A 57671-nucleotide genomic window follows, 5' to 3' on the forward strand; every position below is an offset into this window, starting at 1 on the left:
GATTCTTTTAAAAGGTCTAAATCTAGGTTAAACTGTAAGTGAGTCATTTTAATCCTCTTTTCATTGTTTATCGTCGCTGAAAACAGTGTTGCCCAGAGTGAATAAAATGACTCTTTGTTTTTACACAATTATATGGACTTTATCCGGAATTCCGGTTGAAGATCGCGGAATCTGCATTTTAATCGAAAATATCGGTCGCTTTTTTGGATTTATCGTTCACATTTAAAATATATCGGTTAGTTTTCCGGACGTATCGGTCACTTTGCTGAATATATCGGTCAGTTTTTAAAAAGCCAGGCGGCGAGCCTGGCTAGGTAACTGTTTTGTAAAAGAGGTTGGCCGGTTTTGCGGAAATAATAGAGTAATCCGCGGAATTCTAGTTGGATTCGGCGGAATTCTGGTCCAGATTCGCGGAATTAAATCAAAATTTCGCGGAATTCCGGTCCAAGTTCGCGGAAATAGCTTCTTTTTCAAAAACTAAAAACATTTATCGACCACTTATAAAATTGATCGATCTCTTTCTAAAAAGCCAGGCGGGGAGCCTGGCCAAGGCAACTGTTTTGTAAAAGAGGTTGGCCGGTTTTGCGGAAATAATCGAATAATCCGCGGAAATCTAGTTCGATTCGGCGGAATTCTGCTCCAGATTCGCGGAATCAAATCAAAATACCGCGGAATGCCGGCTCAAGTTTGCGGAATTCTAGTTCGTATTTGGATAAGGAATCATGTCAAAAGAAAGAAGCCCTCGTGTGAAGGGCTTCTTTTATCAACTGGGCTTTCTGTCACATGAGTAGATTAGTGCTCAATCCACAGGCAAGCCCTGACAATACTCTCTAATCAATTTGGCCGCATACGTTTGGCTGATTTGCAAATCCTTGGCGACACGCCTAGAGCTTTTATTCAGCTTATAAGATTTACGAACCATCTCTTTTTTTGCTAATTCAATCGCTTCATGAAGGGAAGCGGGGGCACTGTTTTCAATTTGCTGCAGTCCATGGTTATAAATGCCTTCGGGCAGGTCATCGATACCGATGACCTCATCGCTTACAATAACAAGCTTTTCAATCAGGTTTTCTAATTGCCTGATGTTTCCGGGCCAAGGATAATGGGTAAGCCATTCGAGGCAATCCTTGGAAATTAATTTGTTCATACCATGGATTCGATTAAATTTGTATAGGAATTTATAAATGAGCGGGACGATATCTTCCTGCCTTTCGCGAAGCGGAGGCATCTTGATATCAACGACGTTCAGCCTATAATATAAATCTTCTCTAAACATTTTATTTTCTACCATTTTGTTTAAATCTTTATTGGTTGCAGCAATGATTCGGATATCCACTTTCTTTTCTTTATTCCCGCCAATAGGAATGAATTTTTTCTCCTGAATGACTTGCAGGATTTTAACCTGAAGAGGCAAAGGCATGTCCCCTATTTCATCAAGAAACAGAGTACCCCCATCCACACTTTCAAGTATCCCCTTTTTTCCGGAACGGCTTGCATTGGTGAAAGATCCAGGAGTATAGCCAAAGAGCTCGGATTCTATTAAATCAGGAGGGATGGCAGCACAATTGACGGTTAAAAAAGGTCCGTTCTTTCGACTGCCGTTTTCGTGAATATATTGGGCCAAAATACTTTTACCTGTTCCGGACTCACCAAGAATCAATAAAGTAGAGTGCGCAGCCGCCACCTTCTTGGCAAATTTCAGTACATCTTTCATCTTTTCATTATTGGTCATGATGCTGCCAAAGGGATCATCCATTTCTTTTCTGTGATTTGAATCCTTTTCTCTTACCTTCAGCATGTTGTAGCTCTGCAGTTCCCTTGCGGTTGTTACAATCAATTCTACTTCCTTATTATCATTTAAAATAGGGACGGCGGAAGTAAGAAGCTCTGCACCGAGGATTGTGGTTTGTTTCATTAAAATTGGCTCTTTTTTTTCCAAAATATCAGGGAAAATGGAGGGGTACCAATAGCCTTCGTTCACTAATTCCAAGCTTACTTTTCCTAAAACGTTTTCCTTATTTAAACCATAATGCTTCTTACAGGCATCATTTACATAAATAATTTTCGTATCCTTATTCAGTACAAAAATTTCATCAGAAGAATAATCCAAAATTTTAATAAGCGTTTCCAAATTTAACTCTAAATCGGTTGAAATATTGGATAATGTCATGATTGACCTCCCGAAAACATCATGTGAGTGTGATTGAACTCATCCTGAGCGCAATAGTGTTCAGAAAAATAAACTGCCAGGTGATTCTCTTGTAAGTGTGACTTATATCACTTTACACCTTATAATAGTCTAAATATTTTGAACTGTAAACGAGTGGGGCAAGACGCTTAGATTAGAAGCCTTGAACGCATATAAACTCAATTTCAATTTTGAAATCTTCTAAAACCCCAATAATGATGAACAAAGACAGTTGGCATGGAATTTGCACTATATATTTTATGAAAACAAAACTTTAAGGGATTTGAATGTTAGAATGGGGGAATGGCAAAATGAAAGAGTTACAAACCAATTATGCCTTGGAGCACACGATTCCGTACGATTATTATGTGAACCCGCAAATATTTGAAGAGGAAAAGAAGAAAATCTTCCAATCTAGCTGGATCTTTGCAGGACATATGAGTCAAGTGGAGAAAGCAGGGGATTTCTTCACTTTTGATATAGCCGATCAGCCGATCATCATTAGCAAGGATAGAAACAATGAATTGAATGCCTTTTACAATATCTGTCCACATAGAGGGACGATAGTTGAAAAAAGTGAGTGCGGAAATAAAAAGGTTTTTACATGTACGTATCACGGCTGGACCTTCCATTTAAACGGAAAATTGAATAAAGCGCCCAACTTTAATACGAATGAATTAGGAAACCATAGCTGTATGACGAAAGTGAAACTTGAAGTATTTCAGTCTATGATCTTTATCAATTTGAATCCAGATGCAGGACCAATGGCAGAAACCTATGGGGATTTCATGGCCAGTTTGGAAAAATACACATTCCTAGAATCATTGAAAAAGATTCGTGTTACACAAAGAGTCATAGACGCTAACTGGAAAGCGGTTGTTGATAACTATTTGGAGTGCGACCACTGCAAGATTGCACACCCTGAGTTTTCAAAAACCTTTGATATGAAAAATTACCATATCGATTTACATGACAATTTCTCGTGTCAATATTCAGAATTAACTAACAAATCAAAAGAAGATCAAGGAGATCACGCCAATTTTTATTGGGTTTGGCCAAATTTGATGGTGAGCATCTATCCTGGGAAAGAGGGAAATATGACGACAAGCCAAATTTTACCGCTGGCCGCTGATAAAACGCTGGCCATCTATAGCTACTACTTTAAATCAGACGAAATTAGTAAAGAGCAGGAAGAGCTGATTCGCTTTGTGGATCAGGTAAGAGAAGAGGATTTCGACCTTGTGGAGTTATTACAGAAAGGTTTCCACACGAATGCCTTCAAGTACGGGGTTTATTCTCCGACTGAGTATGCCATGAAATATTTCCACGATCTTTATGAAAGCGCCATCAATGGCCAGTGAAGATAAGCTTCTAAGAAATATGATTAGATATGGGAGGACACTACAATGAACTATCAAACAGAATTCACGGTTGCAGATGCAATTGTAAAAGAGCTTGTACAAGCAGAGGTGGAAGTAGTATACGGCATCGTCAGTATTCATAATTTGCCGATTTATGATGCGATGCTGCGTGAAGGAAGCATCCGTATGGTCACTGCCCGCGGTGAAAGTGGAGCAGTCAACATGGCCGATGCCTATGCACGTGCTACAGGGAAATTGGGCGTGGTTTTAACAAGTACAGGTGCTGGAGCAGGGAACGGCGCAGGGGCATTAACGGAAACATGGAACTCAGGAACGCCATTATTGCACATTACCGGTGAGGCTGATTCCAATTATATTGGAACAGATCAACGTTACATTCACGAAGCTAAGGATCAGCTGAAAATGATGGACGGTGCAAACAAATCAGCCTATTTGTTGAAGCGGCCGAAGCAAATCACACCGTTTATTAGGAAAGCGATTAATGAGGCACTGACTGTTCCTACAGGTCCGGTAACGATTTCCATTCCAACGAATTTTCAGGCGCAGATCATTCCGAATAATCAATTGATTGAAGTGGAAACCGTTCAAGATCCAAAAGTGAAAATAAACATTCCGGCTGATATTGGGGAAAAAATCGCCGCAGCAAAAAGACCGGTCATCTGGGCCGGACATGGAGTGATTGCTTCAGGGGCGTCAGAGGAACTCCAAACGTTAGTAGATAATATACAGCCTGCTGTCATTACAAGCGAGTCCGGTAAAGGGGCCATCCCTGAAAATCATCCGCTTTGCATCGGAAACTTTGCGGCTACATCACAAGTGAAGGAACTACTGGAAAAGTCGGATCTTCTCATTAGTATTGGGGTCCGGTTCCGGGGCGGGGAAACCTATAACTGGACACTTCCGGTGCCTGAAAATCATATCAATATCGATTTGAATCCAAATGCCTTTAACCGCAACTTTGATACATTGTATACACTGGTCGGAGACGCCAAGGCAGTTTTACAAGAGATGAACAGTATTTTGGCAAATAAGGACCTCCAACCTGATCCAGCTTATGTGGATGAAGTGAAGTCTGCCCGTCAAGGTGTTCGTGAAGACCTTCGCAGTCAAATTGGTCCATATGGTGAAGTGGCGGATATCATGCGTGAACTGCTGCCCGACAATACAGTCCTGGTAACGGACGTAACCATCCCTGGATACACTTGGGGGAATAAATTGTTCGACATTTACGAACCAAGGAATTACCTCTACATGACCGGTGGTGGAATCGGTCAAGGCTTGCCCATGGCCATTGGCGCCCAAATCGGTCAGCCTGATAAGAAGGTTGTTCTGATTGCGGGTGACGGTGGATTTATGGTGAACTCTAATGAGATGATCACCGCGATTCAGGAAGATGCGCCTATTATTATCCTATTATTCGATGATGGCGGTTACGGGATCTTAAGATACTACCAAGAAGCAGCATATGGCAGACGTACATCCGTTGACTTGAAAAACCCGGATTTCGTCATGATGGCAAAATCAATGGGCTTCGAATCTGAGAAAGTACGCTCGGTCAATGAATTTAAAGAAGGATTAGCAAATGCAGTCAAAAGCAATAAACCTTATATGGTTGTAGTAGATGTTGAGGCAGTAGGAGTATTGGAATACAAAGATTCGGATGAATATATTGCATCATTCCGTCCAAACCACAGATAATTTCCTAACTTCAGCCATTGATAGACTATAAGCCTACTGATAGGGGGAACAAAGCTTTGGTAATAGAATTGAAACATTATATGAACGGGAATTGGATTGAATCTAGTAATCCAGAAAATATGGATATTATTAATCCTGCCACACAGGAAGTCATTGCCAGGGCTCCGTTAGGAACAAAAGAAGAAACGAGCGAAGCTATTAAAATAGCAAAGAAAACATTTGAAAGCGCTGTATGGTCTGGTCAATCACCGCAGGAGCGGGCGGCCGTTTTACTTCAGATTGCTGATAAATTGCAGGAAAACATAGATGTGTTAACGGATCTAGAAGTTCAGAACAACGGAAAGACGAGAAGAGAAGCACAGTCGGATGCAGAGGAAGCCGCTTCTACCTTCCGTTATTATGCTGGTCTGCTTACGATGCCTAATGGCCAATCATATGAAGCTTCCGGGGATATGCAGACATTAATCGTGAAGGAACCAATGGGTGTTGCCGGATTGATTGTTCCATGGAATTTTCCCTTATTGATGAGTGTTTGGAAGATTGCACCGGCGTTGGCAGCAGGTAATAGCATTCTACTAAAGCCGGCGGAAATTACGCCGATGACAGCGGTAAAATTGTTTGAGCTTATAGATGAGACCGATTTGCCAAAAGGAGCAGCTAATCTCATTATGGGAATCGGATCAGTAGTGGGCCAGACGATTGCTGAAAGTAATGATGTAGATATTGTTTCCTTTACTGGAAGTACAGAGGTCGGCCGTCGGATTATGCAGTCGGCAGCAGGTAATTTGAAAAAAGTGTCCCTAGAGTTAGGAGGGAAATCTCCGAACATTATCTTTGAAGATGCGGATTTGGAAACAGCCGTTGATTATGCCCTATTTGGCATTTTTCTGGGCTCAGGGCAAGTTTGTTCTTCGGGGAGCCGTCTTCTTGTCCAAGAGGGAATCTATGATACCTTTGTCGAGAAATTTGTAGAAAAGGCAAAGGGGATTAGGGTTGGTCCCGGAAATGATGAACATTCCCAAATGGGTGCCATTGTCGGCGAAAAACATTTTAAAAGTATACTAGACTACATTCGGATTGGGAAAGAAGAAGGAGCGAACCTTGTTCTTGGGGGTAATCGAATAGAGAAAGAGGGTCTGGATAGGGGATTTTTCATCGAACCTACCGTCTTTACGCATGTAACAAGCGATATGCGGATTGTCAGAGAAGAAATCTTTGGTCCCGTTGTTGCCATTCAGAAGTTCAGAGATGAAGAAGAGGCTGTCAGGATTGCCAATGACACAGACTTTGGACTTGCAGGGGCGGTTTTCTCTACAGATCATAACAAGGCAATGCGAGTCATCAAAAAGGTCCGTGCCGGTATTACATGGGTGAACGCTTACCATCTCACGAATATTCAAGCGCCATGGGGGGGCTATAAACAAAGCGGCATCGGCAGAAGCCTTAGTACGTACGGATTGGACGAATATCAAGAAACGAAACAGATTAACATTCATTTGGAGCCAAAGCCAATAGGCTGGTTTGAATAGGGACATACCGTGAAGGGATAATTCTTTGGGAGGGATTGGATTGACTAAACCATATTTAGTTGTTGAGTGGAATGATACGGAAACGGATGCACAGGGGTGGCTTGTTATTCATAATTTCGTGAAGGGATATACAGGCGGCGGTACGAGAATGCATCCGACCGTAACAAAAGAAGAGGTGGAAAGATTAGCCCATGCAATGGCATATAAGTATGTAGCTAGTGACAGCGGAACGACCGGTGGATGTAAAGCGGGAATTAAGTATGATTACAAAGCTCCAGATGCTTATGCCGTCTTAAGAAGATTTTTAATTGCCGTGATGCCTTATATTGATAACGGCGTATCTTTAGGAAGTGATCTTGGTACAAAGTATGAAGATGTCCTCCAAATCTTTAACGAATTCGGCATTGATATCCCTCTAACAAAATCCATGAAACAAGATCCTGCGATTCTTCAAGGGATTAAGGATTTTGATGGACTGATGAAGACAAGAATGGATGGATTGCTTTTAAATGATGCTGTTACAGGATATGGAGTTGCCTTTTCAGCAGATGAAGCTTGGAAGTTTAAGAATGGCAAGGACGGAGCGAAGGTTGTCATCCAAGGCTTCGGCTGTGTAGGAGCAAGCTGCGCTTTAAAACTATCTCAATTAGGTTATAAAATCGTCGGCATTTCAGATGCGAACTTGTTAGTCACATGTGAAGAAGGATTGGATATTCAAACCCTTATTGACCATAAGAATGTCTATGGCGAAATGGATACCCATTATTTTGAACCGAACTATACAGTAAGGCCAAACTCAGACTGGCTGGATGTAGATTGCGATATTCTCATCCCGTGTGCGTTAGAGGACGTTATTAACCAGTCTAATGCAGATACGGTAAAAGCCAGCTTGATTGTGGAAGCAGCTAATATCCCAATCTCTTCCGAAGGAGATGAAATCATCAAACAAAGAGGAATTGACATCGTCAATGATTTTGTTGCGAACCTAGGGGCCATCAGATTTTATGACGCTGTGATTTTTGGACTGGTCAAACCAGACCCGCAGGCTGTGATGGATGATATTGAAAAGCTATGCCGAAAAAATACGATGCAGCTATTTTCAGAAGCGAAGAAACAAAACAGGTATCAGCGAGATGTTGCGTATGAAATTTTTAAACCAGAAGTCAGTGATTTATTAGAGTTTGCTGATCCGTCTGAAAAAGCCGCAGTCAGATAAACAGTTTCTTTTGGCAGAGAAAATAAAGGGGGAATTGGATGAATCCAGAACAGGGAAGTCAACCAAAAGAATTAAAACGTTCAATGAAAAGCAGACATTTATTTATGCTTTCTATAGGTGGGGTCATTGGTACTGGTCTTTTCCTAGGGTCCGGGTATGCGATTGGTCAGGCGGGACCTATGGGAGCGATCACGGCCTATTTATTCGGCGGTTTACTTATGTACATGGTCATGGTTTGTCTTGGAGAGCTATCGGTAGTGATGCCAGTATCCGGTTCTTTTCAGGCCCATGCGGAGCGCTTTATCGGTCCTGCTTCTGGGTTTATGATTGGCTGGACTTATTGGTTAAGCTGGGCCATCTATGTAGGTCTAGAATTTATCGCGGCCGGTTTGCTCATGGCCAGGTGGTTTCCTGATGTACCTGTATGGGTGTGGTGTGCTGTTTTCACCTTGATATTATTCGGTATAAACGCTTTGACAACAAGAAGCTTTGCCGAGATGGAATATTGGTTCTCTGCCATAAAAATATTGGCTGTACTCTTTTTTATCGTGGTTGGAGGGGCTGCGATATTCGGAGTGGTTTCGATCAAGGGGCAATCGGCTCCATTCCTTTCAAATTTTATTGGTGATGGATTATTTCCAAAAGGATTCATCGGTATATTTATATCAATCATGACAGTCGTCTATTCTTTTATGGGGTCGGAAATCATGGGGGTTGCAGCAGGAGAGACAGAGGAACCCGAAAAGAGTATCCCAAAAGCAATCCGGAGTATCATCGTCCGTATTTTACTTTTCTATGTGCTGGCAACTTTTGTTTTATCAGCCATTGTTCCATGGAAAAAAGCAGGTGTACTGGAAAGCCCGTTTGTAACAGTATTCGATATGATTGGTATTCCTTATGCGGCGGATATTATGAACTTCGTTATTTTAACGGCTATTCTTTCCGTTGGGAACACAGGTTTATTTGCTTGTACGAGAATTCTGTTTTCTCTTTCCCAAAGCGGGCAGGCCCCCCGTGTGTTCGGAAAGATAAACAAACGTGGTGTGCCTATGAATGCCTTGCTTGTTACACTCGTCTTTGCCTTACTATCTTTGCTTACTAGTGTCATAGCAGAGGAAACATTATTTGTGGTGCTGCTGGCTATCAGCGGTGTTGGAGGGGTCGTTACCTGGATGGCAATCGCTCTAGCACAGTATAAATTCCGCAAACAGTATATTGCGGATGGAGGAAGCTTGAAGGATTTAAAATTTAAAGTACCTTTCTTTCCTCTCCTTCCAATTTTGTGCCTCATCATGTGCGCAGGGATCGTTGTGTTTACCGCATTCGACGCAGCCCAGCGGACATCACTGTATATAGGATTTGGCTTTGTTGCCGCTTGTTATGTTTTTTACTATTTTAAATTTACTAGAAAGAAAATAGATGAAACGGTCTTATCAAATGAACAGCCTGATAAGGTAGTATAATAGACCTTAAATTATCAGAAGGTTCAAACAACGGATGTTAGTGTGAAAGGTGATGCTGATATTAGTAATCCAGCATGAAAGAAAAGGTGAAAAAGAGAATAATCGATGATTTTAGGAGGATTTATAGATGCGTCATTTAAATTACATTAACGGACAATGGAAAGAGCCGTCTACAAAAGAATATAAAGAAAATCTAAGTCCACATAACAGTGAAAGCTTAGGGGAATTCCCATCCAGTGCCGCAGCTGATGTACACGACGCAGCAGCTGCCGCAAAGAATGCCTTTCCAGCTTGGAAAAAGCTCTCCATTCAACAAAGGGCAGCCTATTTACAAAAGGCAGCGGCTTTTTTGAAAGAAAACATAGAGGAAATAGGACGGGATTTAATTAAGGAAGAGGGAAAAGCATTTTCGGAAGGGATGGGGGAGGCGAATCGCGCAGTAAGCATCCTCGAGTATTTTGCAGCTGAAGCACGTCAGCCGCTTGGAGATGTCATACCGTCTGCAAATGAGAATACATTTTTATATACGACTCGTACACCCTTAGGTCCTGTTGGATTAATTACACCATGGAATTTTCCTATTGCCATCCCAGTATGGAAGATGGCTCCAGCTCTTATCTATGGAAATACAGTGGTGATTAAGCCTGCTGATTTAACACCGAAATCTGTCTATTATGTCATGAAAGCTTTTGATGAAGCAGGTCTGCCAGCAGGTGTCCTAAATTGTGTGTTTGGAAGAGGGTCTGTTATTGGGAATGAATTGGTGAAACATCCAGATATAAAAGCCATTTCTTTCACCGGTTCGAACCAAGTAGGACGGCAGATTCAAAAACAGGCTGTAGAACACGGGAAAAAGGTACAGATGGAAATGGGCGGGAAGAATCCGCTTGTTGTTCTAAATGATGCAGATCTTGATAGAGCAGTTGAAATAGCTGTAGGCGGAGCCTTTAAATCTACCGGTCAAAAATGTACAGCAACGAGTCGTGTGATTGTCCAAGAAGGGATTTACGAGTCATTTCGCGACCTGCTGGTAAAGCGGACGAAGGAATTAACCATTGGTAATCCGCTTCGTGAAGGAACCTATATTGGGCCCGCCGTATCAAAAGCACAGCTTGATGGTGTGCTCGAATTGATCGAAGCAGGGAAATCAGAAGCAACACTGCTTTGCGGTGGAGGGATTCCGGAAGAGGAAGAATTAAAAAATGGTTTTTATGTAAAACCAACAATCTTTGAAAATGTGCCTCGTCACGCGCGAATTGCCCGTGAAGAAATTTTTGGTCCAGTTCTTTCATTATTTAAAGTCAAAGATTACGAAGAAGCAGTGGAAATGGCAAATGATACGGAATTTGGTCTTAGCGCAGCCATCTGCACCAACAACCTGACATTGGCCCGCCGTTTTGTTGAAGACGCGGAAGTAGGACTTGTACATGTTAACTCGGAAACTTCAGGAGCAGAACCACAAATGCCTTTTGGCGGAGTTAAAAATTCCAGTTCTGGAAGCCGCGAGCAGGGTAAAGCGGCTATTGAGTTTTATACAGAAGTGAAGACTGTTTATATGGATCCAATGTAATTCATACTATTAAATCGGAGAGGGGGGCCTATTGAAAATGTATGATTTTGCAATAGTGGGCGGAGGAATTGTGGGTTTATCAACAGGGATGGCCATTTATGAGCGTTTTCCCAATGCAAAGGTAGTTGTCATTGAGAAGGAATCCGGTGTTGCGGAACACCAAACCGGACATAATAGCGGCGTGATTCATTCAGGCATTTATTATAAACCCGGTAGTTTCAAAGCTCGGTTTGCCCGCCAAGGAAGTAAATCGATGACGGAATTCTGCCAAACACATGGAATAGACCATGATATTTGCGGAAAAGTAATCGTTGCAACGAAACAAGAGGAATTACCGCTCCTGGAGAATTTATATAAACGAGGGCTGGAAAATGAATTAGCCATTCATAGAATCGGTCCTGATGAATTAAAGGAAATTGAACCGCATGTTAATGGATTAGGCGCTATCCGTGTTCCGATGGCCGGCATCGTAAATTACAGACAAGTGAGTGAAAAGTTCGCCGAGCTAATCCGAGAGAGTGGCGGAGAAATTCATCTAAATACAAAAGTGGAGAAAATACATGAGGAATCGGATCAAGTAATCATTGAAACGAATCGCGGAACATTAAAAGCTGGAATGGTCATTAACTGTGCTGGGCTTCACAGCGATCGTGTAGCTTTAGCAACAGGATATAAAACAGATATGAAGATTTTGCCTTTTAGAGGCGAGTATTACAAATTAAAACCTGAAAAGCGCTATCTAGTAAAAAATTTAATTTATCCGGTGCCAAACCCAAAGTTCCCGTTTCTGGGGGTCCATTTTACCCGAATGATCAGCGGTGAAGTCGATGCAGGACCAAATGCTGTGCTTAGCTTTAAACGGGAAGGATACAGAAAGACAGATTTTAATGCAAAGGATTTAATAGAATCATTAAGCTTTCCTGGATTATGGAAAATGGCAGGGAAGTTTGCGAGAGAGGGGCTGGATGAATATATTCGCTCCTTCAGTAAGAAACAATTTACAAAGAGCCTTCAGGAACTGATTCCTGAAATCCAAGAAGATGATTTAATCCCTGCACCTGCTGGAGTCCGTGCTCAGGCATTAAGGAGCGATGGAAATATGGTGGATGACTTCCATATCATTCAAGGAAAACGAACGATCCATGTATGCAATGCGCCATCTCCGGCCGCAACGGCCTCCATCGAAATCGGAAAAGAAGTTGTGAATAGAATACCAGAACAAACCAACTTAAAAGTAGCTACATTCGTTTAAATCATTCTTTCGAGAGGAAGGCCCAATATGCTAAATGGAAAAACAATTTTTCTAGCAGGCCACGCCCGTCTGCCGCAAGGAATGGCAGCAAAAAGTGTCTTCGATACGTTAACAATTACGGCTGAGGTAGATATTAAATATGGTGTAATTCTAGAGGCATCTTGTACCCTAGCAACCGAACAGGGGCGCGACTTTATTGGCCGTATATTAAGGGGCATAAGTTTAAAAGATAGTGTGGAAGATGCGATCGAAGAAATTGAAACCTACTACCGAGGCAAGGCAACAAATGCTATTGTTGCAGCATTAAAGGATTTGGGCCTACATTTCCATCAAATAAGAACAGAAGAAATACAGAAGGTATAATCATTCTTATAAAATAACTAATTGACAATCTATAACATACAAATTATTCTAATAATAGAAAATATTTCTAATACTTCCGCCTTCTGATATAACACCCCTTTCAGAACCGTGGATAGATTATAAATACTTGGAAACAGGAAATATGAATAACAATTAACTGCTAATTCATTGTGACTCTATTTACCATAGAGCTGTGAAGTGAATAAAGCCAGTTGTACATGGAGTACCTGCTTTTTTAGGGAACTTTGTGCAGCTGGCTTTTTATATTCCCTGGTTTCCATATTTTTACCTAATCTTACACAAAACTGGAGGAATGAAAAATGGCAATCGTAGTAAAACAAAGAGGAAAATTTGAAACGAAAACAAAAATGTATGAAGTGAGCGTTCATCCACAAACAGACCGTCTATACCACATCCGACTTTCGAAAGAGGCAATTCAAGGGTTTTTAAATGCAGTCAAAGCGGAAAACTATTCGGTCCAGCATTTAGAATATACACCATATGCTCGTCTTATTGTCGCTTCCATGTTATTAGATCAGGTCGGTGAAGAATTCGGCGAGTTATTGCGAAACATCGTGCATGACCGTGAATCAGGCGGGTTTACAGTTGGTTTGGATGGTGTTACGAAGGATACAGATGAATACGTTATTTTCTCCACTGCGATTTCTTATTTGTTAGGTTCATCCAACTTTGATTCAATGTCCGGTAAATATTACGCACGCTTTTCGGTCAAACATACCGATAACAGTGACTCCTATCTTCGTCAGGCCTATCGCTTATTCACTCTTCATACAGATGGGACCTTTGTCGATGAGCCAACCGATTGGCTGTTAATGATGAAAATGATCGAGGAAAATGCCCGGGGCGGTGAATCCCGATTATTACACCTTGATGATTGGAAAGACCTTGATAAGTTTGTAAATCATCCATTAGCTAACCATAAGTTTACTTACAAAGCACCATCTAGTAAAAATGTAGATCAAGAAATCCAGCGCTTAACCTTCTTCAATTACAACAATAAGCCCGGTGCATGTTTCATCGACCAATTTGTTTGTCCTGAAACCATTGAAGAAGCTAAATACCTTCGTGACCTCTCACATTCATTGGAAACCGATGAGAGTGTTACTGAACTCGAACTTCCAGTCGGCGATTTAGTTGTTGTTAACAATATATTCTGGCTTCATGGCCGTGCAGCCTTTGAAGTAAATCCTAACCTGAACCGCGAATTACTTCGACAGCGCGGACGTTTTAATCAATAATCGAAGTCCTAAAGAGAACAAATTCATTTGGATTTGTTCTTTTTTTGTTGGGGGTGAACTAATGTGGGGGATACGCCTTGCGGAAATAATAGAGTAATTCGCGGAATTCTGGTTCAGATCGGCGGAATTCTTGTCTAGATTCGCGGAATCAAATCAAAATTCTGCGGAATTCCATTCAATGTTCGCGGAATCTGAAGCTTGATCAAAATATATCGGTCACTTTTCAAGATTTATCAGTCACTTTGCTGAACATATCAGTCACTTCCTAAAAAGCCAGGCGTCCAGCCTGGCCAGGAAACTTGCCTTCGCCAGCTTTAGACAATATCTCTCATAAAATATCAATATTCTCTAACATAATATTCTTCTAACCTGATATACTTAATATGTAATTATTAATATTTGTGGGAATTAATTCCAAGGGGGTTAATTGGAATGGAATGGTTTTTGAAAGTAGTCAAGAATTATGCTGGCTTCGAAGGAAGAGCACGCCGTAAGGAATATTGGATGTTTATTCTTTTCTATCTCATCTTTGACGTTATACTTGCGGTTATAGAAAATGTCCTTGGCCTTAATAATATTTTAACGGGACTCTATGGTTTGGCTTTATTGCTGCCATCGTTAGCTGTTACAGCCCGCAGGCTTCATGATACTGGAAGAAGCGGTTGGATGCAGTTGATTGGGCTCATTCCGTTAGTCGGCTGGATTATTATGCTTGTCTTCTTATGCCAAGACAGCCAAGGCGACAATCGATTTGGTGAAAATCCTAAATATTAAGTTTGTCGGAACAAACCGCCTATCCATGATCAGGCGGTTTTTCTTTTGCCATAATCCCTTTGTGCGATTCGCTGATAAATGCCCCAGATTCGCTGATAAATTGGAAAATCCGCTGATAAATCCTCAGATTCGCTGATAAACCTGCTAAATCCGCTGATAAATCCGATAACTCCGCAAATAGAAGTTAACTTGGACCTAGATGGCTTTTAGTTTGCATCTACACTGAATAATTAAACAAAAAAGTATACAATATTTATAAAAAGACCTAACCAAAAAGGATGTAGCAAATGGATTGGAAACCGGACCGAGAATCAAAGATACCCATTTATAAACAACTTGCGATGTATATTGAGAACGGGATTGCTGATGGGACTTTTCCGCATGACAAGCCCTTGCCTTCTGAAAGAGGTTTGGCGAAAGAACTTGGTGTAAACAGAAGCACCGTCGTTGCGGCCTATGATGAACTGGAATCCAATGGCCTCATCGATCGGAATCGAGGCAGTGGAACAACCGTCAGCAAAGATATTTGGGGAATGGCCAAAAAACGGATTCCTAGCTGGAACCGGTATATTGAGGCTGGGTCGTTTCTGCCGAATGTGCCTGTCACGCAAAGAATCCATAAAGAAATGGCAGACCATAAACTCATCAATTTGGCCAGTGGGGAATTGTCTGAGGACCTGTTTCCGCTCACCTCACTAAGAGAGATTACGGCCAACCGCTCCTTTATCGGAACCTTGGGTTATGACCATCCGCAGGGAAGCTTGATCCTCCGGCAGACCCTTACGAATCATGTGAAGCAGTTTCGCGGCATCGAAACCCATCCATCTAAGATCTTAATGACATCGGGAGCACAGCAGGCCTTGCATCTGGTCGTTCAATGTTTATTAAAACCAGGCGACGCGGTGGCAATTGAAAATCCGTCTTATCACTACAATCTGCCTGTATTTAAATCAGCAGGCATTAAAACCTATTTTTTAAAAGGAGACAAGGACGGAGTAAACCCAGATGACATCACCACTTTATATAAAAAGCATAGAATTCGAATGATTTTTTTGAATCCTATTTTTCAAAATCCAACAGGATCGCTCATGCCCTTGGAACGGAGAAAAAGGATCCTTGAATTATCCTCTGAATATGGGATTCCGGTCGTGGAGGACGATCCGTACAGCCTAACCTCTTTCTCGGGAGAAAAAATTCAAACGCTCAAATCATTGGACCAGCATGGGAATGTTCTCTATATAAGCTCCCTGACAAAAATAGTGGCATCAGGTTTGCGAATCGGCTGGATCATCGGACCCAAGGCGGTAATCGAAAGGCTGGCAGATGCCAAACACCAGGTCGACTTCGGACATGCCAGCTACTCTCAATGGATTGCCAATGATTTTTTAGAATCAAAGGAGTTTGAATCGCACATCCAGCATTTGGTGAAGCAGTTAGAAAGTCGGAGAGATCAAATGGTTGCGAGCCTTCACTCCTTTTTAAAAAATAAGGTCGAATTTCATATCCCAGAGGGCGGCATTCATTTGTGGTGCAGGATCAAAAAAGAGTTTAATGAAACCCAGTTGTTAGAGGAATCGATTAAAAGGGGAGTCATTTATGTTCCTGGAACAACCATGGGGACGGAGAAGGGATTCGCCCGGTTTACTTTTGCGAGGGAAAAAGAAGATTTGATTAATGAAGGAATTAAGAGGTTTGCGGATGCTCTAACGGTTGTTTCAACCTAAATATGTATTCACCTCAAATTTCAACTTGCTGAAATTAGGACATTCTCTAATTGTATGGTACACTTGGTTTACCATTTGATTTACTGTTTTTTAATGTTCCCTGCTCATTTGTGAGTAGGGATTTTTTTTTGTTTTTTATAAAAATAAAAAAGCCTCTAAATTTTAGAGGCTTTTTCTATATTTATATTATGCTTTACGAACGTTAGCTGCTTGTGCACCACGTTGACCTTGTTCAACGTCGAAAGTCACTTCTTGACCTTCTTCTAATGTTTTGTAGCCTTCGCCTTGGATAGCTGAGAAATGAACGAATACGTCTTCTCCACCTTCACGCTCGATGAATCCGAATCCTTTTTCGCCGTTAAACCATTTTACTTTACCTTTTTCCATTTTTGTTGCCTCCTAGTGTGTTCGTACACACATTGTATTACTATCCTTGCTCTCAGTGATCTTCAAGACGAAAGTCGCTTTCTTTACACCGGACAAAAATAATTCCTCTTTATAATAGCACTATTCAAAAGCATTCGCAAGGGGACGACCGGCTATGGTCACCAAAAGAGGCAAGATATCCCAATAAAATAGTGGAGGATATTGTCCATATACCTTTGTAGTGAATGCTTTTTCCGATTGCAATCATAGTCATTTAAAGGAAAAAAGAACCTTTTCCATTTATTTATTTTCTTAGTTCCAAAATCACTTTTTGCTCATAATCTTAAGAATAAGGAGTGAAATGTAATGAAACAGGAACAGTTTGATACCGAAACGCTTAAGCTCATAAAAAATAGACTTGATTATATTATCTACATTTCTAAAAGGTACAACAGTGATAACCCTGAATTAATGGATACTATTGAAAGCTTGGCTTCAGTGGCAAACATGTTTGCAAGAATAAAATTAGAGGAATTAACCGGCAAACCAGAAACGACGAGCCCACAAGGTTACATCGTTAGCAGGCTGGGAAATTCATACTCAAGAATGAAAGAGTATGAAAAACAAAAAGATGAAGAGTTTCCAGGCTGGAAGCTCTGATAAAGGTGACAGTTTATATAACTGTTGCCTTTTTTTGATTTGGATTAAGACTATAGGTGTCCTGCTTCTCGGTTCCTCGTATATGAATCCAAGTTACTTTGAGCCTGTAATGGTATCAGGATTTGGTGTATTGTTTATTGGCTTATTGTTAAGTTTTGGAGCTATGTTTAAAAAAGAAAAAGGAAAAATAAAGTTTTTTGCCGCTGCGGCATTTTTCCTCTTGAGTTTTATTATTACTTGGAATGACCCATTCCAAATTATAAGAATAGTAACTTGGATTAAGAATTAATAGAGCCATATCAACAAAAAATGGACCCGCTCAAATGTCAGGAGCAGGTCCATTTTTGTTTGCAAAGATTTTAAGATACATCCCCAGTTAGCAACAGAGATCGTTTTTGAAGATAATCAGAAAACAGACTGTACGCGATAACCTTTTTCTTAGACTGCTTGACTACATCAACATGATCGTCGTAGGTGTAAACAAATAACTTGCCGCTCTTAGTATCAATAACCAAAGGAGTATCCGCATTCTCTGGATTCAAATACAAATCTTCGGTACCAGGATAGATATATTGCTGCTTCATAAATATAGCTTCATTAAAAGAATGGATAATTTGAGTTTTGTCTTCATCCTCTATGTTATATCCATCAAAGGTTATGGTTACATCCGCCGCGCTAAGCTTTGAATGAATTTGAAATTTGCTCATAAGCCAGTTCACAACACCGCTGGGAAGACAGGTCATCAAAATTTTAACAAGACTTATAAGAATAATCGAAACCACTGCCCATGTCATACTTATCATCTCCGTTAAGTCAACCAAATGTAAATCCCTAATGAAACTAAAGCGATAAAAATAATAACCACATATATTAACGTTAAATTAGTCGTATTCCTTTTGGTTGAACCCCTATAATTTTCGTCAGGCTTCTTCGTAAGTATTAGAGTTGAGAACACTGAAAAAATTAAGATCAATATGACCAAACCAAACATTATTTTCATACTGCACCTCTTATGAATGTTATAAATTAATAACAATTATATAATAACGCAACCGGAGTGTTTAATAACCATCCAATTCACCTAAAAATTAGCCATCCACTTTCTACAAGCAAAATAAAAAAGCTGCACCAATGGCAGCTGAATCTTTATCAAACAAATTGTGCCAAAACCTGATTAAACCGATCACGCTCTTCCCAGAAAGGGCCATGGCCACTATACTGAAACCGGACAAGCTGGGAATTCCTTATCTTCTGATCCATTTCCTGTGCTTGTGCGAACGGAATCACTTTATCATGAACACCGTGAATAATTAAGGTGGGTGCACTTATTTTAGGAAGATCTTCAAAAAGCGTCTCATCTCTTAATAGAACAACCACTGCCGCCGTCGACCAGCCAGCCGCCTGCATTCCCATTTGAAAAAACCAGTCTGAGAATCTTGGTGTTATATACTGAAAGAAAAAGCTATCAGTCACTTCCTGCATCATCTTCGGACGGTCGTTTAAGGTTTCCTTGAGAAATTTATCGGCCGTTTCCTTTGTAAAGCCTGTTGGAGCAGCAGCGTCAACAAGGACGAGCTTGGACACCCCGTAACCGTTGTGGCGGGTCATATAGCGAATCGCGATCGCTCCCCCTGTAGAATGGCCAACCAGTGTGAAATTTTGCAATTGCAATGTACCAACAACCGCACGAATATCATCTGCCAGTCTGTTAAAAGTGTAACCACTGATGGGTTTATCCGATTTCCCGAAGCCCCTCCAATCAATCCCAATACAGCGGTAGCCCATTGCAGGAAGAACATCAAACTGATATTCAAACTGTTTGTGGGAGAGCGGCCAGCCATGGATAAAGACGATGGTCTTGCTGCCGCTGGGATTAATATCTTCAACATATAAATTCACACCCGGTTCAACCGTAACAAAGTATCCCATCCCGATTCCTCCATATTGTTTTAAGCATAAGATATTCATTTTGGCGAATATGGGTGAGTACCTATATTTGTTGTTATGAGTGTATCCGCCAGTAAGCAGCTTGCATGCGACAGTTAAAACAGGTTATCCGCCAATTGGGAGTAGCTATGCGACAATTAAAAGAGGTTATCCGACAATAAGGAGCTGCTATGCGACAGTTAAAAGAGATTATCCGCCAATTAAAGAGTGGTCGATATCTATAAAAAGATGTATCCCTTCTAAAAAAACGAAGTATAATTTAAGAAAGAAAATTTGACTCAATGACGATAAAACGAGTGGTCCCCCTAAGTTTTTATCTAATTGCCTCTTTGAAAAGGAGCTACGATACATGTTGAGAAATCCAATCTAAATTCCCCCTCATTTTAAAAAAAATTTAAAAATGGGGGATTATCTTGAAACGTAATCGTGATTTTCTTTTCCTCATGGTTGGCCAGTCACTCTCCAATGTTGGGGATGTGTTATATGTGGTCGCTGTGATTAGCTTTATTTTTGAAATAACCAAATCTGCCGCAGCCTCGGCCATCGTGCCGTTTACCATTACCTTCGCCATGTTTATTTCAAGCATCCTGACACCAATTCTGATTGGAAGGGTGAATCTGAAAAAGCTGTTGGTCGGTTCACAAATAGGGAAAACGGTCATTTTGTTTGGCTTAAGTGCTTTTATGATGAGCGGCTTAGCCTTAACCAATTATTATTTTGTTTTTTTCATGATAGCGGGAATTGCACTCCTGGACGGCTGTGCCAATCCCATTAGGCAGACGTTAATTCCTTATTATGTGGAAAAAGAACATCTTATCAAGGCGAACGGAATAGTGGAAACCATTACACAATCGATTCAGATCGGTACTTGGTTCTTTGGCAGTCTGTTATTGATTGTGTTTAGTCCCAATCAACTAATCTTGGTTGTGGCTTTGTTATTTGTTTTATCCAGCTTTATTTTAGCTTTATTGAAAAATGTAAACCACAAAGCGGAACGGCAAGAAAGGATGCGGGATTTAATTACACAAGGATGGCAGACCATTCGTGTAACGCCTGTTTTAAAAACGCTGGCGAAAATGGAGTTCATGGAAACGGTGGCGAACTCCGTTTGGATTGCAGCCATCTTAATTGTCTATGTTAAGCAGGCATTGAATACACAGGAGCAGTGGTGGGGATTCATTAACAGTGCCTTTTTCATCGGATTGGTTTTGGGAAGTTTGCTGTGTGTTAAGTTTCCTCGGTTTTTAGAACGAAATCAGTATCGATTTATTACGGTTGGCATTGTATTGAACTGTTTTTTCACGATTCTCTTCAGTTTAACCAGTGTTCCTTTGGTCGCTTTGTTGCTATCGGCTTTGATTGGCGTTTTTGGGCAGTTGAAAAATATTCCGCAGCAAACCATCATCCAAACGAGTATTCCGAAAGAGCAATTGGCCACGGTGTATACGTCATTTGGCACCATTTCAACAGGTACCTTCGGTGTTGGCTCCTTGATCATGGGGCTTATATCCGATTACTTAGGAGTGCGGAGTGTATTTGCGATTTCGGGAGGGCTGCTCGCGGTGGTTTTTGTGATTGTGGTAAAAGATAGACGGATTTTAAAAGGGAGTACACAGCGCGGATAAGCGAGAAGAGAGGAATTGCGGCGGCAATTCCTCTTTCTTATTTTTTAAAAACATGATTCGTTGATAAAAGTCTAAAATCCGCTGATAAAAGTTGAAAATCCGCTGATAAACTGTTAAGTCCATCAATTTTTTGCCCTTTAAAAAGCGGAAACCTACCTCTTTCGAAGAATTTTAAACCCATTTTCTATTTTCTCAAAACCAATTTTAGGATAGTACTCCATAGCAACAGGGGAGGCCAGTAAGATTAGAGTTGCTTCTTCTCCGATTTGTTCCTGTACTAATCGGACCAGTTCCTTACCAATCCCCGTTTTTTGATACGCTTTGTCCACCGCTAAGTCAGATAAATAGCAGGAGTAGCTGAAATCCGTCAGCGCCCTGGCAATTCCAACTATTTTTTCATTTGCCGAGGCTGTAATGATGATATCGGCATGTTCAATCATCCGCTGCAGTCGTTGCAAGTCATCAGAAGGGCGGTTAATTCCTGAAGCTTTAAAAACTGCTGACATATCTTCAGGGCTGATTTCTGAGTTAATTTTGTAAGTGATTTGAAAAGTATTTTCCATAAGTCGCATCCTCCAATTAAGTTAATAATCGAATTTTATGAAAAAACCTTCCATATTGTAAGTTCCAGAAATTACTTTTTTAATGGTACCAGTTTTATATTTTCGGAACATATTGATCACGATGCCGCAGTCCACGGTCGTCCTGCCGGCCTTTTGGCACCAAATCGAGAAACTGATAGGTGATATTGACCATGTCAATGCCGCGGGCATAAGTCGAGTAAGTATGAAATATATTTCCTTCTTCATCTTTGTAAAAAACGCTCACGCCTTCTCTGTCCGTACTCATCGGATTTTGAAGGGTATAGTTGTAATAGGCTTGTTTTTTCTCGACTTCTTCCTTGGTAAAAGAGGCTTGGAAGTCATAATTAAAATCCGTTTGTCCCGATGAAAACCAAGGGAAGGTCCAGCCCATTCGCTGTTTGAATGCTTCCAGTTTTTCTAAAGGGGCACGAGAAAGACAGACAAAGGTAACATCACGGTGATTTAAATGCGGAATCATCCCACTGTAGTGATCGGCCCAAAACGAACAATGTTTGCAGCCCTGATCCCAGCCAGGATCGAACATGAAATGGTAGACAATCAGTTGACTTCTTCCGGCAAATAAGTCTGCCAGCGACATTTTACCGTTGGGACCGTCAAATGTGTAAGACTTGCTGACCACCTCCCACGGCAAATCCCGTCTCAGCTGGGTTAGTTCGTCCCGCATCTTAGTGAATTCCTTTTCTTTCAGCAGCAGTTCTTTCCTCGCTTCGAGCCATTCGTTCTTTGGCAGAACTTTGTGTTCCATAACAACACCCCAATTAACCTATTTTCCAACTTATTCTAACCCAAAATGGTATTTTATGGTAAAATGAAGGCGGGAATGAATTTATCTTAGGGGGCGGATATATGATTACAAATACATTAGTACCGCTAATAATATTAGCTTTGATCGTTAGTGTAGGATTTCTATTAGTTAGGGTGTTAAAAAAATCAAAATGAGATTATTTCATTATCATTATTGGACGCCGCAGCCGAAAGAAATGGAAGACTTTTATTCCAACCTCGGATTCACCGTAAAGCTACGAATTGGAAAAAAGAATGGTCAATTCGAAACGTTTAATCCGCCATTAACCTGGGACGATTTCCAACCCAGCCCTCCACTATTCCGTACGATTGAAATGGTATTAGACAGCATCAATGTTACATTTGGATTCGGCAAGTCGTCCAAGTTTGACCATCTGGGTTTTCTAGTTTCACAAGAAGAATATGAATCTATTTGTAATAATGCCGAAAACCTTTCTTTAAAAGTGGAAGAAGGAGAGCGCCGCACCTTTATTTACACCCCTTTTGGATTCAAAATTGAGCTGCAGCGGAGAGCAGATGCGGTTCCATCTTTAGATGGCAGGAAAATCAGAAAAATGGTACTAATCACAGGAGAGCAAGAAATCCCTCATCTTTTTCAAAATCTATTAGGTGAAATACCAATTGAGTTTGAACCAGGAGAAGAGACAAAAGTAAAACTTGTAGAGTTAGAGGGTCTGCTTACGATGGAAGCGGCCGATCCGTGCGGGGTTATAATAAAATGCTAGCTGTTTAAACAGTTAGCTTTTCTTTTGGAAAAGATAGCTATGGCGGGGACAACTATCTTTACTACTTAAGAGAAACTAGTAATTTAGTGGCGGATGCTTTCAAAGAGTAGCTTTGTGGAAAAAACTCCTCAAATGATATCCTGAGGAGTTTTGGTCAATTTCTAATTTGCGAAAGTCCGAAGGCATGGTTCGACCACAATACTTCTTCGGTTTTACGAGCGAGATCATTTTCACAATCCACAATCAGCACAACCTCAGTTTTGGGCACTTTCTCTCTCTTTTTTGCTGTAAGTAAAATCGGAATGCCCTTGATTATGCAGCCTAAAAGGCATCCGGCTATAAACCCGGCAACTCCCCAAACAACTGGACCCCAGTGAAGGATAAAGCCGTAAACAGTTCCGAAAAAAGTGCCTAGCGCACCAAGAAGCATGATGCCATCGAACAGGCTTTTCCCATCCGAGCGATGAATAGTATCGAACCATTGCGACTTTTCATTTCGTTTATCAAGTGGAGCAGCAAAAATGTCTTCCTGCATCACGCCGAGAGATTCTAATGCAGTGATTGCCTTTTCCAAATGCTCTGAGTGGTTGAAGGAAGCTATAAATCGCATTTTTATGGGGTCATCCTTTATCCGTAATGGAAATCGTTTGTTACGTTGGTAGTTTTGCGACAGATAGTTTGATTGTTCCTTATCAAAAAGTTTATTTCGTTCTACGGTAATCACGTAGGTAAAGTAAGCGGTAAAACTAATCATCGAGGGAACAAATAACGCCCATTCTGGATCAAGGACGGAAACAGCCTTATCAAATTTTCCAGTTAAGGTGTATTGTATACTTGAAAGAAGATGTGACTTCATTAAGATGACGTTCCACCACACAACTTCAAAAATGGCCGTTAAGACCCGATGCGTATAAACTGCCCCTATACCTGGGATGAACAATGACCATAAAGCTCCCACAATCGGGCTTCTTTTTGATAGAGAATTCCATTGAATTTGGTCTATTTTGAATATAGAAATGGGCGCATTATCTTTATGGGCAAGCTCATAAAGTAAATTGTTATCTACTGCAATCTTATAGGTGCTGTAAACGGTAAAAACAAATACAGCTCCATAAGTTAGAAGCCAATAACCATCCTCTTGTTTTAGGATCTGTACAGCCTCATCAAATCGTCCGATGAAAGTATAAATAATGGCAACGTTGAATTGTGTTTGTACATTGAGGACAACTTCCCAGACAAACAAAATCCAGCCTAAAATATACTGGCCTAATAAGAGATGGCCAAATCCTGGCATAAACCATGCCCAGGCAACAGTAACCCATGGATTCGTGAAATGTAAAAGATTCAGATGTAACGTGCCGAGATATGCTCTCTGTCTGCGCCCTTTTTGGTGTGTTGTCATAGTTTTAATTTGTCTCGTTACTTACCGCTTTATGCAAGAATTGGAAATTAAATGAGGGAGAGAGCGGGTATTGGGAAATTTGCCTTCCGGTAAGGCAGTAATGAGAGTAAAAGTGGCTTATGCGAGAGGAGGTATAGCTTACTGAGAGTAAATATAGTTTATGCGAGAGTATGTTTAGCTTATCCGAGAGAAAAATGTCCTGCAGACAGGCTATGCGACTGTAAATAAAGGTTAAACTCCCTTCAGCCTCTGAGGGGAGTTAATTTTTTAATGGTATAATTAGTCCTCAATTGTATTTAAATAAGAACTCCCGCCATCAGAATTCGTCCTTGGGGAATCATCCTCACTTAAATCTAAAAAAGGACTTCCGCCAGCAAAATTGGCCTGAATGGACGGATTATTACTAGTATCTAAATAAAGATTGCCATCCTCATAACTAGTGGAGTTCCTTGATCGTTTATGGTCTTCGCGCATAAAATTCACCTCTATTAATAGAATGTGTTAAATGTAAAGATAAATACAGATTTGAAAATGGACAAATTCGACATACTTTTTAGGCGTTTAATGGAGTTTTCTATGATTTGATTGGCTTAAGGGATTTTTAATCAAACGATTGAATAGTGAAGAATAAGAGTGAAAGGGGTAGAATGATGTAATTTGAAGAGAAATCAGTCCAACTTTGTTGAAAGATTGGATATTTCCTGCGAAATACATTTGCGGACTTCGACAATTTTCAAACCCGCCTTCCATCAAAATTTCAGATAGGGAAACATTTTCAGTCGTTTTAATCAAACGATTGATTAGTATAGCATATAAGGAATTTAGTCGAAAGGAAGTCCTAATTCAATGAAGGATTGCAAGTCAATCATACTAAAAGTAGTGGATCTCAGTTGTGAATTCTACTGCTTTAATACTTTTAAATAATTTTTAAATAACCTTAAAGATTTGTTCATAGTTTGTTCATATCTAGGGGGTATTATAAGTACATGAAGAGAACAGCTTAATCAACTCTCTCTTTGACCCCCTTATAAAAATATTTGTTGCGCATCCGGCCTTGTGCCGGATATTTTTTTGCAAAAAAAAAGCCTTCATTAAGAGGCATTAAGGGCAAACCAGGGTGAGAAATGTAGTCGTAATAGTAAGACGAATAAGCATTTCGATTATCATCATGGTGACCACCTCTTTTGGTTTTATAATATAAGTGTACACCTTTTTTGTAAAAAATATATAAAGCAATTGTAAATTAATTGTCAATTTGATATTGTTGGCAGCTTTGCCTATTTAACGATTCGCTGATAAAATGAAAAATTCGCTGATAAACTCACGAGATTCGTTGATAAACCTTCAAAATCCGCTGATAAATCAATACAACGATTGAAAAAGTGTATTTTTACATCGCTAAAAACTCTATTTAATCCTCTCAACAAGATAATTCCGCACACTATCAACGTCATGCAACTCTCTTTTCGGAAGAATACAAGCACTAACTCCGCTGTTATAGAGATAGATATTATTTTGATCCTCTTTCATCTCCACAATCCCAGCCCAGGTCACCCTAGTTTCGCCATTTGCGCTAGAATCCAAAATTCCCTCATCCGTCATTCGTAGCACATGATTACCCAGCAAGCCCTCATTCTTACCCTCATTCATCATTCTCTTTGTCATCCGCTTAACATGACGATAGAAATACTTTGGATAAAAAACAATCCACAAAACCGCCAAAATAAAATAAATAACAAACGCCGTTACAAAGGGTATGTCGCCAAACTGAGACGCCAGATAGGCCGCAAAAATAAACATAATTGGCAGCAAAAACCGCTGAATATTCAAGGAACGCATCGCGGCTTTGGAATTTTTTACATGAAACATATTGAAGTTCAAATAGTCCTCTTCGGTTAAACGGTAATGGATCTCCATAAAAAAACTCCTTTGCATTGAACTTGTCCATTCGAAACCTAGCTACAGCCATATATTGATAGTATCAGTATAAGAAAGGGGGATTTATCCATGTCGAATAGCAAAAAAGATAAAAAGGAAGAAGAAGAAATCGCCCACGAGCCTGAACACAAATGTGACTGCTGCAAAATCAATATCAACATCAATTACACGTTTAATATCGGAAATACTGAAAATCATATCGAACAGCGAGCAGAGGGCGGCGGGCAAATTAACAAGCATGTAGGCACGAACGCCAATCAAGGCGGGCAAAATGCGATTGATCACAGCGCATCGGCTAATACCGATTCCAATTTCGCCGATGGCAACGGCAGAAGCGGGATTGCCGGCAATGATAATGATGAAGCTGGCGGACAGCAAGGCATCAAAGTGCGCGACAGCATCGTGAAGAAGCAACTGAATAAGCATATTCTGCTTTATCATCTCGACCTACTCGCATTTTTAGGTAGGTCATTTTTTATTGAAATAAAGGATAATTAATATCTTAGGGGAATAGAAATGGTAATATTATCAAAAAAGGGGGATAGAGAATGTCTGAAAAAAACCAAACAAACACTAGTTCAATCATTTCTTTAATAGTCGGTATTTTATCATTATTTATTCCTTTCATTGGTTTAATATTAGGCATTATTGGAATAGTATTTTCAAGAATAGCAGTAAAACAAATTAATAAAACAAGTGAAAAGGGCAGAGGATTAGCAACCGCAGGTTTAATTTGCAGTATTGTTGGAATTATTTTGCAAATTTTAATGGTGCTGGGTTTGGCTGCCTTTTTCTCAGTATCCAGTTCTACAACCTTTTAAAGTTGGCGGTCAATTATTGCTAAAAGGGAGCACAAGGTGAAGTGCTCCCTTTTATTTGCAATTATATCAACCTTGGTGTGACTTTTAAGATAGTTGTTTCCTCTGAAGAGAATCCGTTATGGAAACCTTCGGGCTTTTTTTCGTGTGTTAGGGAAGAATAGTAGCAAAACCTCCAGAAAGGTATACATGATATGACGGTTGATATTTTGGTATTAATACTATTGTGGGTGATCGGTCTTTTGGCATCTATGCTGTTCGTTCCAAAAAATCGCCTGCGGAGATTCCTAATCGCTTTTATGATTTGCCAAACCTTTACCTGGCTGTCTGCCGTGCTGCTTGTTTACTTTGACCGTATTTCTTATCCCATTCGCGAATTTCCAAAAGCCACTCATTTACTATTGGCATTGAATTATTTCTTCTTTCCACTCATATGCGGTTTTTATAGCATCTATGAGCCAAAAAGAAATTACAAAGTGCGTCTCCTTTATTTATCAGTTTGGGTTACGGGTGTGGTTGTAATCATAAAACTGTTGGAAAAATATACCCATTTATTAAAATTCCAGCATTATACGTGGTATTGGTCATGGCTTAACTTTTTTTGGATGTTTGCCGTCTCCAATCTACTATATCGATGGTTTTTCAAAGACAAAGCCATGTTCCAAAACGATAAGGGTGCAACACAATGAGATTAGAGTGGATGAATTTATTTGTGGTTTGGCTGATCACGTTGGGGTTGGTATTCATAATCCCCAAAAGGAAGAGACGAATAGCCATTGTCGCTTTTTTATTTACGCAAGTGATTACCTGGATCCTTGGTTTAGTGGTTGTGGAGTATGGGCTGATAGCCTATCCAGTCCGCGACTTACCGACTATTAATTACACCAGCCTTACCTTTGAGTTTCTGTCATTTACCGTTCTTTGCGGTGTTGTTAATGCCTATTATCCTCATGCCCGCAGCAAAATGATGAAGTTCTTGTACTTTGCTTCGTTCTGTACGATTTTAACGATTCTTGAAGTGATTATTGAAAAGTATACAGATTTAATAGAGTACCTGCACTGGTCCTGGTATTTGACATGGATTTCCCTGTTTATCTCCTTTATGCTTTCCAGATGGTTTTGTGTATGGTTTTTCAAAGGGATAGCAAAGGAAATGGAGGAATAGGGGCTGTTCCAAGCAGTCCTTTTTGTGGGCGATTAAACTTCATTCCCCTAATACACCGGTGTACAAAAACCAAAATATTTAGGGTTATTTCCTCTAGCAATATTTTCATAAAGAAAGCGGATATTTCTAGTAATCGTCCCTTCACTGCCGTTTCCAATCATCCGATGATCAATATTGATGATTGCTTTAATCCCTATAGCTGTGCCAGTAAAAAATACTTCATCAGCAGAGTATAATTCCGTTCTTGCTATGCTTTGTTCCAGTACAGGCAATTGTAATTCGTTTTTTGCGATTTGCATGACCGTATCACGCGTAATCCCTGCAAGTAGATGATCGGATAGGGGCGGGGTAATCAATTTATTATTTTTTACAATAAAAATATTTTCGCCTGTTCCCTCACTTACATTCCCTCGATCCGTTATAAAAATAGCTTCATCAAATCCATTTAAACGTGCTTCAGAAGAAGCTAATCCAGAATTTAAATAGTTTCCCGTTGACTTTGCCTGAGGTGGAATCATATTATTACCTGATCGAGTCCAGGAAGAAACACAAACCTTTATAGCTGGCTTGGGCATATACGTTAACTGTGTGCAATAAATACTGACCCGATTATATTGGTCAAGTAAATTTGGACGGAGCGTATTTGCCCCTTTAAAACAAATGGGCCGTATATACACATCTTCCCTGACGTTATTTTTTCTTAATAATTGCAAGGTCCAAGGAATTAATTTCATGGATGTATAGGGAATGGGGATATGAAGGGCATTACCAGATTCATGGAATCGTTTATAATGGTCATAGATCCGGAAAATATACAATTGATTTTGACTGTCGTTCCAAAAAGCTCTAATTCCCTCGAAGCAGCCTAATCCATAATTTAACGCTTTATTTCTTATACTTACTGAAACCTTTGATTCATCTAGAATTTCCCCTTGATCAAACACATACCTCAAACGTCTTCCCACCAATTAGCCTGACATTTACAACCAATTTATCATCGAACCTGCAAAATTATGATGGAAATAAGGCTAAATATTCTATAACTGCACCTCGAATGCTGTGACTTTTTGAAAAAATGGCCGTTCACCAGCGATGCAATCGTTCTCTAGAGTAGGGGACTAGCGATAAATGGACTTTATCGGGGAATTAAAATGTTTATCGGCGAATCTGCGCATATATCGGCGAATTCAAATCCTCCTCCTCTAAAACACCAAAAAGCCAGGCAGCAAGCCTGGCTCAGGTAATCAATCGATATTTATTTCCGACGAGCAAAGAGCTATTTCCTCCAAACCCCGTTCTTATCAAAATAATAAGACGAGCCGCCGATTTTGATCGTGCCGGTGGCCATGGCGCCGGAGGACATAAAGTAATACCAGGTTGAACCGCTCTGTAACCAGCCGACTTTCATTGCCCCGCTGGTGCCAAAGTAATACCAAGACGAGCCGCTCTTCATCCAGCCTGTTTGCATAGCACCGCTGCTGCCGAAGAAATACCAGGCGGTTCCGACTTTCACCCAGCCCGTCGCCATCACGCCGCTTGTCCCAAAGTAATACCAGGCAGGGCCAATTTTTTGCCAGCCTGTCTGCATCTTGCCATAGCCATCTGCATAAAACTTGCTGCTGCCGACTTTAAACCAGCCGAGTTGAAGATCGTACGTTACAGGGTCATAGTAATACCAGAAACCATTCTCTTTATACCAGCCTGCAAGCTTTGCTTTACCAACTGTTACGGAAACAGCTTCACTGACATTACCGGCCGCGTCCACAACCGTAATCAGTAATTCAGTGGCATAAGCTTGAACAGGGATTGTGACCGCAAACTTTCCATCCGATCCAGCTGTAGCAGCACCGAGCAAGGCACCTTCTGAATTCTTTACCTCTACTCGAGCATTTGCTTCTGCTTGACCAGCAACAGTCGTATCGCGATTCGATACTTCATTTACGATTGCCTCCTTAGGTGGAATACCATCTTTTACAATCACCTTGGCAGCCTCGCTGACATGACCCACTCGGTCGGTTAATGTAACTAGCAATTCAGTCCCCGCATTTTGTTCTGGAATTCGAACGAAAAATGTCCCGTCTCCTGTGACATAATCGGAGCCAATCAGCGAGCCGTTTAACCAGACTTTCACGGTCGTATTCGCCTCACCCGTACCCCTGACAGCATAATCTTGGTCGCTCACTTCATTGACAACTGGCATGGCAGGAATTGTTACATCCTTGACCGTGATAGTACTTGTATTACTGCGGTTTCCAGCATCGTCTAAAGCATAAATCTGTAAGCTTGTTCCAGCTTGCTGAACAGGGATTTTAACTGAGAAATTTCCTTTTTCATCCGTAATAGCTGAGCCAATTTCAGTCCCATCCTGCAATAAACTAACAATTACCTTGGTGCCAGGTTCGGAGCTGCCTGTAACGGCATCATCCTTATCCGTTACCTCATGGACAGAAAGGTCGGCAGGAGGGATGACATCCTTCACCATCACAACGGCTGCATTACTGACATTTCCGGCCTTATCAGTCGCTGTAACGGATAAGGTAGTACCAGCCTTAACGATAATAGACAGATTGACGGTAAAGCTTCCATTAAATCCGGCAACAGCATTGCCAATTACACTGCCATCCTTTGAAACTTCAACCTTCGATCCAGCTTCGGCGGATCCGATGACAATGTTAGCTGCATCGGTTGCTTCTGTTACAACCGGCTTACTAGGAGCAGTCACATCCTTAACCATGACAGCAGTGGCTTCACTTACGTTGCCAGCCGTGTCCTTTGCTGTAATCGTTAATTTCGTATCGGCGGCTAGGGCCTTGATAGCAACATTGAAAGAGCCATCCGCATCCGCTTCATTAGAGCCAATCCGTTGAGTACCATTCCAAACCTCGACTAGAGAACCAGCCTCAGCCGAACCTGTCACGGTGTCATCCATATCCGTCACTTCATTAACAAACGGCTTACCAGGTGCGGTCACATCTTTTACGACGACAACGGACTCTTCACTCACATTACCAGCCTTGTCAGCTGACGTAATTTTTAAAGTGGTGCCTGCTTGCTGAACGGGGATACCAATGGAAAAATGGCCATCATCCCCAGCTATTCCTGATCCAATCATTTCCCCAGCCAAAGAGACTTCAACTTTGGTGCCAGCTTCCGCACGGCCGCTTACAGCCGTATCCTTATCGGTCACTTCATTGACAACAGGTTTAGATGGAGGCGTAACGTCCTTCACCATCACAATGGCCGGTTCGCTGACATTATCATCCTGGTCAACCGAGGTTACCGACAATTCTGCTCCAGCGCTAGGAGCATTCATGAGGGGAACCGTAAAGGTACCATCTGATTCTGCTGCAGCTGTTCCGAGAACATTTCCTTCCTTATCTCGAAGAAAAACAGTGGAACCAGCTTCCGCCTTGCCCGTTACCTTCAAATCCTTGTCTGTTACTTCATCAACAATCGGTTTTTCCGGAGCAGTCCCGTCTTTTACAACAACCGTTGCAGTCTCACTGCGGTTTCCGGCATGATCGACCGCTGTAACAGTTAAGGATGTCCCTAGTTTTTGGGCTGGAATCGAAACGATGAATTTCCCGGATTCATCCACGGTACTTTCACCAATGATTGAGTCTTGTACTGCAACCTCAATTTTGGCTCCTGGTTCAGCTGAACCGGTAACCGTCGTTGCGTTTTCTTTCACATTTTTCACTACAGGCTTTTCTGGTGCTGTGACGTCTTCAACAACTACAGTCGCCGCTTCACCGACATTTCCTGCTTTGTCAACAGCAGTAATGAGCAATTCGCTGCCGGCCTTTTGTAACGGAATGTCGATGGTAAACGTTTCATCCTCAGCCGTAACTGCTTTACCAATTTCTGAGCCGTTTTTCTTCACCACAACAGTAGATCCAGCCTCGGCCTTACCGGACACAACCGTAGCTTTGTCCGTAACAGTATTCACGGCAGGCATTTCAGGTGCGGTAATATCTCTTACAAAAATATCCTTTGAAGTTAGGAGTTGGTTATTGGAATCTCTCACCTCAAAAGTCAGTTTGGTGTTTTCTACTAGATTGCTAACAGGAATGGAAAAATATCCTTGATCATCAGCCGTTCCATCCCCAATGACTCTATCATTTTCTAAGATTCTCACACTAGAATCTGCGGCGGTCTTGCCAGTAATCGTTTGCGAGTTTTTTGTAATATCGTCTACATAGATTTCCGCAATTTCATAGGAATAGTAATAACTATTTCCGCTCAAATCTGTTAGTTTGACACTTAGCTTATCGCTATTTCCTACATTAAAATCATCCAATCGGAAGGTTCCGTTAGCTCTTAAGGGAATGCTCTGGCCATTGATTTCCATGGCGACAAACGGAAGGGTGGCGCCGGATAAATTCACGTTGCCGCCGCTTCGAACAAGCGGTGTATCATATAGAGTAAAAGGAACTTTATTGATAATCCGGTTCGTGGCTACCAAACTGCCAATCGTGTTGGACCCCACAAAAATGGCTTGTCCATTAAGGGGAGTATAGTAACCAAATGCAATAGAATTAGCAACCACACTGCCCGTGACTCTTAGGCCGCCGTTGCTCCTGAAGCCGCCAAGGACATAAACATTCCCATTAATGGTGACATTGCCGTTAATCGTTAAGCGCGCTCCAGGCGCAATATACACATCCGAATTAATGGTTTGATTGGACCAGGATTCATAACCGGATACGATTTTACTATTAATCGGTTCGATCGGTTTTAAGACGGTAAAATCGCCTTTGCTTAAATCCGTTTCGCTCGATTTAATAAGAGTCCTATTCTGATTAATATCAACAACTTCAATGGAATCGAGCTTCCATTTACCTGTTTCTGTTTTATTATCAATCTTCCAATCACTCACAGTAAATGCTCGATGATCTTCTGACCATAGTGCAAAATCTACCTGTTTTTGGCTGGGCGTTAGATAATGAAAAATAATGTTATCAACCTGTGTATCATCTGAGGCAGTAGCAGCAAAACTTACATAATCACCTGCCTCTACCATTCCACCGCCTGCTGCAAAACTAATAAGGGTAGGCGGGTTCTTTTCAGTAATAACCCTGAACTCTCCGTCAGCTAGTTTAGAGTCTGAATTTTGACCATAGGCAGCTTCATTTCCTGTAGAGTCATAAATGCTAAGGTGTGAGATTGTAAACATTCCAGGGTCCATTCCATCTGTAATCAAAATTTTCCCCTCAAAAGCATTTGTTTCATTATTAAAGTTCATAGGAACACTAATAGAACTTTGATAAAGAGAATTTTCATAGGTTAATGAAACACTGCTTGTGCTGACATCATCCCAAACCTTAACGCTGACTGTAACGGTATCCCCAATATTCGCAGATGTTTTATCGATACTTATACTCTCCAACACAGGCTTTTGAATATCGGCACCAGTTACACTTTTTACGGTAAATTCTCCAGCTTCCAACTGGGGATCGGAATTACTAGTATAGGTATGACCATTACCTTTAATATCATAGATAGTAAGTTCCTTTATTTTGAAGGTTCCATATTCCGTATCATTCGGAATCACATAGCTGGCTTCATAGGTGTCCGTTTGTGGATTGTAGGTCATTGGAACAAAGAGATCTCGTTTAGAATAAGGAGATTGGTAGGTCAATGAAACAGCATCAGTCCCGACATCATCTGAGGCCTTGACCTTCACATTCACTGTATCGGATACCGTTGCTTCCTTCTTATCGATAGTAATACTGTCCAACACAGGCATCTGAACATCAATCCCTGTTGTTCCGCTAACGGTAAAATCCCCATTCGATACTTGATCCCGAGTATCTGTCGCCATGCCATAGGTATTACTATTCCCAGACGTGTCATAGATTGTTAGGTTATCAACTTCAAAAGTTCCATACTCAAAGTTTTCTGGGATGGAAATAATTCCTTCATAAGCATTGGTTTCCGTATTGTAATTGACTGGAACATACATGACTCTTTTTGAAATGGCTGAAGAGTACATCAAAGATATCCAGCTAATTCCGACATCATCCGATGCCTTCACACTAACTTTAACGGTATCGCCGGCCGTGGCTTCCTTTTTACCCACCTGGATGCTTTCTAGCACGGGTTTTGTGACATCACCGTTTGCATATGTAGGATGGATGGGAACGGAAGTAATAAATAACAGTAATGCTGTGATGATAGAGATGATCCTAAACAACTCTTGTATCCTCGCTTTCCTATCAGAGAAGTAGTACTTTCGTAACATTTCAATTTTATAACAAATCTAGAATTCAATACACTTCCAAATTTTGAAAAAATAGATATCTTCAAACCTTCGACAATATTCATATATTTTCCACAATTATCAACTGGCAATATATTTACATTGATTCTTTAATCTAGTAAAATATGTAACTAATATAGATAGAGGGAGGAGACCATTCGAAATTGGAACAGAAAGTTAAAAACAGCTCGAATATCGCCGATTTTTCAGAGATTGTGAAAAAGGCATATGAAAAGGGCGTCAATGAGAATGAAATGACACTGGAAAAACTAATCGAAGATATAAAAGCGGATCTTAAAAATTTAATGGTCGTATAAATATATAATATGTTAGAAGTCTGTCGGTAAAGTCCGACAGGCTTTTTTTAAAATAAAAACCGAGTTTCTTCTATTTATAATATTGAAACCGCTTGCATTGTTGTAATATCAACAATTCAAATCAAATTTTAATTTTTTGGTACTATAGGAATTACTGCCTAAGTAGTAGAAAAATGGCGTGACTTAATGACCGAAAATTATGGATTAGGAGGAATTTGGCAATTATTTGTAGAAATTATATGTCACATAATTCCATTTAGAGGTGAAAGTGACAATGAGGCAAACTCGACAATATAAATCTCCCAATGCTGCGATGTTGTGGTCGGTGGTTCTACCGGGATTCGGCCAATTATACAATAAGGATTATCTTGTCGGTTTTGCCCTGATCGCCTTGGAGTTTCTCGTGAACTTAAACGCAAACTTAAACCTATCCCTTATCACTACCTTTGTGGGTGATATGAATTCCTCTCATCATTCGATTAATTATCGTTGGGGGCTTTTTTATCCATCGATTTATGGTTACGCCATCTGGCAGGCCTATAATGCCGCTAGGGCCAATAATGAAAAACTCGTAGGGAAAGAGGGCCCGATGCGAACCTATTTCTCCGGTTTCTTCCTTGGATTGGTCATCGGTATGGATTTCGGGCTTTTCTGGCATGACGGCAGTTTTATCACGCAGCTTACAGCACTTCGTTTTCTAGACTATCCTGTTGTGAACGGGATTGTGTTCGGACTGCTGATGGGTATCCTCGGTCACATTATGGAAAATAAGGTGTATCGAAAACAAAAGGCAGCGGTAGAAAAGTCGTAATAGAACTAGATTTTTTCCTAATTAAGACTGGCTTATTGTACATAAGCCAGTCTTTTAGTTGTTTCATTTATTAGGCAACGTAACGACAAAGGTAGTGATATTATCTTTACTAGTAACATCCGTCCTGCCTTTGTGCAGCTCCACAAATCTCTTAACGACCGCTAAACCTAATCCGGTTCCGGCGGAATCTTTTTGGACAGCTTTTCCACGATAAGAATGTTCAAAGATTAGACATAATTCATCCTCTGGTATTTCCACGCCTCTATTTTTGATGGTGATTTGAATACTTGCACCATCTGAAGCCAGTCCAGTATAAATCCATTTTGGTTCAAACGAATATTTCACCGCATTTTCCATTAGGGAATCCAATATATGCAGGATGTGATTAAAAGGAATGGTGGTGAAGATCCCCTCTTTTATGCTCATCTCATTAGTAATCTTCTCGTCATCCATCATTTTCCGATCAAGGTAATCGATCATATGACGGGACAAACTATAGGAATGCCCATTTTCTGTTTCAATTTCTTGTAATTTTGACAACGTAATAATCTTCTCTGTCATGGAAGAAATGCGTTCAACCTGGGAAGCGATAATATTGAGCCGTTCTTCTACCTTTTTTTCATTTTTAAATCCGAACATGCGAAAATAATCAACGGAATGCATAATCGACTGCAGCGGTGTCCGGATTTGATGAGTAATTTCCCGAGCGCTTTGCTGTTGAGAGAGAACTGCTTGTTCCGCTCGTTCTAAAATAAAATTCACTTCATCGGTTAATTGATTTAGATAGGAATTATTTTTTGAATGATAAGGGATTCTTTCACGAAAATTATTTTTGTTCACATGGATTAACTTTTTTAGGGCCGTATGTAGTGGTTTAAAAATATCTTTAGCAGCGAAATATGCTGCCAAAAAGGCTGTTATATAAATCATGAAAACGGCCGTAACCAATTGAAATAAAATGGTTTTGATTCGCAGGAAGTAGGCATACTCAATATTCACATAGGTCCGAATTTCTCCGCGAAATCCAAGTACATCTACCGATTTGCTTACATAGGTAAAATAAAGATCGTGATCTTTTACAAAATGGATGTTTTTATTTATTTGAAATAAGCCGTGTCCTAATAAAAACCGATAGCCTTCTACCGTCATGTTAGTGAGTACATGAAAAAATGGAGGAGTTCGAGTCATGGGAACATCCCCACAAGACATGTGTGATTGATTCACCGGTAAATGAAGTTTGGCCTTAGAATTGTATTCGGAGAGCATTTGGGTATCCCGGTTGTAGGTAACGATACAATATACATCTCCGGCCAACAGTTGGAAATGCCTATCTTTTATTTTTTGAGGCATCACACGATCTGGGACGCCCAGGATATCCGGTCCTGTCTCAACCTTCATATTTTGCCACTGATAGCGATAGGTCACTACCTTATCTAATTCAGAAAGCAGAAGAAAGGGTGTACGGATGAAAGATAAGACAACGAAAATAATCGTAATAAAGAAGGCAATCCGAATGGACAGGCGGGCAGATAAACGTTTTGAATCGGATACATTAGTCTTCAAGGAGATATCCTACCCCTCGTACCGTTTGGATGTAATCAGAGGGCAGTGTCTCGCGTAAACGCCTAATGGCGACATCAATTTTGTTTTTGTCCGAATCGGATATTTCGTCGTATCCCCATACTTCTTTGGCGATTTCCTCGCGTGAAACGGCATGGTTTTTGTTTTTTACTAAGCATACAAGGATGTCGAATAGTGTAGGGCTTAGATGAACCAATTGTTCCCCTGCTGTTACCCGACGAGTGATTAAGGATATGGTCAGATCTTTGTAAGACAATATACTGATATAAGGTTTAGACGAATTTTGTAATCTTCTTATCACGGTTTGTATTTTTGCAATCAACACCGGGATATTATAAGGCTTTGTAATATAATCCTCCGCCCCGGAATACAGCCCTTGGGTAATATCTGCCGGATCGGCTCTAGCGGTAAGGTATATATAGGGAACCGTCTTTTTTTCATTTACCATTCTGGCAACGTCAAAACCTGAACGCATTAAGCCGTGTTGGGCATAAGGATCTAACGTTATATCTAAAATCATGAGGTCATATTCGTTTTCCAGCGCAGCATTATAGGTATCTTTAGCATTATTAAAGTAATCCACCTCGAAGGATGCTTCTTGTAACATCTCCTGCAAAAAAGACCCAATCACCACATCATCATCCAAAAGTAATAATCGCAAATTCTCCACCTCTATAAATATTAGAATTTCCATATACAGATTTGTTATTACCTATACATAAATACAATTTTGCATCCCTCTTGAGAGCTATAACCTCTTATACGACATAATTCTTACAATCCTGTCAGAAAGCATTCACTAAATGGTAAGTGGTGATATTCTGTGTATTGTGGTTTAATAGGACACTTGTGTACCTATTAAATAATATTAGTGGAAGACTCCGCAATTGATGGAGTCCCGAATGAAAAAATATTCCAATTTCCTATTTCCTCTTCAAATTTCTTACAAAAAGTTGTTTAATAATTCATGTAGCATTATTTATGACAAATATTTTACAAATAATATAAAAATGTGACAAATTGTGATATAATAGATAACGTTTTGTATTTACGTATTCAGGAGGACGAAATGGAAGAGACTATAAGTTTAAAAGAGTTGCTCGAGACATTGAAAAAGCGATTGCTATTAATCGTTTCGATAACCGTCATTGCCGGATTAATTAGTGGAATTGTAAGTTACATTTTCTTAACCCCGATATACCAAGCTTCAACACAGATTCTCGTAAACCAAGCGAAAAATGACCAAGCAGTGTACAATCCAGGTGAAGTACAAACCAACCTTCAATTAATTAACACCTACAATGTTATTATCACTAGCCCAGCTATCTTAGATATCGTCATTGATGAGCTTCACTTAGATATGACAGCTTCTCAATTAAAAGGAAAGATTACTGTAGGAAGCGAAAAAGATTCACAGGTTGTGAACCTGTCTGTTCAGGATTCAAAAGCAGAAGATGCAGCAGATATAGCAAATAAAACTGCAGAAGTATTCAAAAAAGAAATTCCAAACATCATGAAAGTTGATAACGTAAGTATCCTAGCAAAAGCAGATGTTTCTGAAAATCCATCACCAATAAAACCAAGAAAATTATTAAATGTAGCAATTGCTATTGTTGTTGGCTTAATGGCTGGTGTCGGACTAGCGTTCTTACTCGAGTACTTTAATAATACTATCAAAAACGAGCAAGATATCGAAAAAATATTAGAGCTTCCAATCTTAGGCATAATTGCGACAATAGATGATCAAAAGATCGAAGAATTAAAGAAACGTAATGCGGCAGGCAAGAAAAAGGACAGAGGTGATTCCATTGGCGCTTAAAAAGAAGAAAATAACAAGTAGTGATGCAAGCCGAAAGTTAATAACTGCTATTGCACCAAAATCACCTATTTCTGAACAATATAGAACGATTCGTACTAGTATCCAATATTCTTCTGTTGATGAAGAAATCAGATCAATTATGGTTACATCTTCTGGGCCTGCTGAAGGAAAATCAACAACAGCTGCAAACCTAGCGGTAACATTTGCACAGTTAGGAAAAAGAGTATTACTAGTCGATGCTGATTTACGCAAACCTACAGTTCACCATACCTTTGGTGTTAACAATCTAAAAGGCTTTACAACTGTATTAACGAAACAAGCCACACTTGAGAGTGCTGTTCTTGATACTGATGAGAAAGATCTTTATATTTTAACAAGTGGTCCAGTCCCGCCGAATCCTGCAGAACTATTAAGCTCGAAATCTATGGAACAATTTATGGAAGAAATAAAGGAACAATTTGAATATATAATTTTTGATACACCGCCTTTATTAGCGGTAGCGGATCCGCAAATACTTGCAAATCAATGCGATGGATCGATTCTTGTAGTTTATAGTGAAAAAACTGAAATCGACCAAGCGAAAAAGGGTAAGGAATTACTTCAAAATGCCCAAAGTAAACTTCTTGGTGTAGTTCTCAACCATAAAGAATTAAAGAATAATGATTATTACTATTATTATGGTTCAAAATAATAAGTTTCGACAAAATCCGTCCGTTTACTAGTACTTTCGACGGTGGTACGATAATAAAGTTGTAGGAAAATAGCGGTTTATTTGAAAAGGGTGTGGGGTATGATTGATCTACATTGTCACATATTGCCTGGAGTGGACGATGGGGCGAAGGACTTATTGGAAAGTATCTTAATGGCCAAAAAGGCCGTTGAACAAGGTGTTCATACCATTGTCGCTACCCCACATCATTTAAATAATCGATATGAAAACAATAAACAAAAAATTATTTCTAGAGTTGAAGAGTTAAATCGAGCATTAGTACAAGAAAAAATAAATCTAAATGTTCTTCCAGGTCAAGAAACACGAATCTACGGTGAAATGATTGAAGGATATGAGGCGGGTGAGATTCTCCCAATTAATAACACACAGTATGTGTTAGTAGAATTCTCCTCGTCTCATGTTCCAAGATACTCTGAAAAGCTGTTTTATGAATTGCAGATGAAAGGCCTTATTCCGGTAATTGTACATCCTGAACGAAACCAGCAAATTATTGAGCAGCCGGATATTCTTTACCAGTTTGTTGAAAAAGGTGTGCTAACTCAGGTTACAGCAGCAAGTGTTTGCGGAGATTTTGGGAAAAAGGTAAGAAACTTTTCACTGCAATTAATTGAAGCAAACCTTACTCATGTGATTTCATCGGATGCTCATAATATGAGCAGCAGAACGTTCAAGATTAGAGAAGCTTTTGAAACGATTAAATCAAGGTATGGAAATGAAATGGTGTATTTATTTGAAGAAAATGCGTCCTTAATTATTGATGGTGACCATGTGTACAAAGAAACACCGGAACGAATTAAAAAGAAGAAGTTCTTTAAAATATTTTAACCTACTAAGCCGGTGAGAATGGACCCAAACAATTAAACATCTTCTTAGGCTTAAGGGCCTGAACGGCGAGGCATCCCTGTCCGTTATCCATGGGGGCACTCGATCATGCTGTGGGAGGGAAGATTAACTTCCATCCTTAGACGCATGTCGTCAAAAGGATGATGTGAGGACGGGTTAGATGCCCGATAAATAATAAAACAATAAATATCTAATGAAAGAATAAGTGTGAAAGCACTTGCAATTCCATTAGATATTTATTTTTTGCCCATGGGCTTTAATGGGGAAAAGAGTTTATTAGATTAACAAAATAATAATAGGAGGAAGAATCCATGAAAAAAGTAAGAAAAGCAATCATTCCTGCTGCAGGATTAGGGACAAGATTTTTACCTGCTACAAAAGCAATGCCAAAAGAAATGTTACCCATCGTAGATAAACCAACTATTCAATACATAGTAGAAGAAGCGGTTGCATCAGGTATTGAAGACATTATTATTGTTACTGGTAAAGGAAAACGTGCCATTGAAGACCATTTTGATAACGCATTAGAACTAGAGCAAAACCTGGTTGAGAAAGAGAAATACGATATTTTGGAACGTGTTCAATATTCTACCAATTTAGCTGATATACATTATATACGGCAGAAAGAACCAAAAGGTTTAGGGCATGCAGTTTGGTGTGCAAGAAACTTTATCGGAAATGAACCATTTGCAGTTCTATTAGGTGATGACATTGTTCAAAGTGATACACCTTGCTTACGCCAATTAATTGATCAATTTGAAGAAACGTACTCCTCTGTTATTGGAGTACAACAGGTTCCAGATGCAGAAACACACCGATACGGGATTATTGATCCATCTACAAATGAGGGAAGAAGATATCAAGTTAGCAATTTCGTAGAAAAACCAAAACCAGGCACTGCTCCATCAAACTTGGCGATTATGGGAAGGTATATACTAACTCCAGAAATCTTTATGTTCCTAGATCGACAAGAAAAAGGTGCAGGGGGAGAAATACAATTAACAGATGCGATACAAAAGCTAAATCAAATTCAAAGAGTTTTTGCATATGACTTCGAAGGTAAGCGGTATGATGTGGGTGAAAAGTTTGGCTTTGTAAAAACAACGATTGAATTTGCTATGCAACATGAAGACCTCCATGATGACATGATAGTTTACTTGAAAGAATTAGTCTCTAAATTTGAAAAAGAAAAGGTATTGTTATAGAGAGAAAGAGGGATTTATGTTGTCTAATTTTGCGAATCAGGAACTTGATTATTTAGAAATACAAAGGATAACTGTTAAGGTTAATGATCAAAAGCCGTATCTTTTTACAAAACGTTTAATAGATATTTTAGGTGCATTATTTGGAATTATTCTTTTAAGTTTATTGTTTATTGTCATTGCTATTCTAATAAAATTAGAAGATCCAAAAGGGAATATTTTCTTTGCTCAAAAGCGTGTTGGATTAAACGGTAAGGAATTTAAAATGTATAAATTCCGATCTATGGTTTTTAATGCAGAAGAAAAGCTAGCTGAGTTACTAAAATATAATGAGATCTCCGGTGCTATGTTTAAAATGAAAGAAGATCCGAGAGTTACCAAAGTTGGACGATTTATAAGAAAGACAAGCATCGATGAACTTCCTCAACTTTTTAATGTACTAAAAGGTGATATGAGTCTAGTTGGCCCAAGACCACCTTTACATAGAGAAGTAGAACAATATACTAGTTATGAAAAGCAAAGATTACTAGTAACACCTGGATGCACAGGTCTGTGGCAAGTTAGTGGAAGAAATGATGTTGGGTTTAAAGAAATGGTCGAACTTGATCTAATCTATCTTAGTGAAAGATCATTCATTTATGATATCAAAATTATTTTTAAAACTATCAAAATTATGATTTTGCCCAACAGTGCTTATTAATGATTTAAGAAAAGAGGAAATTCATGTGGAAAAAGTGAGTGTTATAGGATTGGGATATATTGGTTTACCTACTGCGGCCGTGTTGGCGGATCATGGTTTTAAGGTACATGGAGTAGATGTAAATGAAAAGGCTGTTGAATTGATAAATAGTGGTAAAAGTCATATATACGAACCTGACTTAGATATAAAAGTAAAAAAGGCAGTCGAAAATGGGTTATTAGTAGCATCAACAACCCCAGTTAATTCGGATGTGTTTATTATTGCTGTCCCAACACCTTTTAAGGATAATCATAAACCTGACTTAACATATGTAGAGTCAGCAACAAAAACAATAGCTCCTTATATTAAATCAGGCAATATTGTTATATTGGAATCTACAAGCCCAGTTGGAACAACTGAAAAGATTGCTGAATGGATTAAACAATTAAGACCGGACTTAAATATAAAGGGAATAAGTAATCAAGTTTATATTGCTCATTGTCCTGAAAGAGTTCTACCAGGGAAGATTTTAGAAGAATTGATATGGAATGACAGAATTATAGGTGGAATCAGTGAAGAATCTACCGAAAAGACCGTATTCTTTTATAGAAAGTTTGTAAAAGGTGAATTACTAAAAACAAATGCTAGGACTGCTGAAATGTCTAAACTCACTGAGAACTCTTTCCGTGATGTAAATATAGCTTTTGCAAATGAACTATCACTTATTTGTGATCAATTAAATATAGATGTTTGGGAGTTAATAAAACTAGCTAACCATCATCCACGGGTAAATATTTTACAGCCTGGCCCTGGAGTAGGAGGTCATTGTATTGCTGTTGATCCATGGTTTATAGTTGATGCTGCACCAGAAACGTCACAGCTAATCCATACTGCTAGAAAAGTAAATGACTCAAAACCTGAATTTGTAATTAATAAAGTTATTAAAGCAGTAAAAAAATTAAAGAAGCCAAGGGTTTCAATATTAGGTTTAGCTTTTAAACCAAATATTGATGATTTACGCGAAAGTCCTGCTGTTGAAATTGTAAGTGAATTATCGCAATTAATTGAAGGTGAAATATTTGTTGTTGAACCTCATATAGAAGAATTACCTAATGCTCTAAAAGGAAAGTCTAATTTAACATTTACTAATACCATTGAAGCTATTGAAAATTCAGATATTGTTGTCTTCTTAGTTGGCCACGATAATTTTAAGCAAATAGATAGTGAGATACTAATGGATAAAATTATTATTGATACAATTGGTATATTTCCAAATTCAAACAGAATAAAGTCTCTAGTTACACACTAGGAGGACATCATGGGCGAACTGCAGCAAAAAATCAATAAGTTAAGAAATATGCCTGTTAAAGTTATTACTCGAAAAATTGGTCAGAAACTTTCAGATAACACATATCATATTATTAGAAAAAATATAATTAAATTTATGCCAGTTGATATTGATGTGGAATTATTTGTGAATTTCGAACCTGAATTCAAATTCATGTTTAATCCTTTAGAAAAGGATTATTATAGGAATAAATTAATTGAGTTCAATCTAGAACGTCAAATAATTGATGAGGCAAATAAAATATGTAAACATCAATTTAATCTACTAGGTTCTGGTGATGTAAATTTAGGTAAAGAGATACCTTGGAATAAAGATTTTAAAGTAGACTTCGTGTGGGAAAACAATTATTACAAAGACATAAATATAGTAGACCTTACTAATAATGCTGACGTGAAAGTCCCTTGGGAACTTTCAAGGTTTCAGCATATTTTTTCGTTAGGAAAAGCATATTGGATAACCAAAAATGAAAAATATGCAGAAGAATTTAAAGAACAAATAAAAGATTGGATTATTAAAAATCCAATTGAAATGTCTGTTAATTGGACATGTGCAATGGATGTAGCGATAAGAGCAGTTAATTGGATTACCGGATATTTTTTCTTTAAAGATTCTAAGGTAATAAATAAAAGATTTTGGTTAGATTTTAACAAGAGCCTTTATCTCCACGGAAAATATATATATAGAAATCTTGAAAATAAAGACGAATATACTGGAAATCATTACTTGTCTAATATCGTTGGATTAGTTTGGCTTGGTCTATACTTTGGTAAATTCCAAATTTCTAAAATAATAGGTAGAAACAATCCCGAGCATTGGTTAAATTTTGGATTAAATGAGTTAGAAAAAGAAATGAATGTTCAAGTAAATAATGATGGTACAAATTACGAAGCATCTACATCCTATCATAGACTTGTCACCGAGTTATTTTTGATTACGACTGTCTTTTGCTGTAAAAATAACATCGAGTTTTCAAATGAATATCTTAATAGGTTAGAAAAAATGTGTGAATTTATGATGCATCTTACACAACCTAATGGAAAGTCTCCAATTATTGGGGATGCAGATGATGGGAGATTGATTATTTTTTCCAATTATGGTACTTGGCTAAAAGATGATTTTAGACACCTTTTATCTGTAGGTGGGGTATTCTTCAATCGAGAAGATTTTATGTATATGGGGTCTAATTATAAGGAAGATTCTTTATGGGTAACAGGGCAGTGGCATAATAAAATTAATGCTCCATTTTTAAAATCTAATTCTTTTGCAGACGCAGGTTATTACATTCTCCGTAATAGTAGAATATATTGTTGTATTCGTTGTGGTGAGAACTCGTTCAGAGGAGAAGGAGTTCATAGTCATAATGATCAATTAAGTTTTACACTAAATGTAGATGGTAATGATATTTTTATAGATCCTGGTGCTTTTATTTATACTAGTGATTATAAAATGAGAAACCTATTTCGAAGTACAACAATGCATAATACAATCGAAATTCCTAAATTTGAACAAAATGATTTTAATGAAAATATTTTATTTTTTATGAAAGAGCAAACATTTTCAGAATGCAAGGACTTTAATAGTAATCAATTTGTGGGTAATCATAAAGGGTATTTGAATAAATGTGGCCTCATTCATGAAAGAAATATAAATATATACTCTAATTCTTTAATAATATTAGATTATTTGCTTGGTGATGTAATTATTCCAAAATACAAAGTTAATTTTGTACTTGCACCAGATGTGTCAGTTGATATAGAGAACAATAATATTCTTCTATATAAAGGGAATATAAAGATAAAGATAATTTTTAAAGATGCTACTTTAGTTAAACTTGAAGATATTTTCATATCAAATTCTTATGGAATAAAAAGAAAAAGCAAAAAAATCGTAGCTGAAGGTAGTACAGTGCTTTTTAATACTCAAATTATATTTGATTAATTAGGTGAATTTATGAAACATTCTTTGAAAGAACTACCAATTAGCCTGAAAATGCCATTATTGTACACAGCATCAATTATTCCTAAAAATCTATTAGAAAGTAAAGAATATCAAGAATTCCGAAACTTTTTATCTATTTCCGAATCTTGGGATTCTAATCATATAGAGGAATTTCAATCGAAACAATTGCAGTTATTGGTAAAACACGCATACGAAAACGTCTTATTCTATAAAGAGACATTTGATGCATATGGAATTAATGTTGGGGATATAAAGGATAAGAGAGATTTAAAGAGATTACCTTTAATTGATAAAAAAATTGTTCAAGAGAATAGAGAAAAATTTATTGCTAAAAATTTTAATTATAAAAAACTAACCCCAATAAATACAGGTGGTACAACATCTAGTCCATTGCATTTTTTTAATACTAAAACTACTAATAATAGAGAGGTCGCATTTTTTGATCGAATTTGGGAGAAGTATGGTTATAATGGGCAACGATGCCTTGTAATGCGTGGAAACATTGTAAATGATGATAAACTTTTTCAATATAATCCTTTTAGGAAACATATTCTAATTAATACTCGAAATTTTAATGTTAATAATTTCGATGGAATTTTAGAAGTAATAGAGAGATATAATCCACCCTATATACAAGCTTACCCCTCATTAATTTATTTATTTTCAAAATATATTAATGGAAAAGGATTATCTAGAAAAGTTGGTAATTTTAAAGCTATCTTTTGTTCATCTGAAAAAATGTATCAGTTTCAAAGAGATGAAATAATAGAGGCATTTGGAGTTAATGTTATAGATTACTATGGTCACAATGAGCGTTTAGCTCTTATGGAATATTGTCCAAAGTGTCAATTATACCATGTAATACCGGAGTACGGAATTGTCGAATTTTTGAATAATAAGCGTAAATCAGAAAATAAAGAAGAGCATTTATCTGAAATTGTTGGTACGGGCTTTAACAATTATGCTTTTCCTCTAATTCGTTATAAAACATCGGATATGGTAACTTTAGCTGGAGAAAACCTCCAATGTAAGAGTGGAGGGCTATATTCCAGTGTTAAAGAAATTGATGGAAGATCAGGTGACTTTATAGTAACAGTTCGTGGGGAGTACTACTCCCCGACAGTTGTATCATTCGCATTTGATTATATAAAAAATTTTAATGATATGCAGTTAATACAAAAGTCTTATAGTCACATTGATTTGTTAATAGTTCCAAACGAATTTTTCAATATATCTGAGGGGCATCTTGCAATTAAAGAATTAAAGAATATTCTTGGAAGTGATATCAATATTAATCTTAAGTTAGTAGATCAAATTGATAAGCCATTAAATTCAAAACATAGATTTATTGTTTCTAATATACATTAGGAGCTTACGTTAAACCTAAATTTAATACTTTTAAATAGTTTTTTCAAAATGGGATTTCTATTCTGAAATATTCTCAACTTTTTATAGAAATTAGATTTATTTAGAGAAAGGAGATTATCTTGAAACAGTATATAAAGAAGCTGCCTAAGGAAGTACTGCAGCCATTTAAATTTGTTAGAGATTTAGTTCCTGATTATTACAGATACGGTAAAGTATTTAGAAATGTTTACAATGAATTAGAAGCATGTGAAAAATTAGCAAACTTTCAACATGAAGAGTATCAGTTAAAACAATTACAAAACCTATTAAAATATTCTTATGAAAATGTCAATTATTATAAAAAAATATTTGATGAGCGCAATTTAAAACCAGATGACATAAAGTCTTTCAAAGATCTAACAAAGTTACCTTATCTAACAAAGGACATTATAAGAGAAAACATCGATGATTTAATTTCAAAAAACTGTAGCGAAAAGGACTTGTTATATTTAACTACAGGTGGATCTTCTGGTACACCATTAGGATTTTACGAAGACAAAAAAGTTGCAAAATCTAGAGAATGGGCTTTTACAACTCACCTATGGAAAAGAATAGGGTATGATGTAAGAAAATGCAGCCGTTTTGTAATATTGAGAGGCCATAATGTTAAAAAAGGTATTTCTGAATATAACGGAAGAAATCTTATCTTATCATCGTACCATTTATCAGATGAAAATATAGGTCAATATATTGCGTTAATTGAAAAATTCAATCCGGATTTTATTCAGGCTTATCCTTCTTCGATAGATATATTAGCAAAATATTTAATAGAAAACGGAAAGACAATTCATGCAAATAAGTTAAAGGGTATCATATGTGCTTCTGAGAAATTATATGATATTCAAAGGATTAATATTATAGAGGCTTTTAAAGTAAGAGTTTTTAGTTTTTATGGACATACTGAGCATTGTTGTATTGCAGGAGAATGTGAAAAAAATAACTATTATCATATTCAAAGTGAATATGGGGTTGTTGAACTAATTAATGACAATAATGAACAAGTTAAAGAAGAAAATGAAAAAGGTGAAATTGTAGCCACAAATTTAAATAATTATGTTATGCCATTTATACGTTATAAAACAGGTGACATAGCTATTAATAGTCTCTCAAATTGTAGTTGTGGTAGGAACTATAGATTGATTAAAGGATTGGAAGGAAGAGAACTAGAGCAAATTGTTACACATAGTGGTGCTAAGGTGTCTCTAACTGCGCTTATTTTTGCCCAACATTTTTATGCTTTTAGCAAAATACAAACAATGCAGCTGGAGCAAATGGAAAAAGGGAAAATCATTGTAAAAATAGTTGAACAACAGATTCTTGATCAAAAGGATATATCTGAAATAGTAAATAAATTGAAAATAGCTACAAATGATGGGCTGGATGTTGATATTCAGATAGTTCGAAATATAGAGAGAACTAAAAGAGGAAAGCATAATTTTCTTTTACAGCATCTAAATCTTAAGAATTACTAAAACCAATATTTATTTAATAACATAAATAATTTAGGGAGATAAGGATAACTAATGGAAGGAAAGTACAAGTGAATATTACGAAGCGAAAAATCGGGGGTTTATTCCAACTTGCAAATAGGGTTGGTTTTCTACATTTGTTATCAGCTAACCTTCTAATCCAAATATCGGCATTTGGAGGGCAAATTTTTCTTACAAGGATATTAAGTGTAAATGATATTGGTACGATTAAAGTATTACAATCATATTTGACGATTTTTGTATTGGTGGGTTCTTTGGGACTAAACACATCTGTTTTGAAACTTTGTTCAGAGGAAATCAGTGAAAATGAACAAAAGGGCATTTTCAATATTAGTTTTTTGTTTACAATTATCTCATCTATGATTTTAATTCTTGCTGTAGATTTATTAGTAAATAGCTCAATAATTAAAGTAAACAGTCTTTTAAAGGATTATGTATATCTAATTCCTATTTTTAATCTTACGAATTTAATTTTTGTGTATCTCCAATCACAACAAAAAATAAAAATTATGTCCATAATTCAGTCATATTCAAAAATTTTTATAGTGATATTAAGTACCCTTGTTGCTTTTTGGTTTGGTTTCAAAGGTTATATTTATTCCTTAATCTTTCTAAACCTAGTGTCATTTTTAGGGATACTTGTATTTATAAGGAATGAAGTAAACTTTAAATATATATATAATATCACTAAATCAAAGCTAAAAAGTATTTTTAATATTGGTCTTTTTGCATTTGGATCCAACCTATTAGGCCAACTAATGTTAAATGTGAACATTATTATGGCAACTTTTCTAACGAATAATTCAAAAGAAATCGGATATTATGGTATAGCACAGCTTATTATTTCAGCAATGATTATTATTCCTTCTACACTAGGACAAATAATGATACCTAAAATTTCAAAGCTCTCAAATAACGTAGATGAAGTTAAAAAAACATTAAGGGATTACCGAGTTAGGAATACTCTTTTATGTCTTTTAATTTCATTAATTGCAGGAGCTACTGCTCCTTTTATTATTCCTTTGGTTTTTGGGAGAAATTACTCCAATTCGGTACTATATTTTGAGATTCTATTAATGGGCTTTATTTTTTGGAGTTTATACTCCCCAATAGGTAATACATTATTGAGTGTAGGACGTTCAGATATAAATTTTTATATGAATGTAATTTCGGTATTTTTGAACTTTATATTAAATTATTTATTGATAAGAAGTTATGGGATGTTTGGGGCTGCCGCAGCCAACACAATAACCTATTTAATTACAATATTTATATATAATTTTTTCTTTAAAAAGTTATATATAAATGTTGCTCAAAAAAACATTGAGCATAAAGCTTCCTGACATAAAAGTCAAACTGTTCAATAAATCAAAAGAATGGGAGAAAAAATGGATAGTATACTTTATATTACATGTTTACCAAAAGAATATGGGGGTAAAGAGGATGGCGGTGTGGCAACACATTCCATACAGTTAATATTAAAGGCCAAAGATTATTATAGAGTAGGCGTATATTCAAGTATAAAAAAAATAAGTAGAGTAGATGGAGTATCCTTATATAAGGAAGATAGTAAGTATCTAAAGATACTTAGAATTATATCTGGATATTTATCTGTAGATAAAGAAAAATTTAAAGAAATTGGATTTTTGAGCCTTAAAGATAGGCTAAGAGTCCTTTATCATTATAGTAAATTGAAAAATATCGTTTCACAATACGATGTAGTTCATATTCATTCTTTGCATAATCTAAGTACAACAGCTCTATCATTATTAAAAAGCAGACCTAGGATTGTTGTTACTGATCATGGCTTTTGGCAGGGGGACCTTGAAAAGAGTATTGAAACAGTAATATATAATTCTTTTTCTGCTGATCAGGTGATTTACATTTCCGAATATGCAAAATTAAAAATTGAAGAAAACAAATTAAATACAACGAATATTGTAAAAATCTATAACCCTTATTTAGTAAAAGAACTTGACACTAAATTTAAGAATAACATTAAGGAAAAGTTAAATATTAATGCAAATAAGAAAATAATATTATTTTCGGGTGTTTCCGAGCCTGTTAACAGAAAAGGTTTAGATATTCTATTAGAAAGTGTATCTCAGGATAGTTATTTGAAGGATAATACGGTTTTGATAATTATCTCAAATGATGATGGTTTAAAATACCTTAACCAATATAAAAATTTAAGAAATGTCATTCCTTTAAAACCAATGCCCTATAGTGAAATTATTGATTATTATGCTATAAGTGATATCTTTGTTCTACCCAGCAGAAGTGAAAGTTTTGGTTTGGTATACATTGAGGCTTTATCTTTTGGTACTCCAGTAATAGGTTTTGATAAAGTTATTCAAGAATTTCAAAGTATATATAGTCCAATATATATAGGAGAATCATTTAATCCCTTTATAGAGAATAATGAAGACTTGGGACTAAAAATAAAGAAGGTTCTCTCTAAAAAATTTAATGAAGCTGAATTAAAGGAGAAAACTATAGAATTGTTTTCTTGGGAAAAACTATTTCATAAATTTAAAAATGTATATACTGAATTAGCTAAAAAATAAAATTGGGCAAATAGATTAAATGCAAGTGTTTATTTCCCTAGAGTACTAAGAGGTATAAAATGAATTTTATTGTATCAATGCTGTTTATCTTTCACGAAATTATTGGTGGGAATTTTGATTTATTTTATTTGCTTTCTGCAATTCTAATAATTCTATCCTTTTTTAAGAAGCAAAGGATATTAATGAAGTCATTCAAGTATTTTTACTTAATCCTTTTTTATGGTCTTGTACAGATTTTACTAAGTGACGATATTGTAATTTATCGATTACTAATTAATATTATTAAGATTTATTTAAATATATTCTTATTTATATATATAAAAGAAAAGTTACAGATTGGGACATTATCAATTAAAAAAATTATATATCTTATTTCTTTTACCTATCTATTTTTATTTTTGTTTAGTTTGGTTGTTAAATCACCTTTATTATGGAGGTTAAATGACCTTGTTAACCCATATGCCCCAGTAAGATTAAGATTATTTTATTTTGAACCTAGTGAGTTATCGTTTCATTCTTCATTAGTTGTTATTTTTCTTGTATTTTACTTTATTCAAAGCTCATTATTAAAAGAAAAGATTATAAATATTATTCTATTATTGACTAATGTCTTAATTATTTTGTTTTCTTCAGCTTTAGGAGGGATTGTTTCGTTATTGTTATCCCTTTTATTAATAGCTTTAATAATAAAAAAGAATTCATATAAACGATTATTATTAACATTGTTATTTTTAACACTATCAATTACAACGGTAATTTTGACTATAAAGAGTAATAATAATTTGGTATTAAGAATTAATGATATTTTTAATGGATCAGATGGTTCATTTAATTATCGTTTTACAGTAAGTTTTAATGTTATGAAACAAATGCTTTTAGATACCAATTTTTTAGGAGTTGGTTTTGGTAATCTTAATACAGATGTTATATCTAGCAAATATATTAGTTTCGGCCTAGTTGATATAATCGCAAATTCCTATATGTATTTTATTGCGGAAAGTGGGATTTTTGGGATTATTTTTATTTTAATTTTTAATGCAAAGCTCATGTTGAAAGTAGAAAAAAATTATAAATTAATTGCCTATCCATTACTAATTTTTATTATATTTTATCAAATCGCAGGGGGATATTTCACAAACCCTATTAATTGGCTTGTATATGGAGTAATAACTAATTCAGGTATATTGTTAAGAAACCAGGTCAGAGATAACATTAAAATTATTAGGAATGTGATTAATTAGTTTTTTAAATTCAAGGGTGAACTGAATGTTTAAAAAAATAAAAAGAGACATTAATGTCAATGCAAATATAACAAGTGTTATAGTATTGTGTATTTATCGATTTGGAAATTATGTGTATTGTAAATTTACTTTTCCAATCATAAAACACTTTTTGTTAGCGTGTTATAAAATGTTGGATTTATTAATAATTAAGTTTATTTGTAATGCTGAAATACCTGCTAAATGTGAAATACAAGAAGGATTAAGTCTCGGTCATGGTGCGAATGGATTAATAATACATCCTGGTGCAAAGATTGGGAGAAATGTCGTGATATACCATCAAGTAACAATCGGGATTAACCCTGGAGAATTAGGTAAAAGTACAAAAGCACCTGTAATAGGTGACAATGTTTTTATTGGTGCAGGTGCAAAAATTATTGGCGATGTTTCGGTTGGAAATAATTCTATAATTGGAGCTAATACAGTTATAGTTAGGGATATTCCTCCAAACTCTACAGTTGTGGGAAGTCCAGCTAGAATAATTGAAAAAATAAAATAGATGCAATGGAGGCTGCACTTGTGAAGAAAATTGTAGTTATATCTGATTTTATTGAGGGTCAGCCAGTGGTGGCATCGGTTCGATTTTCGGAAGTCATGAGATATATTAATAAAAGCTACTGCCTATATATTATCAATGATATGAAATATGGTGGCCAAATCAGTGAATTTGCAAATATGAATTTAAAATATTATAGTACTGAAACTAAATTAAGTAATCAAATTGGAGACAAGCAAAACAAAAAGGGGAAAATAGAAAAATTCCTTAGAAATCCCTTTGTTCTTAAAGTTTGGAGGAACATTAAATATAGTAATACCCTATTTAAAAGAAAGAATAAAAAATTATTTCAAGAACTAACAACACTTTTTTCTGAAGAAAAAATTGAATGCGTTTTGGTAACTATTCCTGATATCTATGGACTTTATATATTGAATTTTATAAAAAAACATTACCCCTCAATTCCAATTGTAATAGAAATTAGAGATATTATTAACCATTCAATTGGAAAGGGGAATCCTAGGTTTATATATAGAAAAGCAGAAAAATTAATTTGTAAATATGCAGATGGCATCATAGCATTGAGTAATGGTATTGCAGATTATTACTCTAAATTAATTAGAAAAGAAATGAATATAAAATTAATAAAAAATGGTTATAATCATGAGAATTTTATAGATTGTAAATATAACAATAATTTGGCTTGTAAAAAAGCATTAACCTTAGCACATGTTGGATCAATTTATAAAGGAAGAAACATAGGGGACTTTATAAAAGGGTTAGTATTATTTGCAGAGGAAACGGGGATAAACATTGTTTTTAACATAGTAGGTGTACTTGATAATCAAGCCTACGATGAAATTGATCAAATTCAAAAATCAAAAAATATAAAGGTTAATGTAATTGGTACATTACCACATTCCCAAGCAATTCAAGTATTAAAAGAGTGTGATATATCTGTAATTGTTACTCACAAATCTGGTAGTGATTTTGCTATTCCTGGAAAAACATTTGAATATATTGGTGCAAGTAAACCAATCATTGCTGTTACAGAGGACAATGAATTAATTTCACTAGTTAATAAAAAATACGGGGAATGTGCAAGTCATAATCCTATGGATATTTGTAGAAAGTTGAAGGCAATATTAGAAACAAAGTATGATTTTTCAGATAAGCTAAAGTATTCTAGAAGGAACCAGGCGGAAGAAATAATAAGATTCATAGAATCAACTATCAATGTTAAAGTAAAGGAGGAGTGGCATTGAAAGTCCTATTCCAAACAAGAATAAATGTGTTTGAACGCAGAGGTGGGGATACTGTTCAGTTATTAAAAACAAAAGAATTTATAGAAAAGCTGTATCCTGAAATAGAAATTGATATTATCAACGAACCTGATATTGATCTATCAGATTATGATATTGTCCATATATTCAATTTATTAAGACCTCAAGAAACTGCATTATATGTAGAAAATGCAAAAAGACAAAATAAAAAGGTCGCTCTCTCCACAATATATTGGAAATCTGAAGAGTTTGAAAAGTTGGCTCAAATTGGATTAAGAAGATTTGTTAATAAACTTATCAGTTACGAAAGCATAGAAAAAATAAGAGCGATGTATAGATATTATCTGGACGGAGAAAAACATAAAGGGACATTACTAGTGATTCAGAAAGGTTTTCAAAATTTACAAAAATATATAGTCCAAAACTCTGATATTCTTTTACCAAATGGTGAGGGAGAAATAACGCTACTGAAAAAGGAATTGGAACTCCAGCAAATTTCAGAATATGTTGTTGTACCCAATGCGATAGATACTCATATATTTTCACCTAATAAAATTCCCCAAACTGATAGAGAAATAATATTATGCGTTGGGAGAATCGAACCACGGAAAAATCAACTTAATTTAGTAAAAGCCGTTAAAGAATTACCTTATAAAGTTTATTTAGTTGGAAAGGCACACCCTACTCAGAAAAAATATTATGAGAACGTAAAAGAAGCTTCAGGAGAAAATGTAGTAATTGTGGACGAAATGAATCAAGAAGAGCTAAGTAAATTATATCAAAGGGCAAAGGTTCATGTTTTACCGAGTTGGTATGATACTCCAGGTTTAGTATCTTTAGAAGCAGCTATGAATAGATGTAATATTGTTGTCACTGATAGAGGGACAACCAAAGAGTATTTTGGTGATTTAGCTTTTTATTGTGAACCGAATAATATAGAAAGTATTAGAAAAAGTATAATTGCTGCTTATAATGCGGAATACAATAAAAAATTAGAAAATAGAATATTACAAAATTATACATGGGAAAACACTGCAAAGAAAACAGTAGAAGGTTATAAAAAAATATTGGGATAATTTCTAGGTGGAAAATATGAAAAACATTTTTATTATCGGATCAAAAGGCATACCAGCAAAATATGGGGGATTTGAAACATTTGTTGAGAACTTAACAGCAGAGCAGAATAATAAAGACATAAAATATCACGTGTCCTGCTTAGCTGAAAATGATAAAGAATTCGAATATAATGGAGCTCGATGTTTCAATGTTAAGGTTCCGGAAATTGGAAGTGCGAAAGCTGTTCTCTATGACATTTTAAGTTTAAAAGCAAGTATAAATTATATCCAACAACATAATCTTAAAGATTCTATTATATATATTCTTGCTTGTCGAATTGGTCCATTCATGTCTTATTACAAAGGAACATTAAAAAAATTAGGTATTCAGATTTTTGTAAACCCGGATGGACATGAGTGGAAAAGAAGTAAATGGAATGCATTTATAAGAAGGTACTGGAAGTTATCAGAACGTTTAATGGTTAAACATGCTGATTTATTAGTTTGTGATTCAAAAGGCATTGAATCCTATATCCAATCTGATTATAGACAATATAGTCCAAAAACAACTTTTATTGCTTATGGTGCCGATGTAACCCTTTCAACTCTTTTCGATGATGATCAGGCTTTACAGCAATGGTATTCAAAACACCAGGTAAGATCTAATGATTATTATTTAGTGGTTGGACGATTTGTGCCAGAAAATAACTATGAATTAATTGTTCGAGAGTTTATAAAGTCAAGTTCAAAAAAAGATTTGGTTATTATTTCAAATGTGGAACAAAATCAGTTCTTTCAGGACTTATTGGCAAATACAAAATTTGATAAGGATTCTAGAATTAAATTTGTTGGAACTGTCTATAACCAAGAACTTCTAAAGAAGATTAGAGAAAATGCGTTTGCATATTTTCATGGTCATGAAGTAGGTGGAACAAATCCATCATTATTGGAAGCTTTAGCATCAACCAAACTCAATCTTTTATTAGATGTAGTGTTCAATAAAGAAGTTGGAGAAGATGGGGCAGTTTATTTTTCTAAAGAAGAAGGTTCGTTAGGAAATTTAATAAATAAAGTTGAACAGTATTCTAAAGAACAAATTAATCAACTTGGTGAAAAAGCAAAATCCCGCATAATTAACGAATATTCTTGGGATAAAATTGTTAGTGACTACGAGAATTTATTCTTGAAATAAACAAAAAGGGGTTAATCTGATTAACCTCTTTTTGTTATTGTTGATGGTGTCTTAATATTTAATATTTTTCACATAACATAATTTTTATTATTTGTTTAAAATATGGAAGTTTAAATGAATAACCATGTTAAAGTAATGACTGTTTTTGGCACTAGACCAGAAGCAATAAAAATGGCACCACTTGTAAAGGAATTAGAAAGAAATAATGATAAAATCAAATCGATTGTAGCTGTTACAGCACAACACAGAGAAATGTTGGACCAAGTATTAAATATTTTTGATATTTCCCCTGAATATGATTTAAATATAATGAAAGACAGACAAACATTAGTCGATGTTACAATGCGTAGTTTAGAAGGTTTAAACGAAATTTTCCAAAAGGTTAAACCTGACATTGTATTAGTTCACGGTGACACGACCACCACTTTTGTAGCAAGTTTGGCCGCGCTCTATAATTCAATTCCTATCGGTCATGTAGAAGCGGGGCTTCGGACAAGAAATAAATATTCCCCATACCCAGAAGAAATGAACAGGTAACTTACTGGTGTATTGGCAGATTTACATTTTGCACCAACAAATAAATCCAAGGAAAATCTTTTAGCAGAGGAAAAAGGGGAAGAAGCCATTTTTATTACTGGAAACACGGCAATTGATGCTTTAAAGACAACAGTTAAATCTAATTACACGCATCCCGTTTTAGATAAATTAGGGTACGATAGATTAGTCTTGATGACGGCACATCGTCGAGAAAATATTGGACAACCAATGGAAAATATGTTTAATGCAATTAAAAGATTAGTTGATATGCACAAAGATATACAAGTAGTATATCCAGTTCATATGAATCCCGTAGTACGTGAAATAGCAAATAGTGTTC

Annotated in this window: 50 protein-coding genes and 1 pseudogene (1 of these 51 running past the window's edge); 38 read left to right on the forward strand and 13 right to left on the reverse strand. The window is 37.2% G+C overall.

The window, feature by feature from the left end:
• Positions 1 to 799: 799 nt before the first annotated feature.
• On the reverse strand, positions 800 to 2170 hold the full coding sequence (locus PH210_RS23480; RefSeq protein WP_289988808.1) for a sigma-54 interaction domain-containing protein: 1371 nt from the start codon (positions 2168 to 2170) through the stop codon (positions 800 to 802).
• Positions 2171 to 2499: 329 nt separating this feature from the next.
• Between PH210_RS23480 and PH210_RS23485 the strand changes: the two genes are divergently transcribed.
• From PH210_RS23485 to pdxR, 11 genes are all read left to right on the forward strand, one after another.
• Positions 2500 to 3549 (forward strand): aromatic ring-hydroxylating oxygenase subunit alpha, encoded by a 1050-nt coding sequence (locus PH210_RS23485; protein ID WP_289988809.1) that lies wholly within the window; start codon positions 2500 to 2502, stop codon positions 3547 to 3549.
• A 45-nt stretch (positions 3550 to 3594) separates the two neighbouring features.
• Positions 3595 to 5268, forward strand: coding sequence for a thiamine pyrophosphate-binding protein (locus tag PH210_RS23490; RefSeq protein WP_289988810.1), 1674 nt, complete (start codon positions 3595 to 3597; stop codon positions 5266 to 5268).
• Positions 5269 to 5348: 80 nt separating this feature from the next.
• Entirely contained in the window at positions 5349 to 6797 is a 1449-nt protein-coding gene (locus PH210_RS23495; protein ID WP_289988888.1) for an aldehyde dehydrogenase family protein, read from the forward strand.
• Between the two features lie 40 nt (positions 6798 to 6837).
• A complete protein-coding gene (locus PH210_RS23500) occupies positions 6838 to 8013 on the forward strand; it encodes a Glu/Leu/Phe/Val family dehydrogenase (protein WP_289988811.1) in 1176 nt (391 codons plus the stop codon).
• 38 nt (positions 8014 to 8051) lie between these two features.
• Positions 8052 to 9476, forward strand: coding sequence for an amino acid permease (locus tag PH210_RS23505; RefSeq protein WP_289988812.1), 1425 nt, complete (start codon positions 8052 to 8054; stop codon positions 9474 to 9476).
• 127 nt (positions 9477 to 9603) lie between these two features.
• Entirely contained in the window at positions 9604 to 11046 is a 1443-nt protein-coding gene (locus PH210_RS23510) for an aldehyde dehydrogenase family protein (RefSeq protein WP_289988813.1), read from the forward strand.
• 37 nt (positions 11047 to 11083) lie between these two features.
• Entirely contained in the window at positions 11084 to 12298 is a 1215-nt protein-coding gene (gene lhgD / locus PH210_RS23515; RefSeq protein WP_289988889.1) for an L-2-hydroxyglutarate dehydrogenase, read from the forward strand.
• A 27-nt stretch (positions 12299 to 12325) separates the two neighbouring features.
• Positions 12326 to 12661 (forward strand): DUF3870 domain-containing protein, encoded by a 336-nt coding sequence (locus tag PH210_RS23520; protein WP_289988814.1) that lies wholly within the window; start codon positions 12326 to 12328, stop codon positions 12659 to 12661.
• Positions 12662 to 12981: 320 nt separating this feature from the next.
• Positions 12982 to 13920, forward strand: coding sequence for a glutarate dioxygenase GlaH (glaH, locus tag PH210_RS23525; RefSeq protein WP_289988815.1), 939 nt, complete (start codon positions 12982 to 12984; stop codon positions 13918 to 13920).
• 432 nt (positions 13921 to 14352) lie between these two features.
• On the forward strand, positions 14353 to 14694 hold the full coding sequence (locus PH210_RS23530; protein ID WP_289988816.1) for a DUF805 domain-containing protein: 342 nt from the start codon (positions 14353 to 14355) through the stop codon (positions 14692 to 14694).
• 287 nt (positions 14695 to 14981) lie between these two features.
• Positions 14982 to 16418: a MocR-like pyridoxine biosynthesis transcription factor PdxR gene (gene pdxR / locus PH210_RS23535; RefSeq protein WP_289988817.1), complete on the forward strand. Its 1437-nt coding sequence runs from the start codon at positions 14982 to 14984 to the stop codon at positions 16416 to 16418.
• Between the two features lie 186 nt (positions 16419 to 16604).
• Here pdxR and PH210_RS23540 read toward each other — a convergent pair whose 3' ends face one another.
• Complete coding sequence (locus PH210_RS23540; RefSeq protein WP_027322326.1) at positions 16605 to 16805, reverse strand: cold-shock protein; 201 nt, start codon at positions 16803 to 16805, stop codon at positions 16605 to 16607.
• Positions 16806 to 17150: 345 nt separating this feature from the next.
• Between PH210_RS23540 and PH210_RS23545 the strand changes: the two genes are divergently transcribed.
• Both PH210_RS23545 and PH210_RS23550 read left to right on the forward strand, forming a co-directional pair.
• Positions 17151 to 17444, forward strand: coding sequence for a hypothetical protein (locus PH210_RS23545; RefSeq protein ID WP_289988818.1), 294 nt, complete (start codon positions 17151 to 17153; stop codon positions 17442 to 17444).
• Complete coding sequence (locus PH210_RS23550; protein ID WP_289988819.1) at positions 17401 to 17733, forward strand: hypothetical protein; 333 nt, start codon at positions 17401 to 17403, stop codon at positions 17731 to 17733. Before PH210_RS23545 ends, PH210_RS23550 begins: the two co-directional genes overlap by 44 nt.
• Before the next feature lie 70 nt (positions 17734 to 17803).
• On the opposite strand, the gene PH210_RS23555 is transcribed toward PH210_RS23550, so the two are convergent.
• Together PH210_RS23555 and PH210_RS23560 are read right to left on the reverse strand one after the other, a co-directional pair.
• Positions 17804 to 18238, reverse strand: coding sequence for a YfmQ family protein (locus tag PH210_RS23555; protein ID WP_289988820.1), 435 nt, complete (start codon positions 18236 to 18238; stop codon positions 17804 to 17806).
• Between the two features lie 355 nt (positions 18239 to 18593).
• Positions 18594 to 19373 (reverse strand): alpha/beta fold hydrolase, encoded by a 780-nt coding sequence (locus tag PH210_RS23560; protein WP_289988821.1) that lies wholly within the window; start codon positions 19371 to 19373, stop codon positions 18594 to 18596.
• Positions 19374 to 19804: 431 nt separating this feature from the next.
• Here PH210_RS23560 and PH210_RS23565 point away from each other — a divergent pair, with 431 nt between their 5' ends.
• Positions 19805 to 21016 (forward strand): MFS transporter, encoded by a 1212-nt coding sequence (locus PH210_RS23565; protein ID WP_289988822.1) that lies wholly within the window; start codon positions 19805 to 19807, stop codon positions 21014 to 21016.
• Between the two features lie 152 nt (positions 21017 to 21168).
• On the opposite strand, the gene PH210_RS23570 is transcribed toward PH210_RS23565, so the two are convergent.
• Together PH210_RS23570 and PH210_RS23575 are read right to left on the reverse strand one after the other, a co-directional pair.
• Positions 21169 to 21579 (reverse strand): GNAT family N-acetyltransferase, encoded by a 411-nt coding sequence (locus PH210_RS23570; RefSeq protein WP_289988823.1) that lies wholly within the window; start codon positions 21577 to 21579, stop codon positions 21169 to 21171.
• Between the two features lie 94 nt (positions 21580 to 21673).
• The gene (locus PH210_RS23575; RefSeq protein WP_289988824.1) at positions 21674 to 22366 is read right to left on the reverse strand and encodes a DUF899 domain-containing protein; all 693 of its coding nucleotides are present in this window, start codon (positions 22364 to 22366) and stop codon (positions 21674 to 21676) included.
• A gap of 190 nt (positions 22367 to 22556) precedes the next feature.
• Here PH210_RS23575 and PH210_RS23580 point away from each other — a divergent pair, with 190 nt between their 5' ends.
• A complete protein-coding gene (locus tag PH210_RS23580) occupies positions 22557 to 23150 on the forward strand; it encodes a hypothetical protein (protein WP_289988825.1) in 594 nt (197 codons plus the stop codon).
• Positions 23151 to 23304: 154 nt separating this feature from the next.
• On the opposite strand, the gene PH210_RS23585 is transcribed toward PH210_RS23580, so the two are convergent.
• The 3 genes from PH210_RS23585 to PH210_RS23595 all read right to left on the reverse strand — a co-directional run bounded on the left by PH210_RS23585 (position 23305) and on the right by PH210_RS23595 (position 26469).
• Complete coding sequence (locus PH210_RS23585; RefSeq protein WP_289988826.1) at positions 23305 to 24552, reverse strand: ABC transporter permease; 1248 nt, start codon at positions 24550 to 24552, stop codon at positions 23305 to 23307.
• A gap of 279 nt (positions 24553 to 24831) precedes the next feature.
• Positions 24832 to 25026, reverse strand: coding sequence for a hypothetical protein (locus PH210_RS23590; protein ID WP_289988827.1), 195 nt, complete (start codon positions 25024 to 25026; stop codon positions 24832 to 24834).
• A 933-nt stretch (positions 25027 to 25959) separates the two neighbouring features.
• The gene (locus PH210_RS23595) at positions 25960 to 26469 is read right to left on the reverse strand and encodes a YcxB family protein (protein ID WP_289988828.1); all 510 of its coding nucleotides are present in this window, start codon (positions 26467 to 26469) and stop codon (positions 25960 to 25962) included.
• A gap of 90 nt (positions 26470 to 26559) precedes the next feature.
• On the opposite strand from PH210_RS23595, the gene PH210_RS23600 reads away from it, so the two are divergent.
• The 4 genes from PH210_RS23600 (at position 26560) to PH210_RS23615 (ending at position 28473) form a co-directional block, all read left to right on the forward strand.
• Positions 26560 to 26988: a hypothetical protein gene (locus PH210_RS23600; protein WP_289988829.1), complete on the forward strand. Its 429-nt coding sequence runs from the start codon at positions 26560 to 26562 to the stop codon at positions 26986 to 26988.
• Positions 26989 to 27038: 50 nt separating this feature from the next.
• Positions 27039 to 27311: a DUF4190 domain-containing protein gene (locus PH210_RS23605; protein ID WP_289988830.1), complete on the forward strand. Its 273-nt coding sequence runs from the start codon at positions 27039 to 27041 to the stop codon at positions 27309 to 27311.
• Between the two features lie 191 nt (positions 27312 to 27502).
• On the forward strand, positions 27503 to 27997 hold the full coding sequence (locus PH210_RS23610) for a CBO0543 family protein (RefSeq protein WP_289988831.1): 495 nt from the start codon (positions 27503 to 27505) through the stop codon (positions 27995 to 27997).
• Positions 27994 to 28473, forward strand: a complete 480-nt coding sequence (locus PH210_RS23615; RefSeq protein ID WP_289988832.1) for a CBO0543 family protein — start codon at positions 27994 to 27996, stop codon at positions 28471 to 28473. The genes PH210_RS23610 and PH210_RS23615 overlap by 4 nt, the downstream gene beginning before the upstream one ends.
• A gap of 47 nt (positions 28474 to 28520) precedes the next feature.
• On the opposite strand, the gene PH210_RS23620 is transcribed toward PH210_RS23615, so the two are convergent.
• A complete protein-coding gene (locus PH210_RS23620) occupies positions 28521 to 29417 on the reverse strand; it encodes a branched-chain amino acid transaminase (protein WP_289988890.1) in 897 nt (298 codons plus the stop codon).
• A gap of 332 nt (positions 29418 to 29749) precedes the next feature.
• On the reverse strand, positions 29750 to 34669 hold the full coding sequence (locus PH210_RS23625; RefSeq protein ID WP_289988833.1) for an Ig-like domain-containing protein: 4920 nt from the start codon (positions 34667 to 34669) through the stop codon (positions 29750 to 29752).
• Positions 34670 to 34899: 230 nt separating this feature from the next.
• Between PH210_RS23625 and PH210_RS23630 the strand changes: the two genes are divergently transcribed.
• Positions 34900 to 35052 carry a YwzD family small protein gene (locus PH210_RS23630; protein WP_289988834.1) on the forward strand — a complete coding sequence of 51 codons (153 nt, stop codon included), beginning with the start codon at positions 34900 to 34902 and terminating at the stop codon, positions 35050 to 35052.
• A 274-nt stretch (positions 35053 to 35326) separates the two neighbouring features.
• Entirely contained in the window at positions 35327 to 35863 is a 537-nt protein-coding gene (locus PH210_RS23635) for a hypothetical protein (RefSeq protein WP_289988835.1), read from the forward strand.
• A 63-nt stretch (positions 35864 to 35926) separates the two neighbouring features.
• Here the strand turns inward: PH210_RS23635 and PH210_RS23640 are convergent, their stop codons facing one another.
• Together PH210_RS23640 and PH210_RS23645 are read right to left on the reverse strand one after the other, a co-directional pair.
• On the reverse strand, positions 35927 to 37426 hold the full coding sequence (locus tag PH210_RS23640) for a sensor histidine kinase (RefSeq protein WP_289988836.1): 1500 nt from the start codon (positions 37424 to 37426) through the stop codon (positions 35927 to 35929).
• Positions 37416 to 38105 (reverse strand): response regulator transcription factor, encoded by a 690-nt coding sequence (locus tag PH210_RS23645; protein ID WP_289988837.1) that lies wholly within the window; start codon positions 38103 to 38105, stop codon positions 37416 to 37418. The genes PH210_RS23640 and PH210_RS23645 overlap by 11 nt, the downstream gene beginning before the upstream one ends.
• A 408-nt stretch (positions 38106 to 38513) precedes the next feature.
• On the opposite strand from PH210_RS23645, the gene PH210_RS23650 reads away from it, so the two are divergent.
• From PH210_RS23650 to wecB, 17 genes and pseudogenes are all read left to right on the forward strand, one after another.
• Positions 38514 to 39263 carry a YveK family protein gene (locus PH210_RS23650; protein ID WP_289988838.1) on the forward strand — a complete coding sequence of 250 codons (750 nt, stop codon included), beginning with the start codon at positions 38514 to 38516 and terminating at the stop codon, positions 39261 to 39263.
• Positions 39253 to 39954, forward strand: coding sequence for a CpsD/CapB family tyrosine-protein kinase (locus PH210_RS23655; RefSeq protein WP_289988891.1), 702 nt, complete (start codon positions 39253 to 39255; stop codon positions 39952 to 39954). The genes PH210_RS23650 and PH210_RS23655 overlap by 11 nt, the downstream gene beginning before the upstream one ends.
• Before the next feature lie 99 nt (positions 39955 to 40053).
• The gene (locus PH210_RS23660) at positions 40054 to 40818 is read left to right on the forward strand and encodes a tyrosine-protein phosphatase (RefSeq protein WP_289988839.1); all 765 of its coding nucleotides are present in this window, start codon (positions 40054 to 40056) and stop codon (positions 40816 to 40818) included.
• A gap of 329 nt (positions 40819 to 41147) precedes the next feature.
• Complete coding sequence (gene galU, locus PH210_RS23665) at positions 41148 to 42041, forward strand: UTP--glucose-1-phosphate uridylyltransferase GalU (protein WP_289988840.1); 894 nt, start codon at positions 41148 to 41150, stop codon at positions 42039 to 42041.
• 16 nt (positions 42042 to 42057) lie between these two features.
• On the forward strand, positions 42058 to 42738 hold the full coding sequence (locus PH210_RS23670; RefSeq protein ID WP_483312142.1) for a sugar transferase: 681 nt from the start codon (positions 42058 to 42060) through the stop codon (positions 42736 to 42738).
• A gap of 25 nt (positions 42739 to 42763) precedes the next feature.
• The gene (wecC, locus tag PH210_RS23675; protein ID WP_289988841.1) at positions 42764 to 44026 is read left to right on the forward strand and encodes a UDP-N-acetyl-D-mannosamine dehydrogenase; all 1263 of its coding nucleotides are present in this window, start codon (positions 42764 to 42766) and stop codon (positions 44024 to 44026) included.
• Between the two features lie 9 nt (positions 44027 to 44035).
• Positions 44036 to 46003, forward strand: coding sequence for an alginate lyase family protein (locus PH210_RS23680; protein WP_289988842.1), 1968 nt, complete (start codon positions 44036 to 44038; stop codon positions 46001 to 46003).
• Positions 46004 to 46015: 12 nt separating this feature from the next.
• The gene (locus PH210_RS23685) at positions 46016 to 47392 is read left to right on the forward strand and encodes a phenylacetate--CoA ligase family protein (protein ID WP_289988843.1); all 1377 of its coding nucleotides are present in this window, start codon (positions 46016 to 46018) and stop codon (positions 47390 to 47392) included.
• Positions 47393 to 47511: 119 nt separating this feature from the next.
• Positions 47512 to 48903, forward strand: a complete 1392-nt coding sequence (locus tag PH210_RS23690) for a phenylacetate--CoA ligase family protein (RefSeq protein WP_289988844.1) — start codon at positions 47512 to 47514, stop codon at positions 48901 to 48903.
• Positions 48904 to 48971: 68 nt separating this feature from the next.
• Positions 48972 to 50264: an oligosaccharide flippase family protein gene (locus PH210_RS23695; protein ID WP_289988845.1), complete on the forward strand. Its 1293-nt coding sequence runs from the start codon at positions 48972 to 48974 to the stop codon at positions 50262 to 50264.
• A gap of 45 nt (positions 50265 to 50309) precedes the next feature.
• Positions 50310 to 51488: a glycosyltransferase family 4 protein gene (locus tag PH210_RS23700; RefSeq protein ID WP_289988846.1), complete on the forward strand. Its 1179-nt coding sequence runs from the start codon at positions 50310 to 50312 to the stop codon at positions 51486 to 51488.
• 59 nt (positions 51489 to 51547) lie between these two features.
• Entirely contained in the window at positions 51548 to 52729 is a 1182-nt protein-coding gene (locus tag PH210_RS23705) for an O-antigen ligase family protein (RefSeq protein WP_289988847.1), read from the forward strand.
• Positions 52730 to 52754: 25 nt separating this feature from the next.
• Positions 52755 to 53267 carry a serine O-acetyltransferase gene (locus tag PH210_RS23710; RefSeq protein ID WP_289988848.1) on the forward strand — a complete coding sequence of 171 codons (513 nt, stop codon included), beginning with the start codon at positions 52755 to 52757 and terminating at the stop codon, positions 53265 to 53267.
• Between the two features lie 20 nt (positions 53268 to 53287).
• The gene (locus PH210_RS23715) at positions 53288 to 54529 is read left to right on the forward strand and encodes a glycosyltransferase family protein (RefSeq protein ID WP_289988849.1); all 1242 of its coding nucleotides are present in this window, start codon (positions 53288 to 53290) and stop codon (positions 54527 to 54529) included.
• Positions 54526 to 55623: a glycosyltransferase gene (locus PH210_RS23720; protein WP_289988850.1), complete on the forward strand. Its 1098-nt coding sequence runs from the start codon at positions 54526 to 54528 to the stop codon at positions 55621 to 55623. The genes PH210_RS23715 and PH210_RS23720 overlap by 4 nt, the downstream gene beginning before the upstream one ends.
• 16 nt (positions 55624 to 55639) lie before the next feature.
• Positions 55640 to 56794 (forward strand): beta 1-4 rhamnosyltransferase Cps2T, encoded by a 1155-nt coding sequence (gene cps2T / locus PH210_RS23725; protein WP_289988851.1) that lies wholly within the window; start codon positions 55640 to 55642, stop codon positions 56792 to 56794.
• A 114-nt stretch (positions 56795 to 56908) separates the two neighbouring features.
• Positions 56909 to 57671, forward strand: a pseudogene (wecB, locus tag PH210_RS23730) (non-hydrolyzing UDP-N-acetylglucosamine 2-epimerase) (it continues 383 nt past the right edge of the window).

The sequence above is a fragment of the Paenibacillus sp. BSR1-1 genome (assembly GCF_030403775.1).
Classification (GTDB): Bacteria; Bacillota; Bacilli; order Bacillales; family Cytobacillaceae; genus Neobacillus.

Bases quoted from the DNA above. Each gene is read 5' to 3' on its own strand.
- PH210_RS23480 (WP_289988808.1), bottom strand. From the start codon at position 2,170: ATGACATTATCCAATATTTCAACCGATTTAGAGTTAAATTTGGAAACG.
- PH210_RS23485 (WP_289988809.1), top strand. From the start codon at position 2,500: ATGAAAGAGTTACAAACCAATTATGCCTTGGAGCACACGATTCCGTAC.
- PH210_RS23490 (WP_289988810.1), top strand. From the start codon at position 3,595: ATGAACTATCAAACAGAATTCACGGTTGCAGATGCAATTGTAAAAGAG.
- PH210_RS23495 (WP_289988888.1), top strand. From the start codon at position 5,349: ATGAACGGGAATTGGATTGAATCTAGTAATCCAGAAAATATGGATATT.
- PH210_RS23505 (WP_289988812.1), top strand. From the start codon at position 8,052: ATGAATCCAGAACAGGGAAGTCAACCAAAAGAATTAAAACGTTCAATG.
- PH210_RS23510 (WP_289988813.1), top strand. From the start codon at position 9,604: ATGCGTCATTTAAATTACATTAACGGACAATGGAAAGAGCCGTCTACA.
- lhgD (WP_289988889.1), top strand. From the start codon at position 11,084: ATGTATGATTTTGCAATAGTGGGCGGAGGAATTGTGGGTTTATCAACA.
- PH210_RS23520 (WP_289988814.1), top strand. From the start codon at position 12,326: ATGCTAAATGGAAAAACAATTTTTCTAGCAGGCCACGCCCGTCTGCCG.
- glaH (WP_289988815.1), top strand. From the start codon at position 12,982: ATGGCAATCGTAGTAAAACAAAGAGGAAAATTTGAAACGAAAACAAAA.
- PH210_RS23530 (WP_289988816.1), top strand. From the start codon at position 14,353: ATGGAATGGTTTTTGAAAGTAGTCAAGAATTATGCTGGCTTCGAAGGA.
- pdxR (WP_289988817.1), top strand. From the start codon at position 14,982: ATGGATTGGAAACCGGACCGAGAATCAAAGATACCCATTTATAAACAA.
- PH210_RS23540 (WP_027322326.1), bottom strand. From the start codon at position 16,805: ATGGAAAAAGGTAAAGTAAAATGGTTTAACGGCGAAAAAGGATTCGGA.
- PH210_RS23545 (WP_289988818.1), top strand. From the start codon at position 17,151: ATGAAACAGGAACAGTTTGATACCGAAACGCTTAAGCTCATAAAAAAT.
- PH210_RS23550 (WP_289988819.1), top strand. From the start codon at position 17,401: ATGAAAAACAAAAAGATGAAGAGTTTCCAGGCTGGAAGCTCTGATAAA.
- PH210_RS23555 (WP_289988820.1), bottom strand. From the start codon at position 18,238: ATGACATGGGCAGTGGTTTCGATTATTCTTATAAGTCTTGTTAAAATT.
- PH210_RS23560 (WP_289988821.1), bottom strand. From the start codon at position 19,373: ATGGGATACTTTGTTACGGTTGAACCGGGTGTGAATTTATATGTTGAA.
- PH210_RS23570 (WP_289988823.1), bottom strand. From the start codon at position 21,579: ATGGAAAATACTTTTCAAATCACTTACAAAATTAACTCAGAAATCAGC.
- PH210_RS23575 (WP_289988824.1), bottom strand. From the start codon at position 22,366: ATGGAACACAAAGTTCTGCCAAAGAACGAATGGCTCGAAGCGAGGAAA.
- PH210_RS23580 (WP_289988825.1), top strand. From the start codon at position 22,557: ATGAGATTATTTCATTATCATTATTGGACGCCGCAGCCGAAAGAAATG.
- PH210_RS23585 (WP_289988826.1), bottom strand. From the start codon at position 24,552: ATGACAACACACCAAAAAGGGCGCAGACAGAGAGCATATCTCGGCACG.
- PH210_RS23590 (WP_289988827.1), bottom strand. From the start codon at position 25,026: ATGCGCGAAGACCATAAACGATCAAGGAACTCCACTAGTTATGAGGAT.
- PH210_RS23595 (WP_289988828.1), bottom strand. From the start codon at position 26,469: ATGGAGATCCATTACCGTTTAACCGAAGAGGACTATTTGAACTTCAAT.
- PH210_RS23600 (WP_289988829.1), top strand. From the start codon at position 26,560: ATGTCGAATAGCAAAAAAGATAAAAAGGAAGAAGAAGAAATCGCCCAC.
- PH210_RS23605 (WP_289988830.1), top strand. From the start codon at position 27,039: ATGTCTGAAAAAAACCAAACAAACACTAGTTCAATCATTTCTTTAATA.
- PH210_RS23610 (WP_289988831.1), top strand. From the start codon at position 27,503: ATGACGGTTGATATTTTGGTATTAATACTATTGTGGGTGATCGGTCTT.
- PH210_RS23615 (WP_289988832.1), top strand. From the start codon at position 27,994: ATGAGATTAGAGTGGATGAATTTATTTGTGGTTTGGCTGATCACGTTG.
- PH210_RS23635 (WP_289988835.1), top strand. From the start codon at position 35,327: ATGAGGCAAACTCGACAATATAAATCTCCCAATGCTGCGATGTTGTGG.
- PH210_RS23650 (WP_289988838.1), top strand. From the start codon at position 38,514: ATGGAAGAGACTATAAGTTTAAAAGAGTTGCTCGAGACATTGAAAAAG.
- PH210_RS23660 (WP_289988839.1), top strand. From the start codon at position 40,054: ATGATTGATCTACATTGTCACATATTGCCTGGAGTGGACGATGGGGCG.
- galU (WP_289988840.1), top strand. From the start codon at position 41,148: ATGAAAAAAGTAAGAAAAGCAATCATTCCTGCTGCAGGATTAGGGACA.
- PH210_RS23670 (WP_483312142.1), top strand. From the start codon at position 42,058: ATGTTGTCTAATTTTGCGAATCAGGAACTTGATTATTTAGAAATACAA.
- PH210_RS23680 (WP_289988842.1), top strand. From the start codon at position 44,036: ATGGGCGAACTGCAGCAAAAAATCAATAAGTTAAGAAATATGCCTGTT.
- PH210_RS23685 (WP_289988843.1), top strand. From the start codon at position 46,016: ATGAAACATTCTTTGAAAGAACTACCAATTAGCCTGAAAATGCCATTA.
- PH210_RS23700 (WP_289988846.1), top strand. From the start codon at position 50,310: ATGGATAGTATACTTTATATTACATGTTTACCAAAAGAATATGGGGGT.
- PH210_RS23705 (WP_289988847.1), top strand. From the start codon at position 51,548: ATGAATTTTATTGTATCAATGCTGTTTATCTTTCACGAAATTATTGGT.
- PH210_RS23710 (WP_289988848.1), top strand. From the start codon at position 52,755: ATGTTTAAAAAAATAAAAAGAGACATTAATGTCAATGCAAATATAACA.
- cps2T (WP_289988851.1), top strand. From the start codon at position 55,640: ATGAAAAACATTTTTATTATCGGATCAAAAGGCATACCAGCAAAATAT.